Origin of the sequence: Enterobacter cloacae complex sp. IR5418, assembly GCF_049238105.1 — a bacterium.
In the GTDB taxonomy this organism is placed as follows: Bacteria; Pseudomonadota; Gammaproteobacteria; order Enterobacterales; family Enterobacteriaceae; genus Enterobacter; species Enterobacter hormaechei.
On sequence record NZ_JBMKHS010000001.1, the window covers coordinates 286,267 to 343,937 of the forward strand.

General features: G+C 56.4%; 47 protein-coding genes (2 of these 47 only partly in view). 9 read left to right on the plus strand and 38 right to left on the minus strand.

Annotated features, from left to right (window positions below):
• From ACOTX7_RS01320 to ACOTX7_RS01390, 15 genes are all read right to left on the minus strand, one after another.
• Positions 1 to 640, minus strand: partial view of a YadA-like family protein gene (locus tag ACOTX7_RS01320; RefSeq protein ID WP_221813357.1) — the 5' end (the start) only. 2,000 nt of this gene lie to the left of the window's left edge; only the first 640 of its 2,640 coding nucleotides appear in the window; the start codon lies at positions 638 to 640; the stop codon falls past the left edge of the window.
• Positions 641 to 1,671: 1,031 nt separating this feature from the next.
• Entirely contained in the window at positions 1,672 to 3,144 is a 1,473-nt protein-coding gene (gene der / locus ACOTX7_RS01325) for a ribosome biogenesis GTPase Der (protein ID WP_006811525.1), read from the minus strand.
• A gap of 112 nt (positions 3,145 to 3,256) precedes the next feature.
• Positions 3,257 to 4,435: an outer membrane protein assembly factor BamB gene (gene bamB / locus ACOTX7_RS01330; protein ID WP_221256326.1), complete on the minus strand. Its 1,179-nt coding sequence runs from the start codon at positions 4,433 to 4,435 to the stop codon at positions 3,257 to 3,259.
• Positions 4,436 to 4,445: 10 nt separating this feature from the next.
• Positions 4,446 to 5,066, minus strand: a complete 621-nt coding sequence (locus ACOTX7_RS01335; RefSeq protein ID WP_047353682.1) for a YfgM family protein — start codon at positions 5,064 to 5,066, stop codon at positions 4,446 to 4,448.
• A 13-nt stretch (positions 5,067 to 5,079) separates the two neighbouring features.
• A complete protein-coding gene (gene hisS, locus ACOTX7_RS01340) occupies positions 5,080 to 6,354 on the minus strand; it encodes a histidine--tRNA ligase (RefSeq protein ID WP_221256327.1) in 1,275 nt (424 codons plus the stop codon).
• Between the two features lie 81 nt (positions 6,355 to 6,435).
• Positions 6,436 to 7,554 carry a flavodoxin-dependent (E)-4-hydroxy-3-methylbut-2-enyl-diphosphate synthase gene (ispG, locus tag ACOTX7_RS01345; RefSeq protein WP_032673999.1) on the minus strand — a complete coding sequence of 373 codons (1,119 nt, stop codon included), beginning with the start codon at positions 7,552 to 7,554 and terminating at the stop codon, positions 6,436 to 6,438.
• A gap of 26 nt (positions 7,555 to 7,580) precedes the next feature.
• Positions 7,581 to 8,582, minus strand: a complete 1,002-nt coding sequence (gene rodZ / locus ACOTX7_RS01350; RefSeq protein ID WP_214592495.1) for a cytoskeleton protein RodZ — start codon at positions 8,580 to 8,582, stop codon at positions 7,581 to 7,583.
• 291 nt (positions 8,583 to 8,873) lie between these two features.
• The gene (locus ACOTX7_RS01355; protein WP_003860623.1) at positions 8,874 to 10,040 is read right to left on the minus strand and encodes a bifunctional tRNA (adenosine(37)-C2)-methyltransferase TrmG/ribosomal RNA large subunit methyltransferase RlmN; all 1,167 of its coding nucleotides are present in this window, start codon (positions 10,038 to 10,040) and stop codon (positions 8,874 to 8,876) included.
• A gap of 147 nt (positions 10,041 to 10,187) precedes the next feature.
• Entirely contained in the window at positions 10,188 to 10,619 is a 432-nt protein-coding gene (gene ndk / locus ACOTX7_RS01360; RefSeq protein WP_003860625.1) for a nucleoside-diphosphate kinase, read from the minus strand.
• Positions 10,620 to 10,743: 124 nt separating this feature from the next.
• Complete coding sequence (locus tag ACOTX7_RS01365; RefSeq protein WP_221256329.1) at positions 10,744 to 11,619, minus strand: 4Fe-4S binding protein; 876 nt, start codon at positions 11,617 to 11,619, stop codon at positions 10,744 to 10,746.
• The gene (locus ACOTX7_RS01370) at positions 11,619 to 12,398 is read right to left on the minus strand and encodes a dimethyl sulfoxide reductase anchor subunit family protein (RefSeq protein WP_221256330.1); all 780 of its coding nucleotides are present in this window, start codon (positions 12,396 to 12,398) and stop codon (positions 11,619 to 11,621) included. Before ACOTX7_RS01370 ends, ACOTX7_RS01365 begins: the two co-directional genes overlap by 1 nt.
• Positions 12,391 to 13,020 (minus strand): DMSO/selenate family reductase complex B subunit, encoded by a 630-nt coding sequence (locus ACOTX7_RS01375; RefSeq protein WP_003860631.1) that lies wholly within the window; start codon positions 13,018 to 13,020, stop codon positions 12,391 to 12,393. The genes ACOTX7_RS01370 and ACOTX7_RS01375 overlap by 8 nt, the downstream gene beginning before the upstream one ends.
• A complete protein-coding gene (locus ACOTX7_RS01380; RefSeq protein ID WP_313771846.1) occupies positions 13,017 to 15,395 on the minus strand; it encodes a DMSO/selenate family reductase complex A subunit in 2,379 nt (792 codons plus the stop codon). Before ACOTX7_RS01380 ends, ACOTX7_RS01375 begins: the two co-directional genes overlap by 4 nt.
• A gap of 88 nt (positions 15,396 to 15,483) precedes the next feature.
• Positions 15,484 to 17,811: a peptidoglycan glycosyltransferase PbpC gene (gene pbpC, locus ACOTX7_RS01385; protein WP_221256332.1), complete on the minus strand. Its 2,328-nt coding sequence runs from the start codon at positions 17,809 to 17,811 to the stop codon at positions 15,484 to 15,486.
• Position 17,812: 1 nt separating this feature from the next.
• Positions 17,813 to 22,765 carry an alpha-2-macroglobulin family protein gene (locus tag ACOTX7_RS01390; RefSeq protein ID WP_221256333.1) on the minus strand — a complete coding sequence of 1,651 codons (4,953 nt, stop codon included), beginning with the start codon at positions 22,763 to 22,765 and terminating at the stop codon, positions 17,813 to 17,815.
• A 288-nt stretch (positions 22,766 to 23,053) separates the two neighbouring features.
• Here ACOTX7_RS01390 and ACOTX7_RS01395 point away from each other — a divergent pair, with 288 nt between their 5' ends.
• The 4 genes from ACOTX7_RS01395 to ACOTX7_RS01410 all read left to right on the plus strand — a co-directional run bounded on the left by ACOTX7_RS01395 (position 23,054) and on the right by ACOTX7_RS01410 (position 27,684).
• Entirely contained in the window at positions 23,054 to 24,598 is a 1,545-nt protein-coding gene (locus ACOTX7_RS01395) for a PTS transporter subunit EIIC (RefSeq protein ID WP_221256334.1), read from the plus strand.
• A gap of 12 nt (positions 24,599 to 24,610) precedes the next feature.
• On the plus strand, positions 24,611 to 25,978 hold the full coding sequence (locus ACOTX7_RS01400) for a 6-phospho-alpha-glucosidase (RefSeq protein WP_205922486.1): 1,368 nt from the start codon (positions 24,611 to 24,613) through the stop codon (positions 25,976 to 25,978).
• A gap of 90 nt (positions 25,979 to 26,068) precedes the next feature.
• Positions 26,069 to 26,914 (plus strand): 3-mercaptopyruvate sulfurtransferase, encoded by an 846-nt coding sequence (gene sseA / locus ACOTX7_RS01405; RefSeq protein WP_205922485.1) that lies wholly within the window; start codon positions 26,069 to 26,071, stop codon positions 26,912 to 26,914.
• Complete coding sequence (locus ACOTX7_RS01410) at positions 26,914 to 27,684, plus strand: MurR/RpiR family transcriptional regulator (protein WP_006811538.1); 771 nt, start codon at positions 26,914 to 26,916, stop codon at positions 27,682 to 27,684. Before sseA ends, ACOTX7_RS01410 begins: the two co-directional genes overlap by 1 nt.
• A gap of 17 nt (positions 27,685 to 27,701) precedes the next feature.
• Here ACOTX7_RS01410 and sseB read toward each other — a convergent pair whose 3' ends face one another.
• From sseB to trmJ, 11 genes are all read right to left on the minus strand, one after another.
• Positions 27,702 to 28,478, minus strand: coding sequence for an enhanced serine sensitivity protein SseB (gene sseB, locus ACOTX7_RS01415; RefSeq protein ID WP_221256335.1), 777 nt, complete (start codon positions 28,476 to 28,478; stop codon positions 27,702 to 27,704).
• 111 nt (positions 28,479 to 28,589) lie between these two features.
• Complete coding sequence (gene pepB / locus ACOTX7_RS01420) at positions 28,590 to 29,876, minus strand: aminopeptidase PepB (RefSeq protein WP_047353693.1); 1,287 nt, start codon at positions 29,874 to 29,876, stop codon at positions 28,590 to 28,592.
• A 53-nt stretch (positions 29,877 to 29,929) separates the two neighbouring features.
• Entirely contained in the window at positions 29,930 to 30,130 is a 201-nt protein-coding gene (gene iscX / locus ACOTX7_RS01425) for a Fe-S cluster assembly protein IscX (protein WP_003860650.1), read from the minus strand.
• Between the two features lies 1 nt (position 30,131).
• The gene (gene fdx, locus ACOTX7_RS01430) at positions 30,132 to 30,467 is read right to left on the minus strand and encodes an ISC system 2Fe-2S type ferredoxin (RefSeq protein ID WP_003860652.1); all 336 of its coding nucleotides are present in this window, start codon (positions 30,465 to 30,467) and stop codon (positions 30,132 to 30,134) included.
• A gap of 1 nt (position 30,468) precedes the next feature.
• Positions 30,469 to 32,319 carry a Fe-S protein assembly chaperone HscA gene (gene hscA / locus ACOTX7_RS01435; protein ID WP_221256336.1) on the minus strand — a complete coding sequence of 617 codons (1,851 nt, stop codon included), beginning with the start codon at positions 32,317 to 32,319 and terminating at the stop codon, positions 30,469 to 30,471.
• A 14-nt stretch (positions 32,320 to 32,333) separates the two neighbouring features.
• Complete coding sequence (gene hscB, locus ACOTX7_RS01440) at positions 32,334 to 32,849, minus strand: co-chaperone HscB (protein WP_006811542.1); 516 nt, start codon at positions 32,847 to 32,849, stop codon at positions 32,334 to 32,336.
• Positions 32,850 to 32,928: 79 nt separating this feature from the next.
• Entirely contained in the window at positions 32,929 to 33,252 is a 324-nt protein-coding gene (gene iscA / locus ACOTX7_RS01445; RefSeq protein ID WP_003860659.1) for an iron-sulfur cluster assembly protein IscA, read from the minus strand.
• Positions 33,253 to 33,265: 13 nt separating this feature from the next.
• Positions 33,266 to 33,652: a Fe-S cluster assembly scaffold IscU gene (gene iscU, locus ACOTX7_RS01450; protein ID WP_003860661.1), complete on the minus strand. Its 387-nt coding sequence runs from the start codon at positions 33,650 to 33,652 to the stop codon at positions 33,266 to 33,268.
• 24 nt (positions 33,653 to 33,676) lie between these two features.
• On the minus strand, positions 33,677 to 34,891 hold the full coding sequence (gene iscS / locus ACOTX7_RS01455; RefSeq protein ID WP_003860663.1) for a cysteine desulfurase: 1,215 nt from the start codon (positions 34,889 to 34,891) through the stop codon (positions 33,677 to 33,679).
• 117 nt (positions 34,892 to 35,008) lie between these two features.
• Positions 35,009 to 35,500, minus strand: a complete 492-nt coding sequence (gene iscR / locus ACOTX7_RS01460) for a Fe-S cluster assembly transcriptional regulator IscR (protein ID WP_003860665.1) — start codon at positions 35,498 to 35,500, stop codon at positions 35,009 to 35,011.
• 216 nt (positions 35,501 to 35,716) lie between these two features.
• Positions 35,717 to 36,442 carry a tRNA (cytosine(32)/uridine(32)-2'-O)-methyltransferase TrmJ gene (gene trmJ, locus ACOTX7_RS01465; RefSeq protein WP_221257275.1) on the minus strand — a complete coding sequence of 242 codons (726 nt, stop codon included), beginning with the start codon at positions 36,440 to 36,442 and terminating at the stop codon, positions 35,717 to 35,719.
• A 132-nt stretch (positions 36,443 to 36,574) separates the two neighbouring features.
• Between trmJ and suhB the strand changes: the two genes are divergently transcribed.
• Positions 36,575 to 37,378, plus strand: coding sequence for an inositol-1-monophosphatase (gene suhB, locus ACOTX7_RS01470; protein WP_003860668.1), 804 nt, complete (start codon positions 36,575 to 36,577; stop codon positions 37,376 to 37,378).
• A gap of 59 nt (positions 37,379 to 37,437) precedes the next feature.
• On the opposite strand, the gene ACOTX7_RS01475 is transcribed toward suhB, so the two are convergent.
• Positions 37,438 to 38,418, minus strand: coding sequence for a nickel/cobalt transporter (locus ACOTX7_RS01475; protein ID WP_221813355.1), 981 nt, complete (start codon positions 38,416 to 38,418; stop codon positions 37,438 to 37,440).
• Positions 38,409 to 39,047, minus strand: coding sequence for a DUF1007 family protein (locus ACOTX7_RS01480; protein WP_006811546.1), 639 nt, complete (start codon positions 39,045 to 39,047; stop codon positions 38,409 to 38,411). Before ACOTX7_RS01480 ends, ACOTX7_RS01475 begins: the two co-directional genes overlap by 10 nt.
• Before the next feature lie 125 nt (positions 39,048 to 39,172).
• On the opposite strand from ACOTX7_RS01480, the gene csiE reads away from it, so the two are divergent.
• Complete coding sequence (gene csiE, locus ACOTX7_RS01485; RefSeq protein WP_006811547.1) at positions 39,173 to 40,450, plus strand: stationary phase inducible protein CsiE; 1,278 nt, start codon at positions 39,173 to 39,175, stop codon at positions 40,448 to 40,450.
• Here the strand turns inward: csiE and ACOTX7_RS01490 are convergent, their stop codons facing one another.
• Positions 40,451 to 41,590: a 3-phenylpropionate MFS transporter gene (locus tag ACOTX7_RS01490; protein ID WP_221256338.1), complete on the minus strand. Its 1,140-nt coding sequence runs from the start codon at positions 41,588 to 41,590 to the stop codon at positions 40,451 to 40,453.
• Positions 41,591 to 41,762: 172 nt separating this feature from the next.
• Here ACOTX7_RS01490 and ACOTX7_RS01495 point away from each other — a divergent pair, with 172 nt between their 5' ends.
• Positions 41,763 to 42,185, plus strand: a complete 423-nt coding sequence (locus ACOTX7_RS01495) for a DoxX family protein (protein ID WP_221256339.1) — start codon at positions 41,763 to 41,765, stop codon at positions 42,183 to 42,185.
• 54 nt (positions 42,186 to 42,239) lie between these two features.
• Here the strand turns inward: ACOTX7_RS01495 and glyA are convergent, their stop codons facing one another.
• Positions 42,240 to 43,493 carry a serine hydroxymethyltransferase gene (glyA, locus tag ACOTX7_RS01500; RefSeq protein ID WP_006811549.1) on the minus strand — a complete coding sequence of 418 codons (1,254 nt, stop codon included), beginning with the start codon at positions 43,491 to 43,493 and terminating at the stop codon, positions 42,240 to 42,242.
• A 304-nt stretch (positions 43,494 to 43,797) separates the two neighbouring features.
• Here glyA and hmpA point away from each other — a divergent pair, with 304 nt between their 5' ends.
• The gene (gene hmpA, locus ACOTX7_RS01505; protein ID WP_221256340.1) at positions 43,798 to 44,988 is read left to right on the plus strand and encodes an NO-inducible flavohemoprotein; all 1,191 of its coding nucleotides are present in this window, start codon (positions 43,798 to 43,800) and stop codon (positions 44,986 to 44,988) included.
• An 80-nt stretch (positions 44,989 to 45,068) separates the two neighbouring features.
• Here hmpA and glnB read toward each other — a convergent pair whose 3' ends face one another.
• From glnB to purL, 5 genes are all read right to left on the minus strand, one after another.
• The gene (gene glnB, locus ACOTX7_RS01510) at positions 45,069 to 45,407 is read right to left on the minus strand and encodes a nitrogen regulatory protein P-II (RefSeq protein ID WP_003860685.1); all 339 of its coding nucleotides are present in this window, start codon (positions 45,405 to 45,407) and stop codon (positions 45,069 to 45,071) included.
• An 80-nt stretch (positions 45,408 to 45,487) separates the two neighbouring features.
• On the minus strand, positions 45,488 to 46,825 hold the full coding sequence (glrR, locus tag ACOTX7_RS01515; RefSeq protein WP_015572150.1) for a two-component system response regulator GlrR: 1,338 nt from the start codon (positions 46,823 to 46,825) through the stop codon (positions 45,488 to 45,490).
• Positions 46,822 to 47,574: a two-component system QseEF-associated lipoprotein QseG gene (qseG, locus tag ACOTX7_RS01520; RefSeq protein ID WP_205923439.1), complete on the minus strand. Its 753-nt coding sequence runs from the start codon at positions 47,572 to 47,574 to the stop codon at positions 46,822 to 46,824. The genes glrR and qseG overlap by 4 nt, the downstream gene beginning before the upstream one ends.
• Entirely contained in the window at positions 47,571 to 49,004 is a 1,434-nt protein-coding gene (qseE, locus tag ACOTX7_RS01525) for a two component system sensor histidine kinase QseE/GlrK (protein ID WP_185749882.1), read from the minus strand. The genes qseG and qseE overlap by 4 nt, the downstream gene beginning before the upstream one ends.
• 532 nt (positions 49,005 to 49,536) lie before the next feature.
• Positions 49,537 to 53,424 carry a phosphoribosylformylglycinamidine synthase gene (gene purL, locus ACOTX7_RS01530; RefSeq protein WP_221256341.1) on the minus strand — a complete coding sequence of 1,296 codons (3,888 nt, stop codon included), beginning with the start codon at positions 53,422 to 53,424 and terminating at the stop codon, positions 49,537 to 49,539.
• A 267-nt stretch (positions 53,425 to 53,691) separates the two neighbouring features.
• On the opposite strand from purL, the gene mltF reads away from it, so the two are divergent.
• Positions 53,692 to 55,242 carry a membrane-bound lytic murein transglycosylase MltF gene (mltF, locus tag ACOTX7_RS01535; RefSeq protein ID WP_006811555.1) on the plus strand — a complete coding sequence of 517 codons (1,551 nt, stop codon included), beginning with the start codon at positions 53,692 to 53,694 and terminating at the stop codon, positions 55,240 to 55,242.
• Here mltF and tadA read toward each other — a convergent pair.
• The 3 genes in view from tadA to ACOTX7_RS01550 are tightly spaced (at most 24 nt apart) and all read right to left on the minus strand, a layout consistent with a single transcriptional unit that may run on beyond the window.
• On the minus strand, positions 55,130 to 55,669 hold the full coding sequence (gene tadA, locus ACOTX7_RS01540) for a tRNA adenosine(34) deaminase TadA (RefSeq protein WP_032674002.1): 540 nt from the start codon (positions 55,667 to 55,669) through the stop codon (positions 55,130 to 55,132). The genes mltF and tadA overlap by 113 nt on opposite strands.
• Before the next feature lie 24 nt (positions 55,670 to 55,693).
• Positions 55,694 to 56,329: a phosphatidylglycerophosphatase C gene (yfhb, locus tag ACOTX7_RS01545; RefSeq protein WP_205922476.1), complete on the minus strand. Its 636-nt coding sequence runs from the start codon at positions 56,327 to 56,329 to the stop codon at positions 55,694 to 55,696.
• A gap of 3 nt (positions 56,330 to 56,332) precedes the next feature.
• Positions 56,333 to 57,671, minus strand: partial view of a PTS transporter subunit EIIC gene (locus tag ACOTX7_RS01550; RefSeq protein WP_221256342.1) — the 3' portion only. It continues 26 nt past the right edge of the window; only the last 1,339 of its 1,365 coding nucleotides appear in the window; its start codon lies beyond the right edge, outside the window — the gene reads right to left on this strand; the stop codon is at positions 56,333 to 56,335.

Sequence of the window (57,671 nt, forward strand, 5' to 3'; positions counted from 1 at the left end):
GTGTCGGAGTAGCCTGCGGGCGCAGAGTAGGTGCTTTCTGCACTGCTGGGGTCAACTCCAGTTTTGGCGTTGCCTGAGGTTTCAGAGTCGGTGCCTTCTGGAAAGCCGGAGTCAGTTGCAGCTCAGGGGTTGCCTGTGCCTGTTTGGTCGGCGCAGTCAGGATTGAAGGCTCAGCCTGTGGCAGTGCCGGAGTCGCCTGTGGACGTTTAACTGGTACTTTCTGAATAGCAGGCTCGGCAACTGGCAGCGCCGGGGTTGCCTGTGGATGCAGAGTGGGTGCTTTCACCAGTGCTGGTGGAACAGCTACCGGAACAGCAGTAGGCGCTGCGTGAGGGACAGCAACAGGCGCAACGTATGTCGGCGCAGGTGGAACGGCTGGCTCACCGAAATGGCTAACATCTTTACCACTACGTACAGCAGAAACGAAAACCTCAGCGTCGTTAAAGTTCAAACCGAGGCGGCGCATAGCTACATCCTGAGCGCGAGCAAATTGAGCGCCATTCGGATCGTTCAGTGCCGTTTTAATTTCTTCCAATGCTGCCGGGAAACCGTTCTGAGAAGCCAGGCCACCTTCGATAGCGAACGCTGAGCTGGCAGTAAGTGCAGAAACGACTACACCGGCGATAATTGTCTTTTTCATCATTAACCCTGTCTGGTATTTTCTGTCACTGACCGACTTCGGTTAGCTCGCTGCCGGGGGTTGCGCCCCACCCGGTAGTAATCACTAACGAAACCGATCAGCCATTCATCTGAGTAATTTTCTTGTTGCCAACGGTAAGGTGTATTTCGTTCCGAATAGCTCGAGAGCCTCACTCAGAATGTCCTGTATGCTGTGTTGCGTCTGATGCACAACTTTCTGACGTATTCGTAAAGCGCTTATACAATCCTCGCGCTGAACTTCACCCGCTTTGCCGATGAGTCGTTCCTGTTCGTAGATGGAGAGCTTTTTCATTGCTATCTCCATGACGTCTCGCATTTCTGTACACACCTGAACACGTTTCGTGAGGGAATATGCAGACTTTAAAGAGTCATGTCCATCCGCAAAAAAGTGTTACAAAACAGTTTAAATAGTCACAAAGCTTCATTTTACGAAGAAAGGCATTTTTCAAGTGAAAGTGATACGTAAGTCACCAAGTGAAGAGAAAGTTTGAATGGTTAATAATATTAATTTACAGCAATACAATCATATACAAGTCTTATATATGTCTTTAAATACCCATAAGTCATTAACCTGTAGCAGGTTTCAGATGGTTTTATTCACGCCACAACCTCAGAGCTGCACCTTGTTTTTGCATTTTTTTATGTGGATATAGGATTTTGATATGAACGCGAAAATGTTTTAATTTGGTTGCTTTTTTGATTGAAATGTAAACATTTCATGCAGTAACATTCTTTGAGTGATGAATAAAACGAAAGATAGTTTGATATAAGTCAACTTTTCAAGGCGTGGGAATTATCAAGAATCACTCCTGAAAGAGTGATGAAGGGCAAGGTTAGAAAGTAAAAAAGGAGTAATGCTGGCGACAGAAAAAGACATTATCAGACCTTGTTATTTAATAGTCATGAGATAGTCTTAAAAAAGCTCGTCTGCCTTTGCGATGTTTTGACAATAAAAAAGCCCGACGAATGCGGGCTTTGAAGATTTCGGGCGTTCTGTTAACGCCTGATGAATTATTTGCTTTTCTTAATGTGCTTAATCAAACGCTTACGCTTACGCATCTGGTTCGGCGTCAGAGTGTTGCGTTTATTCGCAAACGGGTTTTCCCCTTCCTTGAACTGAATACGGATAGGCGTACCCATCACGTCCAGCGACTTACGGAAGTAGTTCATCAGATAGCGCTTGTAGGAGTCCGGCAGATCCTTAACCTGATTACCGTGGATCACCACGATAGGCGGGTTATACCCCCCGGCGTGGGCATACTTCAGCTTCACGCGACGGCCACGCACCAGCGGCGGCTGGTGGTCTTCAGCAGCCATGTTCATGATGCGGGTCAGCATGGCGGTGCTCTGACGGCGGGTAGAGCTGTCATAGGCTTCACGAACGGATTCGAACAGGTTACCTACGCCGCTACCGTGCAAGGCAGAGATGAAATGCACACGGGCAAAGTCGATAAAGCCCAGACGGAAGTCCAGCGTCTCTTTCACCTGCTCGCGCACGTCGTTGCTCAGGCCGTCCCACTTGTTGACGACAATAACCAGTGAGCGCCCACTATTGAGGATAAAGCCAAGCAGAGAGAGATCCTGATCGGAGATACCTTCACGTGCGTCAATGACCAGCAGCACCACGTTGGCGTCTTCAATCGCCTGAAGGGTTTTGATTACCGAGAATTTTTCCACCACATCGGTGATTTTCCCGCGCTTACGTACGCCTGCGGTGTCGATAAGTACGTACTCACGCTCATCGCGCTGCATTGGAATGTAGATACTGTCACGCGTTGTGCCTGGCATGTCGTAAACCACCACGCGCTCTTCACCCAGAATACGGTTAGTAAGCGTAGACTTACCTACGTTTGGGCGACCAACGATAGCCAGCTTAATAGGCAGATCCTGCGGGTTGAAGTCGTCTTCCGGCTCTTCCTCGCCCTCTTCTCCGGCTTCAAACTGCGCCCAGTATTCGGCGTCTTCATCCACCTCTTCCGGCGGGTTCACTTCATCCACCCACGGCAGCAGAACGGTTTCCAGCAGGCTGGTTACGCCACGGCCATGTGAGGCTGCGATAGGATAAATATCACCCAGACCTAAAGACCAGAAATCCGCAACCGCCTGATCGGCATCGATGCCGTCAGTTTTGTTCGCCACCAGGAAGGTTGGCTTTTCGCGTGAACGCAGATGTTTTGCGATAGCGGAATCCGCGGGCATCAGGCCAGCGCGAGCATCCACCATAAACAGAACCACATCCGCCTCTTCGATAGCCAGCAGAGACTGCTCTGCCATGCGGGTTTCTACGCCGTCTTCCGTACCGTCAATACCTCCGGTATCGATACAGATGAACTCGCGTCCTTCCACCTCTGCACGACCGTACTTACGGTCACGCGTCAGCCCCGGGAAATCCGCAACCAGCGCATCACGGGTGCGTGTTAAACGGTTAAAAAGAGTGGATTTTCCAACGTTAGGGCGCCCGACAAGCGCGACCACAGGTACCATGTTTGAAGCCTCATAAAATTCAAAATAACGTCGCTTTCGCGGCGTTTTTAAAAATGTCAAAACGGCTCCTGAGTGAACAGGAGCCGTTTAGTATACTACAACCGCCGTGTAATTAACGCGTGATCGCGTACAGCGTGCCGTCTTTTGCCTGAATCAGCAGTTTGCCGTCAGCCACAACGGGCTCCGTCAGGAAGCCTGAGCTATCCACTTTCTGCTGTGCAACGAAGCGGCCATTCTCTGGATCGATCCAGTGCATATAGCCTTCGCTGTCGCCCACGACCAGGCTGCCGTTATACAGCGCAGGTGCGGTCAGCAAACGGTGCAGCAGATCGCTCTGCGTCCACAGCGTCACGCCACCTTCGGTGCTCAGCGCCAGCAGACGGTCGTTCTGATCCACCATATAAATACGGTTGCCGTCGACGATGAAATCGTTCACGGAACCCAGCTCACGTTTCCACATGATCTGGCCGCTACGCAGGTCCAGCGCCGTCAGGTTGCCGTTATACGCCAGCGCGTAAACTACACCGTCAACGATGACTGGCGTAGTGTCCACGTCACTCAGACGGTCGATTTCGGTTGAGCCGGTCGCCTGGGAAATACGCTGCTGCCAGATCATCTGACCCTGCTGCATCAGTACCGCGCTGACACGGCCGTTGTCACCGCCCACAATGGCGGCGCCAAAAGCGGTCGCTGGCGCAGATTCACCACGCAGAGACAGCGCTGGCATATCCAGGTTAACCGTCCATTTTACCAGACCATCGGCTTCGTTCAGCGCCTGCAACTGGCCGTTGCTGGTATGGATCAGCACCAGACCGTCGCTGACAACCGGACGCGATAAGGATTCACCGGCAACGGTGGTCTGCCATGCAACCGAACCGTCGCTGGCATTCAGCGCGTAAACCTGTGCTTTTTCACTGCCTACATACACGTGACCACCAGCAACGGTCAGGCCGCCAGAAAGCAGTGCAGGTTTACGGGAGAACCAGCCGTCTTTTTCCGCCAGATTAATAGACCACACTTCTTTTCCGTCATCAGCGTTCAGCGCTTTGACGGTGCCTTTGCGATCGGCTGCATAGACAACGCCGTCAGCAAATGCAGGGTGCAGGTTGGAATAAAAATCGCCAATTCCATCACCCACGGAGGTGTCCCAGGCGGTGGATGGGGTGAACTGGTTTTCAACCGTCGGCAGCGGGGACATTTTGACAACGTCTTCTTCGCCACTGAACAGTGAACAACCACTCAATAACGTAACAGAAAGCAGTCCTGACAGAAGTAATTTACGCAATTGCATTGGGTCCCTCTCAGACGGACAAATTATTTATTTTCATCTGCATCATTTCGCTCAGCGCAGGTGAAGCTTTACTATCCACGCCAGCTTGCCACGCCTTACGCGCACCCGCTTTATCACCCTTACTCAGCAGTGCTTCACCGCGAAGATCGGCGACAATAGCAGCAAAGCCTTCGCCTTTGATGGTATCAAGCGTTTTCAGCGCGTCGTCGGCTTTTTTCTGCTGAACCTGAATACGCGCCAGACGCAGATTGATTACCGCTTTCAGATTTTCGTCACTGGCAGCAGCAAGCCCCTGAGTCAGTTGCGCAGCGGCTTTGTCCAGTTCGTTTTTATCAACATACTGCTGAGCCACTTCCAGTGCAGCCAGCGCACCGTAGGTGTTCTTGTTGTCAGCGGCAAATTTTTCCGCAGCCGTCAGCGTTTGCGGCTGATCGGCACGGATTGCGCTAACGGTATTTTCGTAGTTCAGGGACGAACCGCGAGCAGAGTCAGCCTGATGATTGTTCCAGTAACGCCAGCCTACCAGCGCACCAACACCTAAAATAACCCCTACAACCAGTGCCTTGCCGTTTTCAGCAAAGAAGCGTTTAACCGCATCAACCTGGTCGTGTTCGTTCTCGTAAATTTCCACGCAGTCCTTCTCCTTAGCCCAATAGAGTGCGCAAGTGCGCCGCAACGCCATCCTGCGTTACCGTAGTTTGCTCACCAGAGCGCAGATCTTTAACCACCACTTCACCGTTGGCCACTTCGGACTCACCCAGCACCAGTGCGATACTTGCGCCCCACTTATCGGCACGAGCAAACTGTTTTTTAAAGTTGCCGCCGCCGTGGTTGGTCATCAGCTTAACGTCCGGCAGCGCATCGCGCACGCGTTCGGCAAGCTGCATCGCCGCAGACTGCGTTTCCGCACCTGAGGCCACCAGGTATATATCGACAACAGGATCGGCTTTAAATTCCGGATTAACTGCCTGAACCAGCAAAACAAGTCGCTCAAGACCCATTGCAAAGCCAACAGCCGGTGCTGCACGACCACCCAGTTGCTCGACCAGACCGTCATAACGACCGCCAGCACAGACGGTGCCCTGCGAACCGAGGCTGGTGGTGACCCACTCAAATACGGTGCGGTTGTAGTAGTCCAGACCGCGCACCAGACGCTGATTAACGGTATAAGCAATGCCCGCTGCTTCAAGCAGCTTGCACAGGCCGGTAAAGTGTTCGCGAGAATCCTCGTCCAGGTAGTCACCCAGCGCTGGCGCATCGTTCAGCAGCGCCTGAACGTCAGTATTTTTGGAATCAAGTACGCGCAGCGGGTTGCTGTACATACGACGCTTACAGTCTTCGTCGAGTTTCTCTTTGTGCTGTTCCAGGAACGCCACCAGCGCATCACGATAGTTCGCACGCGCTTCCAGAGAACCGATAGAGTTCAGCTCCAGGGAAACGTGCTCAGAAATTCCGAGCGCGCGCCACCAGCGAGCGGTCAGCATAATCAGTTCAGCATCGATATCTGGCCCTTGCAGACCAAACACTTCAACACCCAACTGGTTGAACTGGCGATAACGACCTTTCTGCGGACGTTCGTGGCGGAACATCGGGCCGATATACCACAGGCGCTGCTCCTGATTGTACAGGAGACCATGTTCGATGCCGGCGCGTACGCAACCCGCCGTCCCCTCTGGACGCAGGGTCAGGCTGTCGCCGTTGCGATCCTCAAAGGTATACATCTCTTTTTCAACCACGTCGGTCACTTCGCCGATCGCGCGTTTGAATAACGGGGTCTGCTCTACAATCGGCAAACGGATTTCGCTGTAACCGTAGCTGCCGAGCACCTGCTTCAGTGTGCCTTCAATGCGCTGCCAGATGGCGGTTTCGCCAGGCAGATAATCGTTCATGCCGCGGATGGCTTGAATGTTTTTTGCCACGTTTATTCTCTTTCTATATACAAAAAAGAACCCAAAGAATGGGTTCAATCATACATGGGAAGCAGCCTGCTTCCCATCACGTTATTTTTCAACCTGCTGAACGCTGATGCGCTGCGCTTCGTCCATCATCGTCGCTTTTGCGCGAATGCGGGCTTCGAGCTGGTCGATCATGTCACTATTATCCAGACGATCTTTACGAACGCCATCTTCATAGAGACCACTTTTCTTGTTACCGCCGGTAACGCCCAGCGTTGACACCAGCGCTTCACCCGGACCGTTCACCACGCAACCGATGATGGAGACGTCCATTGGGGTGATGATGTCTTCCAGACGCTGCTCAAGGGCATTGACGGTGCCGATCACGTCAAACTCCTGACGTGAACAGGTTGGGCAGGCGATAAAGTTGATCCCACGTGCGCGGATGCGCAGCGATTTCAGGATATCAAAACCGACTTTGATCTCTTCCACCGGATCGGCGGCCAGGGAGACGCGTAACGTGTCACCGATCCCTTCAGAAAGCAGCAGACCGAGACCGATCGCTGATTTTACCGAACCGCTGCGCAGACCGCCCGCCTCGGTGATCCCGAGGTGCAGCGGCTGCTCGATCTGTTTTGCCAGCAGACGATACGATTCAACGGCCAGGAAGACGTCAGACGCTTTCACGCTCACTTTAAACTGGTCGAAGTTAAGGCGATCCAGATGATCGACGTGACGCATGGCGGATTCGAGCAGCGCCTGCGGCGTCGGCTCACCGTACTTTTCCTGGAGATCTTTTTCCAGAGAGCCAGCGTTCACACCGATACGGATTGGAATGTTTTTGTCGCGGGCGCAGTCCACCACCATGCGGATACGTTCTTCGTTGCCGATGTTGCCTGGGTTAATACGCAGGCAATCGACACCGTATTCAGCAACTTTCAGCGCGATACGGTAATCGAAGTGGATATCGGCAACCAGCGGAACGCTCACCTGCTGCTTGATCAGCCTGAACGCCTCGGCGGCGTCCATGGTCGGCACAGAGACGCGAACAATGTCCGCGCCTACGCGTTCTAATGCTTTGATTTGATTGACCGTCGCTTCTACATCCGTAGTACGCGTATTGGTCATCGACTGGACGGCGATAGGTGCCCCATCGCCGATTGGCACGTTCCCAACGTAAATCCGTTTCGATTTTCTACGTTGAATAGGAGCCTGGTTATGCATGTAAAATCTCCCGCATTGCCCGTCTGTTACTGTGCTGCTGATTGTTCGGCATTAACGGTAAGACGCGCAACCTGGTTAGTTCTGATAAAGCGGCTCAGATCGACAGGTTTTCCTTGATACTGGATCTGTACCGCTGCCGGTGCGCCGATTTTAAGCTTGTAAGGTGCCTGGCCCGTTAGATTTAACGTGCCATCTTTACGTTGCAGGCCGCTGAACAGCTTTTTACCTGTCGCATCAGTCACTTCCAGCCAGCAATCGGCGGTGAAATTCATCACCAGCGCATTCGGGTCAACGGCAGGTGCCGCCGTACCCGCCGGGTCAGTTGGCAGTGACGCCGCGGTGTTATCTGCCGGTGCCGTTGCCGCAGGAGCGGCATCAACATTGGCCTGTGAAGGTGATACGACTGCGTTCTGATCCTGGGCCTGAGTGGCTGGCGTGGTATTCGCCGTGGACTCTGGCGCCGTGGATGGCTCGGTTGCAGGTGCTGCCGCCTGAGGTTCGCTGGAAGTCGCTGCCCCTTCGGTGCTCAGCGGCACGCTTTGCGCGCCGTTATTGCCGGACTGATTAAGCTCAGCGGAGGACTGATCGGCCATCGTGGTGATCTCTTCCTGCTGCGCTTTGTGGTTTTGCCACCACCATGCGCCCGTCAGGCCGACGACCACGAACAGAACCAGCCAGGTAAAGCTCATCAGCCAGCCATCGCGTTTTTTACGACGTTTACCCAGGGAGAAGCTCTGCATCGGCGCAACTTTTGCCGCACGTACAGGCGCCTGCTTCTCCATCATCGGCAGTAATTCTTCTTCAGGGATATGAACCAGTTTGGCGTAAGAACGGATATAACCGCGCAAAAACGTTGAAGCCAGATCGGCGGGTGCCTTATCTTCTTCAATATCGCGAACGGTGGAAACCTTCAGGCACAGGCGTTCTGCAACGGCTTGCTGGCTGAGTCCGAGTTGTTCACGGGCGTTGCGAAGACGAACGCCAGTGGAGAGTGCTGCATTTTGATCGTGAGTGGCTTCAGTATTCATTCGCTACAACTACTGGTACGTGAAAATAAGGGTTCAGGTGCCGGTGAGTCACAATGCCACCCGCACCGCGAAACTTTAGGTCAGTTAACCTGGAACAAACAGTATAAGACTGTCGGGCCGCAGATGACAGCGCTGGCAGGCCTTCACGCTAAACTGTTGTTACGTCGTTACATACTGCCCGAAAGTTGTATGAAACGCACCGTAATTATTAATCAGTCATAATGATTGTGACTGGTTATTCAGTAAATTAATGCTTCACGGCGCAAAAAATGCGCCGTGTGTGCATAATAATCAAACGGTTTTAACCGCGATTGACTCACCCTGCATACGCTTACGCAGCGTACGTTTGGTACGGTCAATAACGTCACCCGCCAGCTGACCGCAGGCTGCGTCGATATCATCGCCACGCGTTTTACGCACGATGGTGGTAAAACCATACTCCATCAACACCTTGGAGAAGCGATCGATACGGCTGTTCGAGCTACGGCCATACGGCGCGCCCGGGAACGGGTTCCATGGGATCAGGTTGATCTTACATGGCGTATCTTTCAGCAGTTCAGCCAGTTCATGCGCATGTTCAGTACCGTCGTTAACATGATCCAGCATCACGTATTCGATGGTCACGCGGCCCTGGTTCGCGTTGGATTTCTCCAGGTAACGACGCACGCCAGCCAGGAAGGTTTCGATATTGTACTTTTTGTTGATCGGCACAATTTCGTCACGGATGGCGTCGTTTGGCGCGTGCAGGGAGATGGCCAGCGCGACGTCAATCATGTCGCCCAGTTTGTCCAGTGCAGGCACAACGCCGGAAGTAGAGAGCGTAACGCGGCGTTTGGACAGACCAAACCCGAAGTCATCGAGCATAATTTCCATCGCCGGAACGACGTTGGTCAGGTTAAGCAGCGGTTCACCCATCCCCATCATCACCACGTTGGTGATTGGACGTGTACCGGTGACTTTCGCCGCACCCACGATTTTCGCGGCACGCCAGACCTGGCCGATGATTTCCGACACGCGCAGGTTACGGTTAAAGCCCTGCTGTGCCGTAGAGCAGAATTTGCACTCCAGCGCACAGCCTACCTGAGAAGAGACGCACAGCGTGGCGCGATCGTCTTCCGGGATATACACGGTTTCAACGCGCTGATCGCCCACGGCAATGGCCCACTTGATAGTGCCATCTGAAGAGCGCTGCTCTTCCACCACTTCCGGTGCGCGGATTTCCGCCACTTCTTTAAGCTTATTGCGCAGCACTTTGTTGATGTCCGTCATGTCATCAAAGTTGTCGCTGCAATAGTGGTACATCCATTTCATGACCTGATCGGCACGAAACGGCTTCTCGCCCATCTCTTTAAAGAACTCGCGCATCTGCTGACGGTTCAGATCCAGCAGGTTAATTTTTCCATTTTTATTGGGAACCGCAGGAATGGCGACTTCGGAGGTATTCACTAATTCAGACATAATTTTTTCCGGCCTCGTTGTTACACGTTGTGGCCCTTGGTGGGTTGAAAAGAAACGCCCCGGTAAGCAGTCTGCTCGTCCGGGGCGTTGCATTGTACAAAGTCTGGCGCAGGGATGCCACGTTTGCACGCGGCATTTACGAAATTATTAGCGAGTGCGCGGGCACACTTCGCCTTCAGCGAAGAAGAACGCGATTTCACGCGCAGCAGATTCAACAGAGTCGGAACCGTGGGTGCCGTTCTCGGTGAAGCTGTCTGCGTAGTCGGCGCGCAGAGTACCTGCCAGCGCGTTGTCCGGGTTGGTTGCACCCAGCAGATCGCGGTGACGCTGTACCGCGTTTTCACCTTCCAGTACGGAAACCACGATTGGGCCAGAAGTCATGAACTCGACCAGACCGTCAAAGAATGGGCGACCTTCGTGCTCAGCGTAGAAACCGCGAGCCTGTTCAACGGTCAGGTGCAGCATTTTGGTGCCAACGATCTTAAACCCTGCTGATTCAAAGCGAGCGAAGATGCTGCCAATAACGTTTTTTGCCACCGCGTTTGGTTTGATGATGGAAAAAGTACGTTCAATAGCCATTGATAACCTCTGTCAAATGTTCTGTTGTTTTTGCATACCTGAGTATGGTGTGGCGCGGATTATAAAGAGCAATAGCGCCATTGCCTATGGTTATGCATAACATTTTTTTAAAATGAGACGAAGATTAGCAACAGGCCGGATTTCGCATACCGTATTGATGGTGAAAACAGAGCGGACACTGCTTTTCATCAGACGAAAATGACCAGAAATGACGGTGGCACGTCAGACAAACGGCTTCATATGCCGGTATGACCACGCGTTTCGCTGTCCCTTCCGTTTGCGTCACTTTTATCGCCGCATGCTGGCATACCGCTTCGCAGCCACCGCAACCGGTACAACGTCCGGTTTCCAGGACCAGTTCAGCGTTTTCAAACCGAATCGCGTTTTCCGTACAACTCCGCCAGCATGCGCCGCACAGTACGCAGGAATCGGCGTTCAGGGTTATCTCTGCCTCGCTAAACGCAGAAAACGCCCCGCGCAATTCACGCTGACCGGGCACGACGCTACAGGCCCGGACATCCTCACGGGGAACGTGCATCAGCGCACGGCGGGCGATATTAACCTCGTTGACCGGTATATGCTTAAACGCCCACGCCGCTTCACCGCGTCGACGAAGCGCAAGATTAAGCCGGGCAATCGCCAGCAACCAGTCGGGATACTGTTCCGCGTCGATACTGATAAAACGAACGTGATACTGCGCGTGCCAGAGTAGCAGTTCATTCACCCCAGGCGCACGCTCAGTAAACGGCCCAACAAGCGTATCGCCACACAGAAAGCGTTTTCGCGGCGTGATGCCGGTGATGGCCTCAGTGGGGCAGACAAACAGGCAGTCACCGCATTCAATACAGCGGCTCTCATCAACCGAGACACCGGCGTGCGTAAAAGAAAAAGCCTGCACAGGACAGGCGTCCGCACAGGCGCAGCAGGAAATGTGGCGAAAACGGCGACGGACGCACGCATGCGTCACGTCCGTCGCCGGGGCAAAGGTCAATCCGCCCATCAGCCAATACTGAAGAAAACGAAGCGCAGCATCAGCTCACCCACAATCAGCAACGCGCTCCCCAGCAGCATGGTGGCTCGCGCCGCTTTCAGACCGCCCGCAGCAAAGCACAGCATACCCGCAACGGATACGCACCAGCTCAGCAGATGCACGGTTCGCAGTTGCTCCAGCATCTGTAACGGTGCGTGAGGGAACGTCACCACGGTATTGTCCATGGCCGTAATATCGGCCAGCCAGACGGGCTGCATCACCAGCCGCACAAGCACCAGCAGCGTGATAATGACCACCGCCGCACGCACGGTGGTCTGGGAACGCGTGCCAACGGCCATGCAGGCTGAACCGATGATCCCTACCGAGCCGATAAACAGCACCAGGGTGTTAACGTGCTGCCATGCCACCACGGATGCATGCAAGTAGATCTGCGCCATGCAGAACACATCGACCAAACCGACCAGAGCAGCCACAACCAACAGCGGCTTCCAGCCTGGTTTTTTGACAAACATCAGCAGCGTGGCAAGGCCAAGTGCCGCAAGATAAAGACTGGCAAAGATAATCTCACGGCTCAGCCAGGAGCTGGAAACGTGGCGCAGCGCGTTAAGAGCATTAAGCGGATAGCCCATATGCAGCGCGGAGGCGAGCAGCCCCAGGCTCGCCAGTACAAACGCCCCGGCAGCAGGCAGCAGTGCGCTGCGTTGCGTGCTTCCGAACGCCAGCCACAGCGTAACGCCAACCGACCCTTGCAGGAACAGCGTAAAAATCAGCAGCGGTAACTCATGCATGACGTTTCCCCTCTTTCTCTGCGCCCTGGTGCGCTTTGATCACCAGGTTCGGTTTGGTGATGGAGGAATCAGGCAAGCCCTTCACATCACAGACCGCACCATACTTCGCCCGCAGTTCATCAATCGGCCCGAATTTAATCGCTTCGAGTGGACAGGTTGCCACGCAGACGGGCTGCTCCCCCTTCGCCTGTAGATCGACGCAGAAATCGCATTTCGACATCTGCCCGGTCTGCTCGTTGAGCTGTGGCGCGCCGTAAGGACATGACCATGCGCAGTAGCCGCAGCCCACGCACTTATCTGTATCAACGCGCACAATGCCATCCCCCGGACGCTTATGCATCGCGGTGGTCGGACAGTTTTTGGTGCAGATCGGGTCTGCACAGTGGTTACACGAAATAGAGAGCGTGTAGGCAAAAACGTTATTGCTGACGCCGCCCTGACCGGTTGGGATGAAGTTTCCACCGTTGACTTCGTACACGCGACGGAAACGACGTCCGACCTCAAGGTTGTTTTTGTCTTTGCACGCCACCTGGCATGCCTTGCAGCCCGAGCAGCGAGAAGAGTCGATATAAAAACCCAGCTGTTTGTCGCTCACTGGCGCGTAATGTTTAAACTGACTCATGCTTTAGCTACCTCCACCAGCATGGTTTGATGGGAATTCCCTTTCGCAAGCGCGGTAATACGGGCAGAACTGAGCACGTTCGCGCAGCCGCCTTTATCGATACCCTGCTCGTCCGGCTGCCACCAGGCGCCTGCCTGCATGGCCACAACGCCAGGAATAATGCGCGGCGTGACCTCCGCCGGGATCTCGCAAATGCCGCGCGCGTTATGGATACGCACGGTATCCCCCTGCGCAATGCCGCGCTTTTGCGCATCCTGTGGGTTGATCCACAGCTTTTGCTGCTGCGCCTCAATTAACCACGGGTTGGCGTACTGGGTGGAGTTAGCGCGGTTTTTCCCTTTCCAGGTGATCAGCTGGAGCGGGAAGGTTTTCGCCAGCTCGTCTTCCGGCCCTTCATGGGCAGGCACGTAGTGCGACAGCGCCGGAATTTCCGGATGATGCATGTCGTACAGACGCTTCGAGAAGATCTCAATTTTCCCGGACGGCGTCGGGAACGGATGATTCTGCGGATCGCGAATGTTGTCTTCAAAGGCAACGTACGGCGCGCTTTTGAAAAGATGCTGACGCGTCTTCTGTAGCGTCGCGAAGTCCGGCAGGTTTTCATCCGGCATGGACAGCCGCGTCTGCTCCCAGATGTGCTCAATCCACGCTTTTTCGTCACGGCCCTCGCTGAACGCTGGCTCGACGCCAAGCTTCGCGGCAACCTCCCGCAGCCAGTCGTAATCGGAACGGCGTTCAAATTCAGGTTCAACCAGCTTTTCGGACAAGATCAGATAGCTTGCCGTACCCCAGGTTTCGCCGATATTCCAGCGTTCCATAAAGCTGGTTTCCGGCAGGAGAAGGTCGGCGTATCTGGCACTCGGCGTCATAAACAGATCGCTTGCGACGATAAACTCAATTTTTGACTCGTCTTCCAGCACGCGCGTCGCCTGGTGAAGATCCGGGTTCTGGTTAGCCAGATAATTGCCCGCCAGCGAGAACAGGATGCGGATATTGCTGTCGAGCTTCTCAGCATCTTTCAGGCCATCCTCCGCGGTTACCTTTGAAGCATCATCGGCGGCCTGCACCCAGTTCATCACCGATATTTTGGCTTTTACCGGGTTGTCCGGCATCTCTGGTCCGGCTGCAAATTTGCGGTTTGCGCAGCCGCCATAGCCTGCCGCCCAGCCGCCTTTCACCCCAACGTTACCCGTTAGCGTGGCCAGCAAAGTCGAGCCGCGCGCGGTGCGCTCGCCGCAGTTATGACGCTGCGGTCCCCAGCCCTGGATCAGCGCGGCGGGTTTGGTGGTTGCATAGTCGCGCGCCAGCTGACGAATAGTTTGTGCGGGCACATGGGTGATTTTCTCTGCCCACTCCGGCGTTTTCGCCACGCCATCTTTTGCACCGGTCAGGTAAGCCATCAGGGACTCATTGGCCGGAACGCCTTCTGGCATGGCATCTTCGTCAAAGCCCAGGGTGTAGCGCTGAATAAAGTCGCGATCGTGCAGATTCTCCGTGACGATCACATACATCATCGCGTCCATCAGGGCGTTGTCCGTTGTAGGAAGTAACGGGATCCACTGGTCGGCCAGGGAGGAAACCGTATCGGAATAGCGCGGATCGACAACGATAAAGCGAGTGCCGTTTTGCTTCATCTTCTGGTAGAAGTGGTTGCTGTGCCCGAAAATCTTTTCCGTCGGGTTATGTCCCCAGAGGATGACCAGTTTAGTGTCCAGCAGCGTGTCCATAGAGCTGCCGCTGGCGGCGGTGCCATAGGTATACGGCGTTGCAGCCGCCGTGTTGCCCATACTGACCGAGTGATAGCTTTCGAGATAGCCGCCGGTTAAGTTGAGCAGACGACGAACCATTTTATCACCGGAAAAGGTGCCGCCGGACACAGCAGTGCCCACATGAACATAACGTGAAGCCGCACCGTATTTCTGAGTAATAGTTTTTAATTGATTCGCAATAAGGGTGGTGGCTTCATCCCAGGTAATACGCTCGAATTTTCCTTCGCCACGTTTACCAACTCGTTTCATGGGATATTTCAGTCGATCGGGATGATAAACAAATTTCCGATAAGCCCGACCACGAACGCAGGCGCGCATCACTGGCATCTGCGGATCCAGTGCATTATCCGGACGCGTTGAAATTCGGGTCACGTCGCCCTCGCTGACGTGAGCACGAATATCACACTTGCCGCCGCAGTCAAACGTACTACAGGTTTGCACCACTTTTTCTTCCGGCGTCGCGTCTGTTACCGCCGTGCCCTGTGCCCGTACTTTGCCGGTTTTGACGACAAACGGAAGGGCAGCCAGCGCCGATCCTGCCTGAATAAACTGACGCCGGGATATAGCGGGAATAATCCCCTCTCCCTGATGTTTATTTTTTTTCATTGCTCGTTCCTTCAAATAAAAACGCATTCTCGTTTTTTTTCAGGAACGAATATTGATAATTATCAAGCTAACTCTTGAGGAGTAACACTTAGCGATCGAATTCAAAATTCACGGTCGCCGTTTGTCCGGTTTCATCTAATACAATTAATTGATATTTACCCGGCAAATATAATTGCAGTGAATAATTCCTTTGATGCCCGTCCAGCGGTTCGCCATTTAAAAACCACCAACGTTGCCCCTCCCCGCCGCTGGTTGAAACGTAGAGGGTAATATTTTTCTCACCGGGAAGACGTTTAATTACTGCCCCTTCTCTGACGCCTGACAACATCAGCGGCGCTGCATTATGGTTATCCCGCGGAGGGCAAACCTCAGAACGGGCGGGGAGACGAGCAGCCCGTTTTTCGGCAACAGGCAGCCACGGCTCCAGCGGCAGCGGCCAGACATCCAGCACTTTCTCCGTCGCATCAGGACAATCCGCCGCGACGCGTTTGCCTTCTTTATCCAGCCAGACCGGGAAGCGGATCCCGCGAATCCCCTCCTGTTCCGGCAGCAGCAGCGTAGGCGGTTCACTGCCTTCCAGCAGCCAGGTTGACAGCCGACGCCGACAGTTTTCGCTTCCTTCTGGCAGGGACTGGCCGCCCGGCCAGCAAATCACGCCCCGTCCGACGCTTGAAGGACGCGGATCGCGCGGCAGACGCGCTTCATCCACCATTGAGCGGGACTGAAGCATATTATTCACCTGATTAAGGAGCGGTATCGCGCTGGCGAACCCAAACTGCCCCGCGACGGGCGTGCCGTCCGGGCGTCCGGTCCAGATTCCAATGACATACCGGGCATTCAGGCCGATGGCCCATGCATCCCGGTAGCCGTAACTGGTGCCCGTTTTCCACGCCAGCGGGGCAACCTGGGGCAGCGCGCTGTCCGGCAGAGGCTGGGCTTCATTGGCGAGAATGCGACGAATGATCCACGCCGCCCCCTGCGACAACAGCGGACGTTCGATCAGCGGATCGCCCGGCTGTAAACGCAGTCGTCCCGCCTTACCCTGACGCGCGAAGGCGCTGTAGGCAGCAGCGATATCAGCCAGGCGTGCGCCTGCGCCACCCAGGATCAGGGAGAGGTTGGGCTGAGCCCCCGCGGGGAGAATAAGCGGTAATCCCGCGTTGCTCAGCATTCCCGCAAAACGTTTTGGGCCGTACGCTTCCAGAACCTGCACCGCAGGCAGGTTGAGGGAACGCACCAGGGCTTCGCTCATACTGACCGGCCCATGGAAGCCGCTGTCAAAGTTGCCGGGACGATAATCCCCCGTTTTTCTTGGAACATCCTGAAGCAACGAGGCGGGATGGATCAGGCCATCGTCCAGCGCCATGCCATAGATGAATGGCTTAAGGACCGATCCCGGGGATCGGATCGCATTGACCATGTCCACGTGGCTAAAACGGCTGTCATCGTTGATATCTACCGAACCCACCCAGCCACGCACCTTCATGGACGTATGATCCACGACGATCATCGCCAGCGAACTGCGGGCAGGCAGACGTGATTTCCAGTTAAGTGCCAGCTCTTCAAGCTGTCGTTGCAAGGCTGCATCCAGCGTGGTGACGATTTTTGTGTCGCGGCTTTTACTCAGCATCATGCGGGAAAAGAGCGGCGCCAGCTGCGGCATCTGCCGGGGAGCCAGCCACACCGGTTCTTCACGGGATTCTTTCACCTGCTTCTCTGACCAGACACCCTGAGTCAGCATGCGGTCGAGCACTTTGTTCCGCGCCGCTTCGGCACGTTCCGGCCAGCGATCCGGGCGCAGACGGCTGGGTGCCTGCGGCAGCACCGCCAGCAGCGCCGCGTCGGAATAGCTCAGCTGTGACGGCGGCTTTCCCAGGTAAGTCCAGCTTGCCGCACCCACGCCCTGCAACGTGCCGCCAAACGGGGCACGGTTGAGATACAGCGTAAGGATTTCACGCTTAGAGAGATGCCACTCCAGCTGCATCGCCCGCCACAGCTGACGAATTTTGCCGCCAAAAGTACGTGGATGCGGATCCAGCAGGCGCGCCACCTGCATGGTAAGCGTGCTCCCGCCTGAAACCACTCTCCCGGCGGTAAGATCCTGCCAGGCGGCACGCAGAACAGAAAGCGGATTGACGCCAGGATGATCCCAGAACCAGCGATCTTCATACTGGATCAGCGCTTCCAGATAGCGTGGGGATACGTCCTCAATGCTAACCGGATAACGCCAGATACCTTCGCTGTCGGCAAAACGCCACAGCGGAACGCCCTGCTCGTCCACCACCACTCGCGCAGGGTTGACCTCTTTCAGAGGCAACGGCCACACGCGGTCAGCAACGACAATCAGCCCCCCTAAAACGAGAAGCGCTCCCGCCAGCCACAGCCAGCGGGAGCGAATCAGGCGTGCTATCTGCATCTTACGGAACAACGATCAGCGGGCCACTGGCCGCCCCCGTTGCCCGCCACTGCGGAACGTACATGGACTCGACCATCGGAACAGGCACCTGGTAGGTGCCCGGCGTAACGGCACGGGCCAGGTAAACCAGCGTGACCGGCTGACCTTCATTGACCGGCACCGCGGCCACAAAACGATCGTCGCGGAATTCCATGTGCTGGATATCGGACTGCTGCATCTGATTCAGCAGGTTTTGCACTTCACTGCCGCTGTCCTGCAAGCTGGCACTGCTGCTCGCCAGATTCTGGTTTTCCAGTTCCAGACCTGCCGGAAGCAGATCCACCACCAGCGCATCCGGAACGTTCTGGCTGGCTTTCACTTCCAGCCACACCAGTACCAGTTCACCGCTCTTCAGTGAAGAGAGCGACTTGCTGCTACCGTCTGTCGCCAGAATATGTCGTTCAATCTGCAAGACATGAGAGGATGGCTGAGGCGCATACTCCGGATAACCCGTACTGTCCAGACGTACCCACAGCGGCGAAGTCCCGGTATTCGTCACCTGCAATGCGCCAAGCTGGTCGCCGTTCAGGTTTTCAACCTGCGCTTTATCACTGCTCTGGGCCTGTTCAGAGAGGCTGGTCGTTGCCTGCCACGCGCCCGACAAGGTTTGCAGTGAACGTCCGGCCAGGAACAGCGCATTGCTCTCCTGGGTTGACAGCCAGCGCTGACTGAACGCGTCTTCAGATAAGGCGTTCAGCAGCCTGTTTTGCGCATCCGGCAACAGCTTGTACTCTTCCAGAAGGGAGAGCATCAGGGCATTATCACGCAGCTGGCTGCCGTAGTCCGCCATCCAGTTTCGGCTGTCGTTACGGGGGGTTTTGAGAGCCAGATCCAACGCCTGCTGACTGCGCGGTGCATCCCCCATCAGTTTGAGTGCCATGCCCAGCTGCATCAACGGAAGCCCGGAAGCGGCCTGAGCGTGGCGATCCCAGATTTCACGCAGCGCACCGAGCGGTGCTTTTTGCTGACGAGCCAGCACCAGCGAAGCGTACGCCTGAACAGCAAATTTGCTGGCCTGAGTGTTGTCGCTGTAGCGGATGGACATCATGCCCGGATCCTGCAAATAGCGCAGCAGTCGGCTGTTGGCGCTGTTCACTGCATCGGCAGGCACGCTGTAGCCCTGCTCCCCTGCCCGCACCAGGAAGTCCGTGACATAGGCGGTCAGCCAGTACTCTTCCGGGCCGTTTTTATCCCACAAGGCAAAACCGCCATCGTCACGCTGCATTTGCAGCAGACGGGAGATCCCGATATCAATGGCTGCACGGCGTTTATCGTCGGTATCGCCTTTAATACCCAGTGCCTTCAGCTGTGCCGCGTTGGTGTAAAGGGACGGGAACAGGCCGCTGGTGGTCTGCTCAAGACATCCGTATGGATAGGCCTGAAGTTCACGAATGTAGCGCGCCAGGTTCAAAGGTGGTTTACCGCTGAGCAACAGCTGCCCCTGTAGCGTGGCTGGGGAGAAACCGTCGATATGCTGTGCAGGCGCACTCCATGATTCGCCAGGGTTCAGCATCGTACCGGTGTTGACCGTTTGCGCCGGGAATGCGGGACGTACGCCAATTTTCCAGCTTTTCTGCTGCGGTGTAAACGTCTCGCCAGGAAGCTGAAGGCCCGTCACCTGCGCGGTGACTTCACCGTCACCATAGCCCTCCAGAGCACGCACCGGAATAAACAGAGTGGTACGTGCTCCCGGCGGTAACTCAACCGGTTGCGGCTGAGCGCCTTCCAGCGACAGTTTACCGGTTGCGGTCAAGGCCACATTCAGCGTTTGCGGCTGGTCCGTCAGGTTAGTCAGGTCCAGCGTCAGGCGAGAGGTATCGCCACTTGCGAGGAATCGCGGCGTGTTAAGCTCGGTGATAATCGGAGCCGCCACAATGATTTTGCTTTCGCTGCTGCCGAAATCATCTTCCGTCCAGGCCTGCGCCATCAGACGCAGCTCGCCGTTGAAATCACCAATCGGCAGTGTGATTGTGCCTTCGCCGTTGGCATCAAGCGTAACCGGCTGCGCCTGCTGAGCAATAATGGTGACATGGTTTACCGGTGGCTTACCGCCGCGTTTCAGTTCATCGCCGTCGCCACCAAACCGCAATGCGGCCAGACGTCCCTGACCTTCTATCACCTGGCCGTAAACATCATAGATGTCCGCGCCATAGCGCTTTTGACCGAAGAAAGCTTCCCACGGATCCGGCGTAACATAGTCGGTAATGTTCAGCACGCCGCTATCAACAGCCGAGACCAGCACATTCACCTTCTGTGGCACAGCCCCCTCTTTTACGCTGGCTTTCACTTTCACAGAAAGCGTCTGGTTCGGACGCATTTTTTGCGGGGTATCAAGTGCGATGTTCAGGCGACGATTTTCGTCCCCCATTGGCAGATGCAGCAGGCCAACCGCGCGTTTTGGCGTGGCGGATTTGGATTTATCGCCAGGACGAACCACCAGCGTGCTGAGGTAGAGATCGTGACGTTTCCAGGCCTTATCCACCGGAATGGAGAGATCAAGACCGTTAGCCGGCACATCGATCTCTTTCCACCAAAGCGGCCCTTCGCTGGATTCGATCATTGCATAGCCCTTGCCTGCGGCTGGCGCTGCAATATGCAGATTGATGGTATCGCCTGGCTGATAGGCTGGCTTATCTAATTTCAGCGTCACACGATCCGGGCGAGCAGCACCCGTGCCATCGCTGTTATCCTGCCAGCTGTAGCCCGCCCAGAAGCGCACGCTGCTGACCATGTCATCAGGGGCTTTTACTTCCAGACGGTAAGAGCCCCACTCCACCGGGAAGGTGACTTTACCGGTTTCATCGGCTTTGAGATTAATCTCCTGCTCGCCTTCAATCAGATCTTTTTGATCGAACTGCGACTGCCAGCCCTCACTCTCAGACCAGTTCCAGAAGTAGTCGCGACGCTCACGGACCAGACGCACCTGCAAACCGGATACCGCTTTTTTCGCCCCGCTGGCATCGGCATAGACAATGTCAAAGCTGGCGTTGCCGTTCTCATCGACAATCGGCTGATTGACCGTGGTATCGGTACGGTAGTCGTAAACGGCCTTGCTGGCGAACTGTGGGCGGATCCCAGGAAGTTCAGTCGCAGGCCAGATAGCCTGTTCAGCGCGTCGCGTTACCGGACGCCCCCCCGATTCCAGCAGGCTGGCCTGCAAAATCAGTTGCAGCGGCGAGTGCGCCTCTTTCCACTGGCTTTCGGTGGTAACCTGCCCGCGACCCTGTTCGTCCAGCGTAAGCTGCACTTCATCCAGGCTGCGGCTCAGGTTCTCTTCTGCAATATCACCGAACTGGAAGCCAGGCAGTGCAGGCACCGCGTCGCGTAACGGACGCAGGAAAAGCTGGCCTTGCAGAGAATTGCCGTTAGCTGGCGCGCCATACAGGTAATAGCCCACCACGTTAAAGTCCACATCCTCCTGCGGGGAAACCGGCGTTTTTTGCCCGGTCAGATTCAGCGCCATACGCTCAGGCATAAAATCTTCGACGTGGAAATCCCACATGCGCTGTTGGTTATCGCCCGTATTCGCGCGAATATGCCACATGCCGGTTTGAGCACCGCTATCAAGCGGATAGTTAAAGCGATAAAGACCGTTCTCAGGTTGCACAACGATCGTCCGTGCCACCTGTCCGTCCGGACGCAGCACGTCAAGTTTTACCGGCTGATCGGGAAGCGGTTTTCCGTCGCTGTCGCGCAGCAGGCCGTTAAGGATCACCGTTTCACCCGGACGATAGAGATCGCGTGGGCCAAACATAAAGAACTGCTTGCTGTAACCGGGGTTACCGGCGATATCAAACTCCGCCAGATCCAGCGCCGGAAGTTTGAGATCAAGCAGCGTGGTCTGGCCATCTTTACTGGCCAGGATCAGCGCGGCTTCTTTATCGGTTTCCAGTTTTGCATGACCATCGGCGTCGCTGTTCGCCTCGGCCAGAGTCTGCCCTTTATTGTTCAGAAGGGTAATGGTCACGCCTGACTGCGCCGCACCGTTTTCAAGACTCTGGGTGAAGATGTCCAGTCGGTTATGATAACGGTGAGCGGACAGCCCAATATCACTTAAGGTAAAGAGCGTCGCGGCGTTACTGTAGTTATAGTGGCCAGCCTGATTCATCACGGCGATATAGACGCCAGACTGCTGGAGCGGCTTAATATCTTTGAGCGGCAGGAGCAGTTTTTCGCGCGTGTTGCGCGCCGGGTTGAGGTCGAAACGGCCGGTGTAGACCAGTTCCGCCATCTTCAGCAGGTTGTCGGATTCCCAGTTGGTCAGCGAGTTACGGTACTCCCACTGGCTGACAAACGAGGCCAGCGACTCCGGCTTCACGCGGTAGAAGTTCACGTCCACATTGTTGACGTTGAGCGCCATCACCGGCAGCCCTTCCACTACTTTACCCGGCAGCAGCGATCCGCGGCTGGCGAATCCGACCGTCGGTTCAACATCCCGGGTAGTGATCGCTTTTTCATAGTCAATGCCGAACGTCGCTTTGTTCAGCGCCAGTAAATTACGTTCAACGGTGACGACCAGATTACGATTCGGCTCCAGATGGCGCAGGCGCAGCTCTTTCAGATTGGGGGCCAGTTCCCAGGCGCCGTCCACTTTGCCACTTTTTTTATCCACCACATGCACTGTTTTCGCAAAATCCTGGCTGGGATCCAGCGGTACAGAGAAGGTCAGAACCAGCGTCGCGGCGCCGTCGAGTTGCACTTCAGAGGCATCCAGCAGCGTCAATGCCTTACCCTGACTCTGGGCGGCCAGCTTCGCCAGCTTTTCAGGATCCGGTGTTGCCGGGGTTTTCTGTTCTGATGCAGTAGACGCTGCGGGCGCAGCGGCCTGAGGTTTGTCGTCGCTGTTATCACAGCCGACAAGCGTAAACGTAGTGAGCAGCGCGAGAGAGATCGCGGCTAAGCGAAACGGTTTCATCCTTTGTCCCTGGCCTGAGGGGGGCCTGTTGGTCGTCGTCCGGATAAGTATTATCCGCAAGTTTCGTTAATACAAAAAGTCCATTTTTAGGATCTGGAAAGCGCCTCGCAGAATAGCATCTCGCCGCTATAACGAGATGGAACCGCGATCACACAGCGTAACGTAACATGTTACCTTTCGCGTCATTTGTTTTTAAAACAAGAAGATAGCTGGAAAGGCAAGCAGTGAGCCTGCTAGTTTTATGACCATGACGCACCCCGAGTGCGCGGTTCAATAAGAGAGAAAGCCATGAAACGAGCCGTGAACGCCCTACAAAATTTCGGAAAATCACTTTACGGACCTGTACTTATTTTACCCATCGTCGGTCTGTTTATCGCCTTCGGGAATGTGCTGGGTAACGGCAATCTGGCCGAATACCTGCCGTTTCTCGGCCATCCGCTGATCCAGAGTGTCGGCCAGCTGATCGCCAAATCTGCCGTGTCGGTGCTGGTAAACCTGGCGCTGGTGTTTGCCGTCGGGATCCCGATTGGCCTGGCAACGCGAGACAAAGGCTACGCGGCGCTGATTGGGCTGGTGACTTTTATTGTGTTTATCAATGCCATGAACGTGACGTTACAGCTTCAGGGGGAACTGGCGCCTGCTGAGCAGATGAAAGCAGCCGGACAAAGCATGGTCCTGGGCGTCCAGGTGCTGGAGATGGGCGTTTTCGCCGGGATCCTGACCGGGGCGCTCTCCGGTTATGTGTACAACAAATATTCCAGCGTCCAGTTTAACGGCGCGATGGCGATTTACTCCGGCCACTGCTTCGTCGCGATTGTGATGCTGCCCGTCTCTATGCTGCTCGGCGTGGTCATGAGCGAACTGTGGCCGTACGCACAGCACGGTATTAGCGCGCTGGCGCTGGCCATTAAAGGCTCCGGCCCGTTCGGCGTAGCCATTTACGGTTTCCTTGAACGCATTCTGGTGCCGACGGGCCTGCATCATCTGGTCTATACGCCATTCCTTTACACCGAACTGGGCGGTACGCAGGAGGTCTGCGGTACGGCTTACCAGGGCGCGCGCAATATCTACTTCGCCGAGATGGCCTGCCCGGACGTGAAGCAGCTCAGCAGCACCGTGGTGTGGGATGCGCGCGGCATCAGCAAGATGTTCGGCCTGCCCGCCGCCGCGCTGGCGATGTACATGACCGCGAAGCCAGAGCGTAAAGCGATTGCGAAAGCCATTCTGATCCCGGCGGCGCTGACCTCGCTGCTGGTCGGCGTAACCGAGCCGATTGAGTTCTCCTTCCTGTTTGTCGCCCCGCTGCTGTTCGTGGTGCATGCGGTGCTGACCGGCATCGGCATGATGCTGTTCTCGCTGTTTGGCGTTCACGCTATCGGCGCTAACGGGATTATCGATTTCATTCTCTACAACCTGCCGCTCGGCACGGAGAAGTCCAACTGGCCAATGTACATCGTGGTCGGGCTGATCATGTTCGCGCTCTACTTCCTGGTGTTCCGCTTCCTGATCCTGCGCTTCAACATGAAAACGCCGGGGCGTGAGGATGAGGACCAGGAGACGCGCCTCTACAGCAAGCAGGAGTACCAGGCCAAAGGCAATAACGACGGGCTGGGCGAATCCATCGTGACGGGTCTGGGCGGCCGGGAAAACATTGAGGTTGTGGATAACTGCTACACCCGCTTACGCGTCACGGTGAAGGACGTCGCCATCATCGACGAACCGCGCCTGAAAGCAACCGGCGCGAAAGGGATTATCAAACAAGGTAACAACGTTCAGGTGGTCTACGGGCTGCATGTCAAAAAAATGCGAGAAGCCGTTGAGACGTTTCTCTGAAAGGAGCTAAAGATGTTTACACCCCCATTTATTCTGTCGATTGCCGGTGGCGGTAGCACCTACACGCCAGGTATTGTGAAAAGCCTGATGGTACGCCTGCACGATTTCCCCCTGGCAGAGATTCGCCTGTATGACATCGACGAGGCGCGTCAGAACACCATTGCGCCCGTGGTAGAGAAGGTCATTCGCGACCACAGCCAGAGCATCAAATTTACCGTCACCAGCGACCCGGAAGTGGCCTTCAGCGGCGCACATTTTGTTTTTGCTCAGATGCGCGTCGGACAGTACAAAATGCGCGAGCAGGATGAAAAAATTCCGCTGCGTCATGGCGTGGTCGGCCAGGAAACCTGCGGACCGGGTGGACTGGCGTATGGCCTGCGCACCATCCTGCCGATGGTGGAGCTGATCGATCGGGTGGAACGCTACGCGCATGAGAAAGCCTGGATCGTGAACTACTCCAACCCGGCGGCGATCGTCGCTGAAGGCGTGCGCCGCCTGCGCCCCAACGCGCGCGTGCTGAACATCTGCGATATGCCGGTTGCCGCCATGCGCAATATGGGCGCCATTCTGGGCGTGGATCGTCATAAACTGGAGGTGGACTATTTTGGCCTCAACCACTTCGGCTGGTTTACCCACGTGCGGGTGGACGGTGAGGACAAATTACCGGAGCTGCGTAAACATATCGCGAAGTTTGGCCTGCTCACGGAAGATGCCGCGAAAACCGACCCGCAGCACTCGGATCCGTCGTGGGTGAAAACCTGGCGCAACATCAAGCCGATCATGGATAACTTCCCGGAGTACCTGCCGAACCCTTATTTACAGTACTACCTGATGCCAAACCAGATTGTGGAGCATCAGAACCCGGACTATACCCGCGCCAACGAAGTGATGAACGGGCGTGAGAAAAAACTGTTTGCCGCAGCCGAAGAATATAAGCGCACAGGGATCTTACCGGATGCCTTCCACGTTGGCGTTCACGGCGAGTTTATCGTGGACGTCGCCTGCTCGCTGGCGTTCAACCTGCGCCAGCGTCATCTGGTAATGGTGGAGAACCGCGGGGCGATTACCAATCTGCCGTACGATGCGGTGGTCGAGGTGCCTGCCTATATTACTTCCGAAGGGCCGGAGCCTGTGCGCATGGGGCAAGTGCCGCTGTTCCATCAGACTCTGCTGCAACAGCAGCTGGCGTCTGAACAGCTGCTGGTAGAGGCGACCATCGAAGGCAGCTACGAGAAAGCGCTTCAGGCGTTCACCCTCAACCGCACCGTGCCGACCATGGAGCACGCGAAGGCGATTCTGGATGAGATGATTGAAGCCAACCGCGACTACTGGCCTGCGCTGCAAAAAGCCTGGCAGGACGGCGAAGCGGTGAAAAAATAGGGGCTTGCTCGCGAGTTGAACGTGGTTAGCTTGTCGGTGTCAGAAAAAACACCGACAATCCTTTTTTACGGAAAAGAATGGAGGCAACCCATGTCCACCTCATATTTTGTCGCCGCCGACTGGCTGATTGAGCACGGCGATGACCCGGAAGTCCAGATTATTGACGCGCGTATGGCCCCGCCGGGCCAGGAGCATCGTGACGTTCCCGATGAATATCGCGCAGGGCATCTGCCCGGCGCGGTATTTTTTGATATTGAAGCCCTCTCCGATCACACCTCTCCCCTGCCGCACATGCTGCCGCGCCCGGAAGCGTTTTCCGTGGCGATGCGCGAGCTGGGCATCAGCAAAGATAAACATCTTGTTGTTTACGATGAAGGTAATCTCTTCTCTGCGCCGCGGGCGTGGTGGATGCTGAAAAACTTCGGAGTGGAAAAAGTGTCGATTCTGGCGGGCGGGCTTGCAGGCTGGAAGCGTGATGAGCTGCCGCTTCAGCAGGGCGACGTGACGCTGCCGGAAGGGGATTTCGACGCGACGTTCGACGCGCACGTGGTGAAGCGCCTGACCGATGTGCTGGTCGTGAGCCATGAAAAGACGGCACAAATCGTCGATGCCCGTCCCGCGCCACGCTTTAACGCTGAAGCGGATGAACCGCGTCCGGGGCTGAGGCGCGGACATATTCCGGGGGCGCTGAACGTGCCGTGGGGCGATCTGGTGTTTGAAGGTGAGCTGAAAACCACCGATGAATTGCGCGCCATTTTTGAACGTGCGGGCGTTGATTTACATCGTCCGGTTATTGCCAGCTGCGGCTCCGGCGTGACGGCCTGCGTGGTAATTCTGGCGCTGGCAACCCTTGGCGCGAATGACGTGACTCTCTACGACGGCGCCTGGAGTGAATGGGGTGCACGGGACGATCTGCCGGTTGAACCGGCAAAATAATGGATAACCGCCTGGCTACGCTGTTAACGCGCGGGTCGTCACTGACCCGTGCAGAGTATCGCGTCCTCGCCCATCTCACGGAGCATCCGTTGCTGGTGGGCAACATCACGGTGCGCGAGCTGGCGCAGGCGACATTTGTCTCCACCGCGACGATTATGCGGCTGTGCCAGAAGTTAGGCTTCAGTGGCTTTAGCGAGTTTATCTGGCACTGCAAGCAACTGCTTTCTGATACGCCGCATATCACCGTGCAGCCTGAGCAACAGACAGAATTGCCCGCGCTTTTTGCTCAGTTCATTGCCAACTATCAGCACACCTTCCAGTGGGTCACCCAGGACAAACGCCAGCAGTTTGCCAGCCTGTTGCGCCAGAAAGAGAGCTTCTTTCTCTACGGCGCCGGGTTTTCCTATCTTTTTGCCGAGTACCTGACCAAAAAGTTGCAGGTGCTGGGAAAAACGGCGTTTATCTCCGGGCCGGGGGACAGCCGGAATATTTTCCTCAGCAACGCCGCGCGTTATCAGGTGTTTATTGCCGTTTCGCGCAGCGGCGAAACGGAGCAGGTGCTGGATAAAGCGCGGATTGCCAAAAACGTCGGCATGACGATTGTCGCCTTTACCCGCGCGTCGGCCAATACGCTGGCGGGAATGGCGGACGTGCACTTTGCCCTCTATGACGAGGCGGTACACTTCGCCGCCGAAGCCGCAGGGGTGACGTCGTTTGAGTCGAATCTGGTGCTGCTGATGGATTTACTGCTGCTGGAAGCAACGGGGTGAAGCTCACCCCGCCGTAATCAGATAATGCGGTTGGTCTTGAGATCGCGCAGGAAGCCGCCCCAGCGACGCTCGTAGAACGGGGTGATGTGCTCGGTAATAAAGTGGCTGATGCCCTTCTCACCTTTCTTCACCTGACAGATATCAATCGGCTCATCGCCCGGCAGCGTGTCGGTTGCTACGCTGCCCGCTGCCTGGATGATCTCCTCGATATCGCCGTCGGCCTCAATACCAATCAGCAGCACGGGTTGTTCGTCAGCGCTCTCTTTGATGGAGCAGAGGAACGCGCGTTTTACCGGCTTTATGGTTTTAAACAGCGTGGTCAGGGAGTCAATCATCTGCGCGGGCGGCTCGGCCACTTCAGACAGCAGCAGCGTTTCGCCCCCTTCCAGCACCTCCTGGGTGCTGAGCGGGTTGCCCTCTTCACCCATCAGGTGGCTGATTTCACGCGGAGTGAACTCTTTCCCGGTCGGCAGTTTGGCGTTAAGAAACAATGTCTGCCCCAGCGTCATCTCGAACAGCGTGCGCACCGGCATCACCACGAATGCCTGTTCGTCTTCTACCGCCTCCTGCAACGCTTCCAGTGAGGTGAAGAACGGGATCACCGACGTGCCGTCGTCTTTCTCCCAGTGCAGCAGATCCAGCGCGCTGTCTTCGACAACCTGCTCACCTTCCGCCGCGGTGCCCGGCACCCAGACGGTGGATTCCAGCAGCGTGCGGAAAAAGGCCGGACGGTGGGCGGGCTCGGTCGCCGCCTGCTCCAGCAGGGTTTCTAATTCGTTTTTGGTTTCTGACATAACAATTCCAGATGTCGAATTTCCCCCTCACCCTAACCCTCTCCCCAAAGGGGAGAGGGAATTTGAACACCCTCTCCCCTTTGGGGAGAGGGCTGGGGTGAGGGGCAACGATTACTCAGCCGTCAGCAGGTTCGCCACGGTACGCACGCCCAGGCCGGTCGCACCCGCGGACCACTGCTCAACCGCCGCTTTACGGTAGGTTGCGGAGCAGTCGATGTGCAGCCAGCCTTCATGGTAGTTCTCAACGAAGTGAGACAGGAAACCTGCTGCGGTGCTTGCCCCCGCCGGGTACGCCGCGCTCGCGGTGTTGTTCAGCTCGGCAAAGTTAGACGGCAGCTGGCTGCGGTGGAACTCGGCCAGCGGCAGACGCCAGAACGGTTCGTTTTCCGCAGCCGCGCTTGCCAGCAGACGAGCGGCCAGCTTGTCGTCGAAGCTGAACAGCGCGTGGTAGTCGTTACCCAGGGCGGTTTTCGCCGCGCCGGTCAGGGTCGCCATGTCGATAATCAGCTCCGGCTTCTGCGCACAGGCGTCGATCAGGCCATCGGCCAGCACCAGACGGCCTTCGGCGTCGGTGTTCATCACTTCGACGTTTTTGCCGTTGCGGTAGCGAATGATGTCGCCCAGCTTGAAGGCGTTGCCGCTCACCATGTTGTCCGCACAGCACAGGTACAGCTTCACGCGCTTGTTCAGACCGCGGGTAATGGCAAACGCCAGCGCGCCGGTGATGGTTGCCGCGCCGCCCATGTCAGACTTCATGGAGTCCATAAACGCGCTTTGCTTCAGGCTGTAGCCGCCGGTGTCGAAGGTGATACCTTTCCCGACCAGACAGGCAAAGACCGGCGCTTCTTTATCGCCGGTTGGGTTGTAATCCAGCGCCAGCAGGACCGGAGGACGCTCGGAGCCACGGCCCACGGTGTGGATGCCCATGTAGTTCTGCTCGCGCAGATCTTCACCTTTGGTGATGCGGTAGGACATTTTTTCACCCGCCACGCCGCACAGCAGGTCAACCGCGCGCTGCGCCAGTTGCTCAGGACCTAACTCTTCCGCCGGGGCGTTGATGGTGTCGCGTACCCAGTCGATAATTTGCAGGCGGCTTTCCAGCTCTTTCTGACCAGCTTCGTCGAGGTTCGCCCACTCAATTTTGCGGGTGCCTTTCGGCCCTTTGTAGCCCGCCCAGAACGCCCAGCTGCGGTCGGTGTCCCAGCCTTCGCCTTCCAGCGAGACATGCTTAATGCCCAGGCCGTCAATTTTACGCGCGGCGCGCTGGATCAGACCCAAATCATCTTTGCCCGTCAGGTGCAGGGTAATACCGTCGTTGTTGATGCTGTACGTGGCTTTCTCGCCCCAGCGTGCGTCCGCAGGCTGCGTGGAGAGCGTAATCTTCATCGCTTCGGTCATTTTATTTATCCTTATTAGCAAACGGGCCGCCTGAAGGCAGCCCGTTAAGTGATTTACTCTGCTTCATCTAACCAGACTAACAGAATCGCCTCCAGAATTTTTTCATTGGATGCGTTTGGATCATCGTCGAAATCCTCCAGATCGCAAATCCACTGATGCATGTCGGTGAATCGTACGGTCTTCGGATCGAGATCCGGGTTCGCGTCGTAGAGCGCTTCGCCGATTTCACGGCTGTCTGTCCACTTCAGTCCCATATCAATGCTCGCGTGCGTGGTTGATGGTGTAGCGTGGGAATTCCACGACCAGATCTTCATCGGTCACCGCGGCCTGACAGCTCAGGCGGCTGTCTGGCTCCAGACCCCATGCTTTATCCAGCATATCGTCTTCATCTTCGGTGCTCTCAGCAAGAGAGTCGAAACCTTCACGCACGATGCAGTGGCAGGTGGTGCAGGCACAGGATTTTTCACAGGCGTGTTCCACTTCGATACCTGCACGCAGGGCAACATCGAGAATGGTTTCACCGGTCTTCGCTTCCAGAACAGCGCCATCCGGACAGAGGTCCGCATGAGGCAAAATTACAATCTTTGGCATATTAAACCTCGTCCACGGACTGGCCTTTCAGCGCGACGCGGACAGATTTGTCCATGCGGCGAGCAGCGAAGTCCTGGGTTTGTTTATCAACGTTTTTAATGGCTTCTTCTATGGCGTCAGCGTCATGGCCCATAGCAACCAGGCTTAAGTGCGCGGCAGCCTGGTCAATTACCTGACGCTCTGCGGCGCTTAACAGCGCGGCATCGGCAGCGAGCGCTCCGGTCAGGCTTTCCAGTACGCGTGCGGCTTCAACTTTTTGTTCAGCCAGCATACGTGCCTTCACATCCTGCTCGGCGTAGCTCATTGAGTCCTGAATCATGGAGGCGATTTCGCCATCGGTCAGGCCGTAAGACGGCTTCACCTGGATGGACGATTCCACGCCGGTCGATTTTTCCATCGCCGTCACGCTCAGCAGACCGTCCGCATCCACCTGGAAGGTGACGCGAATGTGCGCCCCGCCCGCTGGCAGCGCCGGGATGCCGCGCAGCGCAAAGCGCGCCAGAGAGCGGCAGTCCTGCACCAGCTCGCGTTCACCCTGCATCACGTGGATGGACATCGCGGTCTGGCCGTCTTTGAAGGTCGTGAACTCCTGCGCGCGCGCCACCGGAATAGTGGTGTTGCGCGGAATGACTTTCTCCACCAGGCCGCCCATGGTTTCTAAACCCAGCGACAGCGGGATGACGTCCAGCAGCAGCATTTCGCTGTCCGGCTTGTTGCCCACCAGAATATCGGCCTGGATAGCGGCGCCCACGGCAACCACTTTGTCCGGGTCGATGGAGGTCAGCGGCGTGCGGCCAAAGAATTCGCCCACGCGCTCGCGCACCAGCGGCACGCGGGTTGAGCCGCCAACCATGACCACTTCGAGCACCTCGCTGGCGTCGACGCCCGCATCTTTCAATGCGCGACGGCAGGCCAGCAGCGTGCGTTTAACCAGAGGCGCAATCAGTTCGCTGAACTGGTCGCGGGTGATCTCACCCTGCCAGCCCGCAACGTTTACGGTAACCGTCTGTGCATCGCTCAGGGCGATTTTGGCGTCGATGGCCGCATCCAGCAGTTCACGCTGGACGCGCACATCGCTGCGATCGCTGATGCCCGCCTGTTCGCGGATGTAGTCCGCCAGCAGATGGTCAAAGTCGTCGCCGCCCAGCGCGGAATCCCCGCCTGTCGCCAGCACTTCAAACACCCCGCGGCTTAAGCGCAGGATAGAGATATCAAAGGTGCCGCCGCCGAGATCGTAGACCGCAATCACCCCTTCCTGACCGGAGTCGAGGCCGTAGGCAATCGCCGCTGCCGTCGGTTCGTTCAGCAGGCGCAGCACGTGCAGGCCCGCCAGACGCGCGGCGTCTTTGGTGCCCTGACGCTGTGCGTCGTCGAAGTAGGCCGGAACGGTGATCACCACGCCGTCCAGATCGCCGCCGAGCGTCGCCGTGGCGCGCTCCGCCAGCGCTTTGAGAATGTCAGCGGAAACGCGAATCGGGTTCAACAGACCGGCAGCGGTCGCAATCATCGGCAGGCCGTTTTCGCTGGCCTGAAGCTGATACGGCAGATGCGGGTAGCGGGCCTGGATATCCGCCAGCGAGCGGCCCATCATGCGCTTAACCGAGCTGATAGTATTGGCCGGATCGCGCGAGGCGTTAGCGCGGGCATCAAACCCGACCGCGTGACCCTGCTGCTGGTAGTGGACCACGGAAGGCAGCAGATGGCGGCCCTGCTCGTCAGCCAGCGTTTCCGCCTGGCCGCTGCGCACGGTCGCCACGAGGGAATTGGTGGTGCCAAGATCAATACCCACCGCCAGACGACGCTGGTGCGGTGCGGCACTTAAACCAGGCTCACTAATTTGTAATAAGGCCATAATTGCTTCCGAAATTAAAAATCGAGCAGCTTTTCTTCGAGTTGTTCAGCACTGCTTCGCAGTTTATCGAGAAAACGGAGTTTACGCACAGTGTCTGCCGCCACGTCCCAGGTCTCGTTGTTCAGTTGCTCCACCATCTGCTGATGGCGGGTATCGAACATGCCCTTCACGCGTTGAATAAAACGTTCCAGACGCGCTTCGTCTTTCGCCTGTTCAATCTCATCCAGCTCTTCGCGAAGCTCCAGCTGTTCCATCAGAAAGGCGGTGTCACGCACGGTATGCTGTTCGCTCGCCAGATCGAAACCGTGGAGCGAGAGCAGATATTCTGCGCGCGCCAGGGGATGACGCAGCGTTTGCCAGGCCTGGTTGATGGTTGCGGAGTGTGATACCGCAGCCAGCTGCTCTGCCTGCGTCCCGCTGGCGAATTTATCCGGATGGTACTGACGCTGGAGATCCTGAAAACGGATCGTCAGCGCCTGGAGATCGATCGGGTATTGAGCGGGTAGTCCGAAGAGAGTGAAGTAATCCATAACAATCTCAGGGGTAGCCTGTTAGAACAAACCCCACGCGTAGCGGGTAAGCCACGGTGGGGTTTCGGATGACGCGCGGTTAAACGTGGAAGCTTTCGCCGCAACCACACTCGTCTTTGACGTTCGGGTTCGTGAATTTGAACCCTTCGTTCAGGCCTTCTTTTACGAAGTCCAGCTGAGTGCCGTTGAGAAATTGCAGGCTTTTGCCATCGACCACCACCTTCACGCCCTTGTCTTCAAACACGGTGTCATCAGACGCCGGTTCGTCAACAAACTCCAGTACGTAAGCCATACCAGAACAGCCGGAGGTACGTACGCCCAGTCGCAGGCCAAAGCCTTTACCACGGTTCGCCAGAAAAGAGCTTACTCGCGCGGCAGCGCTGTCGCTAAGGGTAATCGACATACTCAAACCTCAATTATTTTGCTTCACGTTTGCTTTTGTAATCCGCAATGGCGGCTTTGATCGCGTCTTCTGCCAGAATTGAACAGTGAATTTTCACCGGTGGCAGTTCGAGTTCTTCAGCAATATCCGTGTTTTTGATTGCCTGTGCTTCGTCCAGAGACTTCCCTTTCACCCATTCGGTGACCAGGGAGCTGGAGGCGATAGCAGAACCGCAGCCGTAGGTCTTGAAGCGCGCGTCTTCAATGATACCTTCATTGTTGACTTTAATCTGCAACTTCATCACGTCGCCACACGCTGGCGCGCCAACCATACCGCTACCTACGCTCTCGTCGCTGTTGTCAAAAGAGCCAACGTTGCGCGGGTTCTCGTAATGATCAATAACTTTTTCGCTGTATGCCATGATTGAATTCTCCTTATGTACCGATTAGTGATGTGACCATTCAATGCTGTTCAGATCCACGCCCTGCTTGAACATTTCCCACAGTGGAGAAAGGTCGCGCAGACGGCCAATGGAGTTACGAACCAGCTTGATGGTGTAGTCAATCTCTTCTTCGGTAGTGAAACGACCTAAAGAGAAACGGATAGAGCTGTGTGCCAGCTCGTCAGTCATGCCCAGCGCGCGGAGCACGTAGGATGGCTCCAGGCTTGCAGACGTACAGGCAGAGCCGGACGAAACGGCCAGGTCTTTCAGCGCCATGATCAGCGACTCGCCTTCAACATAGTTGAAGCTGACGTTGAGGATGTTCGGTGCGCCCTGCTCGAGATCGCCGTTCAGATACACTTCCTCCATATCTTTCACGCCGTCCCACAGACGGTTACGCAGCGTACGCAGGCGCGCCATCTCGGTTTCCATCTCTTCTTTCGCGATGCGATACGCTTCGCCCATGCCCACGATCTGGTGAACAGGCAGCGTACCGGAACGCATGCCACGCTCGTGACCGCCGCCGTGCATCTGTGCTTCGATGCGGATACGTGGCTTACGACGCACATACAGCGCGCCGATCCCTTTCGGGCCATAGATTTTGTGACCGGAGAAGGACATCAGGTCCACTTTCAGCTGGCTCAGGTCGATAGGCAGTTTGCCCACGCTCTGGGTCGCATCCACGTGGTAAATGATGCCGCGCGCACGGCACATTTCGCCGATGGTCGCGATGTCCTGAACGACGCCGATTTCGTTGTTAACGTGCATGATGGAGACCAGAATGGTGTCATCACGCATCGCCGCTTCGAGCTCTTTCAGGTCGATGATCCCGTTGCTCTGCGGCGCCAGGTAAGTCACTTCGAACCCTTCACGCTCCAGCTGACGGCAGGTATCCAGCACGGCTTTGTGTTCGGTTTTGCTGGTGATGATGTGCTTGCCTTTTTTCTGATAAAAGTTGGCTGCACCTTTGATCGCCAGGTTGTCGGATTCGGTCGCACCGGAGGTGAAAACAATTTCACGCGGGTCGGCACCAACCAGGTCAGCAATCTGATTACGGGCGATATCAACCGCCTCTTCAGCATGCCAGCCAAAACGGTGTGAACGGGAAGCTGGGTTACCAAAGTTTCCGTCCAGGGTCAGACACTGCATCATTTTCTCGGCAACACGCGGGTCCACCGGCGTGGTTGCGGAGTAGTCGAGATAAATCGGTAATTTCATTGCTCTATAAACTCCGTACATCGCTTCAATGCAAGGAATCAGGCAACCGGCTGGATGTACGACCGAGTACGCGGGGTGTGACCACCCCGGCCTGATTCTGAATACTTATCTTTTTAATTACGCGCGCAGTTTAACGTCGATGGCGTCCTGCGTACGGGTGCTGCGCTGTGAATCCTGACTATGCTGACGACCAGAGACATCCAGAACTTCCTGGTTATTAACCAGTTCACCCAGGGTGATGTTATTCAGGAAGCCGGTCAGACGGTCGCTCAGATCGCGCCACAGCGCGTGGGTCAGGCATTTATCGCCGCCCTGACAGCCGCCTTTACCCTGGCAACGGGTCGCGTCAACGGATTCGTCAACCGCGCTAATCACTTCGCCAACCGCAATACTGCCCGCGTCTTTACCCAGCAGATAACCGCCGCCCGGGCCACGAACGCTGGACACCAGTCCATTTTTACGCAGTCTGGAGAACAGCTGTTCCAGGTAAGAGAGGGAGATCCCTTGTCGTTCAGAAATATCAGCCAACGGAACCGGGCCCGCTTCGGAGTTGAGCGCAACGTCCAGCATCGCGGTCACGGCATAACGCCCTTTAGATGTCAGTCTCATGTCTTACTTAACCTCAAACTCGCCCCTGCCCGGGGTTTTTTATTGTAAAATGGGGGTATTGCATAGCAGGGCCAAGTCTGACATTCCTGACTAAATTGGTCAACTATTTACTTGACTGTTTTAGTCAGGTATTTAACCTTCTGTGCCTTCATAATATAGGTGCGGCCTGATGCCCTCACCCCAGCCCTCTCCCACGGGGAGAGGGGGAAATCGACACTACTCTTTACTCTTCTGCTCAATCGACGCCAGAATTCCGCGCAGGATGTTCAACTCCTGGCTTTCCGGGCGCGCGCGGGTGAACATACGGCGCAGCTTGTTCATCACCTGGCCGGGGTGGCCTTCACGGATGAAGCCGGTAGAGAGCAGCGTCTGCTCCAGGTGACCGTAGAAACGCTCCAGATCGTCCACCAGCGGGTAGGCCGCCTCTTCTTTAGGTTCGACCGGTTTCTCCTGCGTCGCCAGCCATGCCATGCGCACTTCGTAGGCGATCACCTGTACCGCCATCGCCAGGTTCAGCGAACTGTATTCCGGGTTGGCGGCAATCGCCACGTGGTAGTGGCACTTCTGTAGTTCCTCGTTGGTCAGGCCAACGCGTTCACGGCCAAACACCAGCGCAACCGGCGCCTGTTCCGCTTCTGCGACGCTTTTCAGGCCGCATTCGCGCGGGTCCAGCATCGGCCAGGGCAGCGTACGGGAGCGCGCGCTGGTCCCCACCACCAGGCTGCAACCGGCCAGGGCTTCATCCAGGGTGTCCACGATCTGCGCATTACCGATCACGTCGCTGGCGCCTGCCGCCAGAGCAATAGCCTGAGAGTCTGGTTTCACCAGCGGGTTAACCAGCCACAGGTTCGTTAAGCCCATGGTTTTCATAGCGCGGGCCACAGAGCCCATGTTGCCGGTGTGCGATGTTTCGACCAGCACGATTCGAATGTTTTGCAGCATAATTTTTAGATGTCTGGATTCAGTGTCTGAAGAATATTCGGGCATATTATCATAAACGAGAGACATAATCCGATCCCGCTGCTATACTCTGCGCCGATTTTCCTGTTCTTTAACATCCAGTGAGAGAGACCGATGCATCCGATGCTGACCATCGCCGTGCGCGCAGCGCGCAAGGCGGGTAATGTAATTGCCAAACACTACGAAACCCCAGACTCCGTAGAAACCAGCCAGAAAGGCAGCAATGATTTCGTGACTAACGTCGATAAAGCCGCAGAAGCGATTATTATCGAAACGATCCGCAAATCTTACCCGCAGCACACCATCATCACCGAAGAAAGCGGTGAACATGAAGGTACCGATCAGGATGTTCAATGGGTTATCGATCCACTGGATGGCACCACCAACTTCGTCAAACGCCTGCCACACTTCTCTGTCTCTATCGCAGTACGCATTAAAGGCCGTACTGAAGTCGCCGTTGTTTACGATCCAATGCGTAACGAACTGTTCACCGCTACCCGCGGTCAGGGCGCACAGCTGAACGGCTACCGTCTGCGTTGTAGCAATGCACGCGATCTGGACGGCACGATCCTGGCGACCGGCTTCCCGTTCAAGGCGAAGCAGCACGCAACCACTTATATGAATATCCTGGGCAAACTGTTCACCGAATGCGCGGACTTCCGTCGCACCGGCTCTGCGGCGCTGGATCTGGCCTACGTGGCGACCGGTCGCGTTGACGGTTACTTCGAACTGTCCCTGAAGCCATGGGACTTTGCGGCGGGCGAGCTGATCGCACGTGAAGCTGGCGCCATTGTTTGCGACTTCACCGGCGGTCATAACTATATGTCTACCGGCAACATCGTTGCAGGTAACCCACGCGTTGTTAAAGCCATGCTGGCTAACATGCGTGACGAACTGAGCGATGCGCTGAAGCGTTAATCCCGTTTGTTAAGCCCGGTGGCGCTTCGCGTACCGGGCCTACACAATCCCTCAGTACGCTAGAAAGGCCGTAATCCCCTCCCCACCGGCACCGCGCTCATCCACATCGTCACCGCAGCCACCAGCAGGATCACCCCACCCGCCAGCGCAAGCGTCGTCCAGCCAACCTGTCGCCACAATACCGGCGTTTTATTGCCGCTGAGTTTTATCGCCAGCTGACGGAAGCTGTGAACCAGCAGCGCTAAAGACGAAATGGTGAGAGACGTGCCCGCCGCCATCGCCAGCGCCGAGAGCATGCCCCAGACAAATACACCAATCACTTTACTGAACAGCAGCACCATAATTGCGCCCGAGCACGGACGCATTCCCATAGACAGAATAATCATCAGGCGCGCGCGCCAGTCGTCACCGCGCTGTAACTGCTCCTGCGTCGGCAGATGCTGATGCCCGCATCCGCAGTTTTCATGGTGAACGTGATGCGGCGTAAAGGCTTTGAATTTGGGCTTTTGCAGTAACGCGCGTAGTTTTTTCAGCGCTCGCCAGCAGAGGAGCAGCCCCAGCAAGCCCACCAGCGCGTAGCTCCCCTTCTCCAGCCAGAAGCTGCTCATATGCAGCTGACGGGCAGGCAGTTGTAGCAACGAAAGGACGACCACGACCAGCGCAATCGCCACACCGCCCTGAAGCAGAGAGGAAGCCAGCGTCAGGCCGATACTTGATTTCAGCTTTGAAGGATGCGTGGCAAGCCAGGTGGTGATCACGATTTTGCCGTGTCCCGGCCCCAGCGCATGCAGCACGCCATAGATGAAGCTGAACGCCAGAAGCGATCCGCCCGCTTTCGTCGGATTTTCTGCCACGGCTTTCAGCAGACCGCTCATCTGCTGATTGACTTCCCGCTGCCAGAGGATGCTTTTCATCATCACCTGCGGCCATGCCTGCCACAGCCAGAGCGCCCCGCCAACCGCTAACAACACAAAGAGCGCCAGCGGCCACAGAGGGAGCCAGCGGCGCGGTTTTCGAGCCGGGGAAGAGATCACTGACATTGCAACGTCACCTCCTGCGCAAACTGTTTACCTAATTCCATGTCTTCTGGAGGCGCATCTTCTTTATCAAGGGAAACGGCAAAGTTCAGCGTCTCTTCGCTGGGTGTTGGGGTGTGCACGGCAATTTTACAGCTTTTTTGCAATATTTCTGGCAACTGCACGTCACTGTCCTCCGCGTAATGCATGTCGACATAGTAACTCGGATCAAACGTGGAAAACGTGTATTTCTGCCCGGCCAGCGGCTGCGGATGCGCCAGCGGAAGGATAAACGTCAGCACCGCCTGATGACCGTCGCGGGTCATGCCGTACTCGGTGGGACGGTTAAGAAACTTCACCTTTTGTCCGTTGTGCCAGAATTCGGTGAAGTAGTGCTGACCCAGCACATTGGCCATGACTTCCGCCGCCAGCTTTTTCCAGATCTCATCGCCAGGCCTGGCGTTACCGGCATCATACAGCAGATCGGCGGAGGTGATTTCATCCATCGTCCAGCGCATTTTCAGACCGCTAAGCTGCGTGCCGTCCGTCACCAGCTCGGTTTTCAGGCTGATAAAACTGTGAGGGTGTGCGCAGGCAGTGAAAGTGAAAACCGCCAAAAATAACGCTACCGCGCTTTGTTTAACTATTTGCATCTGTTCCTCACGTCAAAAATTCTGTGATGTTCGCCAGCAATCCTGAATGAAAGGCCTGCCGGTGCGCTTTTCAGCGCCCATCCTTTAGCTATTCTTATCAAACATTCACACTGGATACCCGACAGATGATGACGACGCTTGAAATTCCATCTGTGCTTTCCAGTTCGCAGCGCCGCTGCCAGGTGCTTTTGATGCTTTACCTGCCCGATGCTGCCATCACCGCACAGAGCATAATCGCTGCCAACGGCGTGGACGACGTCATGGCACGGCAAGATATAGCCGAGACGCGCGATGAAATCCAGCGCTATCATCGGCTTGATATCGTCACGCACCACGATGGCTGCTACCGAATTGAGGGTTCCGCCCTGAACCAGCGTTTGTGCCTGCTGCACTGGCTGCGCAGGGCGCTCCGGCTGTGTCCGCATTTTGTCGCGCAACAGTTCACCCCGGCCTTAAAAACCGCGCTCAAACAGCACGGCATTGCCCGCCCGCTTTATGACGATGCGAATCTTCGGGCGCTTATCAACTTTTGCGCGCGCAAGCTTCAGCGTCAGTTTGAGACCCGCGACGTGCAATTTTTACAGCTTTATCTGCAATACTGTCTGATTCAGCATCATCTGGGCAATACGCCGCAGTTTTCCCCCGTTCAGCGCAGCTGGACGCAGTCCCGAGGGGAGTACTTTACGGCGCAGGAAATTGTCCGCCACTGGAAACGGCGCGTTCCGCAGGGAACGCACAGCGATGAACAACTGTTCCTGGCGCTGCTGTTTATGATGCTCCGCACGCCCGACCCGGTGCTGGATAAACACCAGCAGGATCAGCGCCTGCGTCGCGCCATCGTGCGTATGATTGCCCGTTTCCGGGCGCAAACCGGGATGAACTTCAGCGATGAGCAAGGGCTGACCGATCAGCTTTACATTCATCTCGCTCAGGCGCTGGACCGCTCCTTATTTGATATTGGTATCGACAACAGTCTGCCGGAAGAGATCCACCGTCTGTACCCCCGGCTGCTCCGCACCACCAAAGAGGCGCTGTTTGAACTGGAAGCCGAATTTGGTCTGCGATTCTCCGGTGAAGAGATGGCTCTGGTGGCGGTGATTTTTGGTGCCTGGCTGATGCAGGAAACCGATCTGCATGAAAAACAGGTGGTCCTGTTAACGGGGGAAGATAAAGCCTGTGAGGAGCTGATTGAGCAGCAGCTTCGCGAGCTGACGCTACTGCCGCTCAATATTCGTTATCTTAGCCTGGAAGCGTTTAAAAAAGAGGGCGCCCCCCGCGAAGCAGCGCTGGTCATTACGCCCTATCCGACCGCCCTGCCGCTGTTCTCGCCGCCGCTCATTCATGCCGTTGAGACCCTGAACACGCAGCAGCAGGAACATATTCGCGTTATGCTCGAATCGTAGTTACGTGCGAGCAGCCACCTTTGGGCGGATGACGATGGCCGGTAAAGCGACCAGTGCCATGACCCAGAACACACCGTGCCCCAGGTGCTGATAGAGGAAACCGGCAAATACGGTCATCACCGCAATGCTGCCGCCCATCGCCACCGCTGAATAAACAGCCTGAAGACGAATAACGTCCCCACCCTCTCGCGCCGCGATGTAGCGCATCGCCGCAAGATGGCAGACGGTGAAGGTTCCGCAGTGCAGGATTTGCGCCACAATCAGCCACGGCAGCTCCGTCGTCCAGCCCATGATGCCCCAGCGCGCCACGCCGCACACGGCGGAAAGCAGGAGCAGGTCACGCGCCCCGAAACGACGGAACAGTTTTTGGCTCAGCGCGAAGATAATGACCTCCGCAACCACGCCGAGCGACCACAGGTAGCCTACCGCAGAAGCCGAGTAACCCGCCCCCTGCCAGTAGATGGCGCTGAAACCGTAATAGGCCGCATGTGCCCCCTGGAGCAGACAGACACAGGCCAGGAAACGCCAGCTTTGCATCACCAGCGAGCGCCAGGCGGGCCAGCCGGCACTCTCCTGATGACGGCTTTCGCCCTGCGGCATCACCGATGGACGCAGCAACATACCGAGCAGCATCGAGGCGATGCCGAGCGTTAACAGTGCCAGAATGGCACGGTAGTCATAGAGGCTGACCAGTTTTCCCACCAGCGCTGAGCCGATCACGAAGGCAATCGATCCCCACAGGCGTACGCGGCCATAGTCCATGGTGATCTGCTTTTGCCAGGTGTTCGCCAGCGCATCCGTCAGCGGTACCAGCGGGGAGAAGAAGAGGTTAAAGCCAACCATCACCACCATCAGCCAGGCAAACTGGTGACTGACCCAGAAACAGGCCGCAAAGACCAGCGTCAGCAGGGCCAGAATTCGCACCGCTTTAATCAGTAAGGAGGGATCGCTGACCCGGGGCGCAATCAGCAGGCTACCCAGGAAACGTGCCACCAGCCCTGCGCCCAGCAGGATGCCGATGGTTTCAGGCGTCAGACCAATTCCCTTGAGCCAGACGCTCCAGAAAGGCAGAAAAATACCGTAACTAAAGAAATAGGTGAAATAGCTGAGCGCCAGCCAGCGCGTGGAATGCAAGACCATGAATCCCTCCCGAAATGGAGGCGATAGTCTGGCGTTAATCCCTGACTTTAGCAAGTCGTTAGCGCGCTATAAATTAACTAAAAATTAACATCATCATCAGCCGGACAGCGTATGGCGAGAGCGGTAAAACTGTATTACGTTTATAAGACATCGCCTGAAGAGGTCGTTTGCCATGAACAGCTTACGTTATTTCGATTTCGGCTCCTCTCGTTCTCTCCTGCTATTAATTGCCCGTATCGCCATTGTGGTCCTGTTTATTATTTTCGGTTATCCCAAGCTGACGGGGTTTAGCGGCACCGTTCAGTATATGACCTCGCTCGGCGCCCCCATGCCCATGCTGGCCGCGATTATTGCGGTGGTGATGGAAGTCCCCGCCGCGATCCTTATCGTGCTGGGCTTTTTCACCCGCCCCCTCGCGGTGATCTTTGTCTTCTATACGCTGGGTACAGCGGTGATTGGTCACCATTACTGGGAAATGACGGGTGATGCTGTCGTCCCTAACATGATTAACTTCTACAAAAATGTGAGTATCGCTGGCGCCTTTATTTTGCTGGCGATCACCGGGCCGGGAGCCATCTCCCTCGACCGGCGTTAGCCCATAAAAAAAGGCCGCAAGCGCGGCCTTTTTCAGTTCTGCAAAGCAGAGGAATTATGCGTACACCGGGAAGCGGGCGCAGATGTCCAGTACTTTACCTTTGACGCGCTCGATAACCGCTTCGTCATTGATGTTGTCCAGAACGTCACACATCCAGCCCGCCAGCTCTTTCACTTCCGCTTCTTTAAAGCCGCGACGAGTCACAGCCGGAGAACCGATACGGATACCGGAGGTCACGAACGGGCTCTTCGGATCGTTTGGCACGCTGTTTTTGTTCACGGTGATGTTGGCGCGGCCCAGGGCAGCGTCAGCTTCTTTACCGGTCAGGTTCTTATCAACCAGATCCAGCAGGAACAGGTGGTTTTCAGTCCCGCCAGAGACCACTTTGTAGCCACGGTTCAGGAACACTTCCACCATCGCTTTGGCGTTCTTAGCAACCTGCTGCTGGTAAACCTTGAACTCTGGCTCCATCGCTTCTTTCAGCGCCACCGCTTTTGCCGCGATCACGTGCATCAGCGGGCCACCCTGGGCGCTTGGGAACACGGCGGAGTTCAGCTTTTTGTACAGCTCTTCGTCACCGCCTTTCGCCAGGATCAGGCCACCGCGTGGACCCGCCAGGGTTTTGTGGGTGGTGGTGGTCACAACGTGAGCGTGTGGAACCGGGTTAGGATAAACGCCTGCGGCGATCAGACCCGCCACGTGCGCCATATCAACGAACAGGTACGCGCCGATGCTGTCAGCGATTTCGCGCATTTTTGCCCAGTCAACGATGCCGGAGTAAGCCGAGAAGCCACCGATGATCATCTTCGGCTTGTGTTCTTTGGCCTGCTTAGCCATGTCGTCGTAGTCAATTTTACCGGACTCATCAATACCGTAAGGGATGATGTTGTACAGTTTGCCGGAGAAGTTTACCGGGGAGCCGTGAGTCAGGTGGCCGCCCTGCGCCAGGTTCATACCCAGAACGGTATCGCCCGGCTGCAACAGCGCGGTGTAAACAGCGAAGTTAGCCTGAGAGCCAGAGTGCGGCTGCACGTTCGCGTAGTCAGCGCCAAAGAGTTCTTTCGCACGGTCAATCGCCAGCTGCTCAACGATATCAACGTACTCGCAACCGCCGTAGTAGCGCTTGCCCGGATAACCTTCAGCATATTTGTTGGTCAGCTGAGAACCCTGCGCCTGCATTACGCGCGGGCTGGTGTAGTTTTCGGAGGCGATCAGTTCGATGTGCTCTTCCTGACGTACTTTTTCCTGCTCCATAGCCTGCCACAGTTCGGCATCATAATCGGCAATGTTCATTTCACGCTTTAACATCCGCATCTCCTGACTCAGCTAACAAGTAAATTTTTGGCCTGAAAAGGCAGTCCTGTTGGACGACGGGCAACAGTATAACTGAATAGTTCTGCGATAACAGGTCTTGACAAACGATTTTACGCAAACGTTTACCTCCACGCCACGCAAGGGTTTGAGCAATAAAGCTCTCGCCATTTTCTACGGATTTCTTTTCAGCTTTGTGATGCAAATTTTTCACGTTGCAAAGAACCATTTACATTGCAGGGGTATTTTTATAAGATGCATCTAAAATACATCATTAAAGTAACATCAGAAGGAAGCTGCTATGCTCGACGCTCAAACCATCGCTACCGTGAAGGCCACGATCCCCTTGCTGGTAGAAACGGGACCTAAACTGACCGCCCATTTCTACGATCGCATGTTTGCGCATAATCCGGAGCTCAAAGAGATTTTCAACATGAGCAACCAGCGTAACGGCGATCAGCGCGAAGCGCTGTTCAACGCTATTGCCGCCTATGCCAGCAACATTGAAAACCTGCCGGCCCTGCTGCCTGCGGTAGAAAAAATCGCGCAGAAGCATACCAGCTTCCAGATCAAACCCGAGCAGTACAACATCGTGGGCAGCCACCTGCTGGCAACCCTGGACGAAATGTTCAGCCCGGGCCAGGAAGTTCTGGACGCCTGGGGTAAAGCATATGGCGTGCTGGCCAATGTGTTCATCAACCGCGAAGCGCAGATCTACAGCGAAAACGCCAGCAAGAACGGCGGCTGGGAAGGCACGCGCGCCTTCCGTATCGTTGAGAAAACCCCGCGCAGCGCGCTTATCACCAGCTTTGAATTTGAGCCGGTTGACGGCCAGCCGGTTGCTGATTACCAGCCGGGCCAGTATCTGGGCGTCTGGCTGAAACCGGAAGGTTTCCCGCACCAGGAGATCCGCCAGTACTCCCTGACCCGCAAGCCAAACGGCAAAGGCTATCGCATTGCGGTTAAACGTGAGGAAGGTGGTCAGGTTTCGACCTGGCTGCATAACGTCGCCAGCGTGGGTGATATCGTTCATCTGGCGGCGCCAGCGGGTGATTTCTTTATGGCCGTTGAAACGAATACCCCAGTGACGCTGATCTCCGCAGGTGTTGGTCAAACGCCAATGCTGGCGATGCTGGATACGCTGGCGAAAGCAAACCACAGCGCGCAGGTTAACTGGTTCCACGCGGCCGAAAACGGGGATGTCCACGCCTTCTCGGATGAAGTGAAAACGCTGGCGGCGGGTCTGCCACACTTTACCGCTCATACCTGGTATCGTTTACCCACGGAAGACGACCGCGCAGCGGCACGTTTTGACAGCGAAGGACTGATGGATTTAGGGCAGCATGAAGGGGCGTTCAGCGCACCGGGGATGCAGTTCTACGTTTGTGGGCCGGTGGCGTTTATGCAGTATGCCGCGAAGCAGCTGATAGACCTGGGTGTTAACAAAGACAACATTCATTACGAATGTTTCGGCCCGCATAAAGTGCTGTAATCGCACGACGGTGCTTCGCTTGCACGGGCCTACGAAGGGTTTTGTAGGCCGGGTAAGCGCAGCGCCACCCGGCAAGAATGTTAGATCGCCGCGTCGTCTTCTTCGCCGGTACGGATACGGATCACACGCGCCACATCAAAGACGAAGATTTTCCCATCGCCAATTTTTCCAGTCTGTGCCGTGCGGATAATGGTATCCACACAGGTATCGACGATGTCATCGCTCACCACGATCTCGATTTTTACTTTCGGCAGAAAGTCCACCATGTACTCTGCGCCACGGTACAGCTCGGTGTGGCCCTTCTGACGACCAAAACCTTTCACTTCAGTGACGGTCATCCCGGTGATGCCCACTTCTGCCAGCGCCTCACGTACATCATCCAGTTTGAAAGGTTTAATAATCGCATCAATCTTTTTCATGGTGGGTCCTTAAACTCTTGCCAGTAAGTAGCCTCGTAATCGGTTGCTCACAGTATCATATTCAGGCGAATTTTGCGGTATTACTCTTTAAAATCGTTCGCTTCCAGCTCATGGCGTGAGAGCAATTTATAAAACTCGGTACGGTTACGCCCGGCCATGCGCGCCGCGTGGGTCACGTTGCCTTTGGTGATTTGCAGCAGCTTGCGCAGATAGTTCAGCTCGAACTGGTTTCGCGCTTCCGCAAACGTCGGTAAGGCCGTGTTTTCCCCCTCCAGCGCCTGCTCCACCAGCGCATCGCTGATCACCGGTGATGAGGTCAGCGCCACGCACTGCTCAATCACGTTCACCAGCTGGCGCACGTTACCCGGCCAGCTTGCCGTCATCAGGCGTTTCATCGCATCGGTGGAGAACGCACGCACAAACGGTTTGTGCCGGTCGGCGGCCTGACGCAAAAGGTGATTTGCCAGCAGCGGGATATCTTCCGCTCGCTCGGCCAGCGCCGGGATTTTCAGGTTGACGACATTCAGTCGATAGTAGAGATCTTCACGGAACTCGTTGCGCGCCATCACCTTGGGTAAATCACGGTGGGTGGCGGAAATAATCCGCACGTTGATATCGATATCGCGGTTGCTGCCGAGCGGACGCACTTTCCGCTCCTGCAATACGCGCAATAATTTGACCTGCAACGGCGCGGGCATATCGCCAATTTCATCGAGAAACAGCGTTCCCCCCTCAGCCGCCTGGAACAGCCCTTCACGGCTGCTCACCGCACCGGTAAAGGCGCCGCGGGCATGGCCGAAGAGTTCAGATTCAAGCAGCTGTTCCGGCAGCGCACCACAGTTAATGGCGATAAAAGCATTTTTACTGCGCGGGCTGGCGTTGTGGATCGCCTGGGCCAGGATCTCTTTCCCGGTCCCGCTCTGGCCGTTGATCAGCACGCTAACGTCTGATTGCGCCACCATCCGCGCCTGTTCGAGCAGGCGCAGCATGACAGGGCTACGCGTCACGATGGACTCACGCCAGGCGTCGTCACCGGATGGCGCCGCGTGCTCAAGGGCACTGTCGATCGCTTTATAAAGGGCGTCTTTATCCACCGGTTTGGTGAGGAAGCTGAATACCCCCTGCTGCGTCGCGGCCACCGCATCCGGAATGGAACCGTGAGCGGTGAGGATAATCACCGGCATCCCGGGCTGCTGCTTCTGGATCTCCGTGAACAGTTGCAGACCATCCATTTCATCCATGCGCAAATCGCTGATCACCAGATCGATTTTCTCACGGCTGAGCACTTTCAGCCCCTCCTGCCCGCTTTCAGCGGTGACCACGCTGTAGCCTTCGCTCACCAGACGCATCCCCAGCAGCTTTAACAGCCCGGGATCGTCATCCACCAGTAACAGATGGGCAGGTTTACGGCTTGTCATGGCTTCACATCCTCTTGTTTCGGCGTATCACTGTCTGGCGTCGTGGCAGCGTTGCCTTTCGACCCATCGGGCAGATAACTGCCTGCTGGCTTACGCGTCGAGAGCTGTCTTTCGATATCGGTCAGGTTTTCAAGCTTGCGGGTGGTGGTTTCCAGCTGCTCGCGCAGCGACTCCTGCTGCTGGCGAAGCGCATCAAGCTCGCTGTCGCTCGACTGCTGCAATTTGCTGTAGCGGAAACGCTCTTCAGACAGCTGTAGTTGCATGGTTTGTCCGTCCCGCCAGAGCTGATAGACGGGTCGCACCTGCGGGGGGATATTGATCACGTAAGTATCGAGCCGCGTCACGTTAGCGCGGCGTTCGACTGGCGTGATTCTGGCATCAGCCATCACGATCCCGCGTTTAAACGCGTCCTGCCAGGTATCGTCCACCAGCATCGCCGCCTGGGCACGGGCCTCGGCGGGTGCCAGCCGCTGGGCGCAGTCTATTCCGCGCAGCCAGAAGAGCGGATTGGATTCCACATCACGCCCCGACAGGCTCCAGATATCATCGCAAGGTGTTGAAAGGAAATCGGCCAGCTGTTTTTGCGGCCATTTATCTTCCTGTTTTTGGCTAATTGCGCTTTTCGGCGCATGGGTGACACAGCCAGCCAGCAGTATGCAGGGCAGGCTCAGGCGCACATTTTTGCTGGAAAACACCGCGCGCAGTGCGCGGAAAAAGACGTGTGACATACTCACCAGGTTGTTATTCATTTCATTGATTTTTCCGGCTCAAGAGGCAGTTCGATACGAAAACAGACATCGGCGCGTTCATCACTCACGATGTTAAGCTCACCCTGCATGCGTCGTATGCAGTCGCGGGCAATACTCAGCCCCAGACCACTTCCTTTTACCGCACCTTTTCGCTGATGACTCCCCTGGAAGAAGGGTTCAAATATCATCGTTTTTTCATCATCCGGAATCGGGCTTCCCGTATTCGCTACGTCAATAAATACCCGCGAACCGTTGTTATGGCTTCTGATATAAATGGTACCGGATTCAGTACCATAGTGCACCGCATTGGAATAAAGATTATCCAGCACGCTCATTAACAGCATCGGTTCTGCAAGACAGGCTGGCGCATTGAGATCCACCTGGGTATGCATCATTTTAGCTCTTGCTGGCAGGCTATGGGCGGAGATCACCATGTCTACCAGCGGTTCAATCTCTACGCTCTCAAGCACCACTGCACCATCCGCCAGCTTGCGGTTATAGTCCAGCAGTTGTTCAATAAGTTTTTGTAAATTGCGGCTACTGGCATCCAGAATCGCCACGATCTCTTTTTGCTCAGGGGTCAACGGCCCCGCCACTTCATCGGCCAGCAGCTCCGTGCCTTCACGCATACTGGCCAGCGGTGTTTTGAGTTCGTGTGAGATATGGCGCAGGAACTGGTGTCGCTGCGATTCCAGCCACGCCAGGCGTTCAGAAAGCCAGATGATGCGCTGACCGACCGAGCGCAGCTCGCGCGGGCCTTTAAAAACAACCGTATCCCCGAGAGATTTACCCTCCCCCAGGCGATTAATCATCCGCTGGATCCCCTTTACGGGGCCGATGATCATGCGGGTAAAGAGCAGTACCAGCCCGAGACTGACGAGGAACAGCACCAGTGCCTGCCAGCCAAAGAACTGGCCGCGCTCGGCAATCTCCTGCTGAAGTTGCTGCCCACGGGAAAAGATAACCGTCCGGGTGGACTGAACCATCTCCGTATTGGCGTTGGCAAAGGCTTCAAGTCGGGCGGCGGCGGCGGCATCAGGACCGCTGTTTTTACACTGGAGCTGCGCCAGATCGTTCAGATCCTGACGCAGCGCCTGATAGAGTTTGTCATCCGGCAGGACACCGGCATGGGCGTCCAGCATTTCGCTGTAGCGTTTACGCTGGTTCTGATAGACCCTCGCCAGCGTGCGATCGTCCAGCACGCAGTACTGACGATAGCTACGCTCCATCTCCAGCGCGGCGTTGGTCATTGCCTCGCTACGGCGGGCATCAATAAGCGTGGTGCGGTTAGTCAGGGCCGCCTGGGCACTTAACGCATTCAGGCTTTGCCATGCCTGCCACGCCAGAACCAGCAACGGTAGCAGGATCAGCAGGAAGGCCATCATAACGAGCTGTCGCAGGGAGCGAGGGAAAGCGGGCCAGCGTTTCAACACATTACTCTCTTCATCCGGGTTTGAGGAGAGCGTAACTGAGTCGGCCCTTAAGATACAACAAAGCCGGGTAAAAACCCGGCTTTGTCATGGAATAAGGCGGTGCCTAACTCGACGTTTCGCCCTGGCCTGATAAAGCATTGCAATAATCAGTAGTTGGACGGCAGGCACCTTTTTGTGCGTCATTCGAAGTTTATGTAGCACGTCCCGAAGGGGCTGACATAAGAAGGTGAATGAGCCACTGGTTACTATTATGCAACCAGCGTGCCAGATTGCAAAAAAATAAATTATCTTTATGATTAATAACAATTTTATTCTTTTAAGGTGTTCGTTGTGCGGTGAATGATTTCCAGGCTAAGTGTCGCTATTAAGCAACACCTTAACGTGAACCCGCCATGACTTTTATAAATCAATAACTTAAATGTCTCTTTTTGGCGACACTCAAACCCGAGAATTGTCGCGATTTTGCGACAGAGACAAAAAAGCCCGGTAGCGCTCACGCTTACCGGGCCTTGAGATCGTGCGCTGAAACTTAACCCAGCTGTTTACGCGCGTTGCGGAAAATGCGCATCCATGGGCTGTCCTCGCCCCAGTTTTCCGGGTGCCAGGAGTTGCTCACGGTACGGAAGACACGCTCCGGGTGCGGCATCATAATAGTAACACGGCCGCTTTCGCTGGTGACCGCAGTGATACCATTTGCCGAACCATTCGGGTTAGCCGGATAGGTTTCGGTGACCTTGCCGAAGTTATCAACAAAGCGCAGCGCCACCAGTCCTTTACTTTCAAGCTGAGCCAGGTGCGCCGCATCGCGCACTTCAACCTGACCTTCACCGTGCGAAACCGCGATTGGCATCTGCGAACCCACCATTCCCTGCAACAGCAGAGACGGGCTTTGGGTCACTTCCACCAGGCTGAAGCGCGCTTCGAAACGATCAGACTGGTTGCGCACAAAGCGCGGCCAGGCTTCGCTTCCCGGGATCAGCTCGCGCAGGTTAGACATCATCTGGCAGCCGTTACACACGCCCAGCGCCAGCGTCTGCGGACGGTGGAAGAAGGTCTCGAACTCGTCACGCACGCGGCTGTTGAACAGAATAGACTTCGCCCAGCCTTCGCCCGCGCCCAGCACGTCACCGTAGGAGAAACCACCGCACGCCACCAGCGCCTGGAAATCTTCCAGACCGATACGCCCGGCCAGCAGGTCGCTCATGTGGACGTCGATGGCGTCAAAGCCCGCACGGTGGAAGGCCGCCGCCATTTCCACGTGGGAGTTAACGCCCTGCTCACGCAGTACGGCCACTTTCGGACGCACGCCGGTCGCGATGTACGGCGCGGCAATGTCTTCGTTGATGTCGAAGCTGAGCTTCACGTTCAGGCCAGGATCCTGGTCATTCGCTTTCGCGTTGTGTTCCTGATCGGCACATTCCGGGTTGTCACGCAGGCGCTGCATCTGCCAGGTGGTTTCTGCCCACCACATACGCAGCGTGGTGCGGCTTTCGCTGAACACGGCGTGACCGTCGGCTTCAATGACGAAGCGGTCGCCCTGAACGGCTTTACCCAGATAGTGCACGCAGTCTGCCAGACCGTGCTGCGCCAGAATGGCTTCCACCGCGTCGCGATCTGCGGCGCGTACCTGAATGACCGCGCCCAGCTCTTCGTTAAACAGCGCCGCCAGACGGTCTTCGCCAAGCGTTGCAATGTTCGCTTCAACGCCGCAGTGACCGGTGAAGGCCATCTCTGCCAGGGTCACCAGCAGGCCGCCGTCGGAACGGTCGTGGTAGGCCAGCAGCTTGCGCTGCGCCACCAGCGCCTGAATCGCGTCGTAGAAGCCTTTCAGCTGGGCAACGTCGCGCACGTCGGCGGGCTTGTCGCCGAGCTGACGGTAAACCTGCGCCAGCGCGGTGGCACCCAGCGCGTTATGACCTTTACCCAGGTCAATCAGCAGCAGGGCGTTGTCTTCGGTCACAAGCTGTGGCGTAACGGTATGACGCACGTCTTCCACGCGGGCAAACGCGGTGATCACCAGCGACAGCGGAGAGGTCATCTCGCGCTGCTCGCTGCCTTCCTGCCAGCGGGTTTTCATCGACATGGAGTCTTTACCCACCGGAATGGTCAGGCCGAGGGCTGGACACAGCTCCTCACCCACCGCTTTCACGGCTTCATACAGGCCAGCATCTTCGCCAGGGTGACCGGCTGCGGCCATCCAGTTCGCGGAAAGTTTGATACGTTTGATATCGCCAATCTGCGTCGCGGCGATGTTGGTCAGCGCTTCACCGACCGCCAGACGGGCAGACGCGGCGAAGTCCAGCAGGGCCACCGGCGTACGTTCGCCCAGGGCCATCGCTTCGCCGTAGTAGCTGTCGAGGCTCGCGGTAGTCACCGCGCAGTTCGCCACCGGGATCTGCCACGGGCCAACCATCTGGTCGCGTGACACCATACCGGTTACGGTACGGTCGCCGATGGTCACCAGGAACGTTTTCTCCGCCACGGCAGGCAGGTGCAGGACGCGGTTTACCGCTTCAGACACGGTGATGCCCTGGCGATCCAGCGCTTTGCCCGCCGCTTTACGGGTTGTCACGTCGCGGGTCATCTTCGGTGTTTTGCCGAGCAGCACGTCCAGCGGCAGATCGATCGGCTGGTTGTCAAAATGGGTGTCGCTTAAGGTGAGGTGCTGCTCTTGGGTCGCTTCACCGATGACGGCATACGGCGCGCGCTCGCGGCGGCACAGCTCGTCAAACAGCGGCAGCTGATCGGCGGCAACCGCCAGCACGTAGCGCTCCTGGGATTCGTTACACCAGATTTCCAGCGGGCTCATGCCCGGCTCATCGCTCAGGATATCGCGCAGGTTGAAGCGCCCGCCGCGACCGCCGTCGCTCACCAGTTCTGGCATCGCGTTGGAGAGACCACCCGCGCCCACGTCGTGGATGAACAGAATTGGGTTGGCATCGCCGAGCTGCCAGCAGCGGTCGATCACTTCCTGACAGCGGCGCTCCATTTCCGGGTTGTCGCGCTGCACGGAGGCGAAGTCGAGATCCGCATCAGACTGGCCGGAGGCCATAGAGGAGGCAGCCCCGCCGCCCAGACCAATGTTCATTGCCGGACCGCCCAGCACGATCAGCTTCGCGCCGACGACGATCTCGCCTTTCTGCACGTGATCGGCGCGAATGTTGCCGATCCCGCCTGCCAGCATGATCGGTTTGTGGTAGCCGCGCAGCTCTTCGCCGTTGTGGCTGTCCACTTTCTCTTCGTAAGTACGGAAGTAACCGTTCAGCGCCGGACGACCAAATTCGTTGTTGAACGCCGCGCCGCCCAGGGGACCTTCGGTCATGATATCCAGCGCGGTCACAATGCGCTCTGGCTTGCCAAAATCTTCTTCCCACGGCTGTTCAAAGCCCGGAATTCGCAGGTTAGAAACGGAAAAACCGACCAGACCCGCTTTTGGTTTCGCGCCGCGACCGGTCGCACCTTCGTCACGGATTTCACCGCCGGAACCGGTCGCCGCACCCGGCCACGGAGAAATCGCCGTCGGGTGGTTGTGGGTTTCCACTTTCATCAGGATATGCGCAGGCTCCTGGTGGAAGTCATAGCGCCCTGCTTCGCGATCGGCGAAGAAGCGGCCCACCTCGGAACCCTCCATTACCGCGGCGTTGTCTTTATAGGCAGACAGCACGTGGTCAGGGGTTTGCTCCATGGTGTTTTTGATCATTTTGAACAGCGACTTCGGCTGCTGTTCGCCGTCGATAATCCAGTCGGCGTTGAAAATTTTATGGCGGCAGTGCTCGGAGTTGGCCTGCGCGAACATATACAGTTCGATGTCGTTCGGGTTGCGATTCAGCTTAACGAATGCATCCTGAAGGTAGTCGATTTCATCTTCTGCGAGTGCCAGACCAAGACGCAGGTTAGCGTCGATCAGTGCCTGACGCCCCTGCCCCAGCAGATCCACGCTCTGTACCGGCGCAGGCTGATGGTGAGAGAACAGTTTCTGCGCATCTTCCAGAGAGTCGAACACGCTCTCCATCATGCGGTCGTGCAGCTCCGCCGCGACGGCCTGCCACTGCGCGTCGCTCAGGGTTGACGCTTCCACATAGTACGCCACGCCGCGCTCCAGACGGTTTATCTGGCTCAGGCCGCAGTTGTGAGCGATATCAGTTGCTTTGGAAGACCAGGGGGAGATGGTGCCAGGACGTGGCGTGGCGAGGATCAGTTTGCCGGTCGGCGTATGGCTGCTCAGGCTTGGACCATATTTAAGCAGGCGTTCCAGCTGTACGCGCTCCTCTGCATTCAGGGGGGCATTCAGGTCAGCAAAATGGACATACTCAGCGTAAATATTGCTTACCGGAAGGTCGGCCGCCTGAAAACGTGCCAGCAGTTTGTTAATACGGAAGGCAGACAGTGCAGGCGAACCACGCAGAATTTCCATCATAAGTCTCTCGTCTTCGAAGCGCCGGGGCGCTTACAGTGTGCGCAAGGGGGGAAAACGGGCGTCATTATAGAGAATCCTGAGCGCCGACGAAACCGTTTGCGTCGAAATAAAATCAACCTTTCGATTTAACAATAGATGTGACCTGTCTCTCTAATTGGTTGCCAACTGGCGCTACTTTGCGCAAAATGCCGCTCAATCAATGGCAAATTCTACTCTTAACATGACTACAGCACACTGAGGCAACCGGCGTCGCAGAGAATTAACTAATTGAAAAAATTAAAGATTAATTATCTGCTCATCGGCATTGTTACGTTGCTGCTGGCAGTGGCCCTCTGGCCGTCTATCCCCTGGTTCGGCAAGGCCGAAAACCGTATCGCCGCCATTCAGGAGCGGGGGGAGTTGCGCGTCAGTACCCTCTCCTCCCCGCTTATTTACGACGATATCAACGGCAAAACCATTGGTCTCGATTACGAACTGGCACAGCTGTTTGCGGACTATCTGGGCGTGAAGCTGAACGTTACCGTGCGGCAGAACATCAACCAGCTGTTTGATGATTTGGACCATAACCGTGCCGATATTCTCGCCGCGGGTCTGGTGTACAACAGCGAACGCAGTAAAAACTATCAGCCAGGCCCGACCTATTACTCCGTGTCGCAGCAGGTGGTTTATCGTGTGGGTAGCCTGCGCCCGCGCTCACTGGCCGACATCACCGACCAGCAGTTGACCATTGCACCAGGCCATGTGGTGATTGACGATCTGCGGGCGTTGAAAGAGAAAAAATACCCGAACCTCAGCTGGACAGTTGATCCTAAACTCGGTACGACCGAATTGCTGGAGCAGGTAAAAGATAAAAAGCTGGCTTATACCATTGCTGATTCGGTGGCGATCAGCCTTTTCCAGCGCGTTCATCCTGAAATCGCCGTGGCTCTGGATGTGACCGACGAACAACCGGTGACCTGGTTTACCCAGTTAGACGACGATCAAACCGTCTCTGCGGCGATGCTCGATTTCTTTAATGCCATCAATGAAGACGGCACCCTGGCGCGTCTGGAAGAGAAATATCTCGGTCACGGTGACGATTTTGATTACGTTGACACCCGCACCTTCCTGCGCGCGGTGGACAGCGTGCTGCCAGATCTGCAACCGCTGTTTGAGAAGTACGCCCAGGAGATTGACTGGAAGCTGCTGGCGGCGATCTCCTACCAGGAATCGCACTGGGATGCTCAGGCTACCTCCCCCACAGGCGTACGCGGATTGATGATGCTGACCAAAAATACCGCCCAGAGCCTCGGCATCAGCGACCGGACCGATGCGGAACAGAGCATCAGCGGCGGTGCGCAGTATTTACAGGATATGATGGCGAAAGTGCCGGAGACGGTCCCGGAAGGGGAGCGGATCTGGTTTGCGCTGGCCGCCTATAACATGGGCTATGCGCATATGCTCGACGCGCGGGCGCTGACGGCGAAAACCAAAGGTAACCCGGACAGCTGGTCTGATGTAAAACAGCGTCTGCCGCTGCTTAGCCAGAAACAGTGGTACCAGAAGCTGACGTACGGCTATGCGCGCGGGCATGAAGCGTATGCCTACGTGGAAAATATTCGTAAGTACCAGATAAGCCTGGTGGGATATCTGCTGGAGAAAGAAAAAGAGGCGACCGAGGCGCAACAGCTGGCTGAAAGCTATCCGGTGGTCGCACCGGACGAGCTTAATCACCCTGCGGTTTCAATTCTGCCTTTTGTTGCTTTTTCTGCTGCCGACGCATTCGAAAAAAGTCACTTAACAGACCCGAACATTCTGGTGCAAGTACCCCGCCGATAGTTTTCACCTGGTGGTTCATCCCCGGATGTCCAAGCACGTCCATCAGTGAACCAGCAGCGCCCGTCTTTTCATCCCGCGCGCCAAACACCAGCGTTCCGATTCGGCTGTGCACCATCGCCCCGGAGCACATCACGCACGGTTCAAGGGTGACATACAGGGTGGTATCAAGCAGACGATAGTTTTGCAGCACCAGCCCGCCCTGGCGAAGCGCCATGATTTCCGCGTGCGCGGTAGGATCGTGACGGCCAATCGGACGGTTCCACCCTTCCCCAATCACCTGATTGTTATGGACCAGCACTGCCCCCACGGGCACTTCGCCCTCTTCCCAGGCGCGCTGAGCCAGCGCCAGCGCATGGCGCATCCAGTATTCATGAGTGTGTTCAGGGTTGGACAAGGGCTGATACTCCAGTCGAAAAGCGGGCGGCATTATACACAGCCGGTACAGATAAGACTATTCGAGTTGCTGAAGTTCACCCAGAGGCGTGACGCGCCAGCGGTGTTGGCAAAAATAGAGCAGCGGGTTGTCCTGCTTGCTGTCGCTGTAGCCGCTGTACAGACGCAGCGGTGTACCGATGCGTTTCTCCAGTTGCACCACTTTTTCATGTCCGAGGCAGCGCAGAGTGAGCACCCAGCCTCCGTAGCCGCGCGCGATTTGCGTGGCGATAAGATTTACGCGCGGCAGCCAGGGGGTATCAAAATAGACCTGCTCCACCAGCGTCTGTGGGGAGCCGGTAATCAGCCAGATATCGGCATCGTTGGCGTCGAGATAGCTGGTCAGGCGCGCCTGGACCACGGGAAACGCGGCGACATGCCCGCGAAACCAGTGCGCAAAATCCTGTTCAAGCTGCTTAAGACGCGCTTCGCTATGACCAAACGTACATCCCCAGAGCAGCAGGCTCATCGGCCAGCGCGCTGCCCGGCCTTTCACCAGCAGCGCGATGCCAATAATGGGTAACAAGGGCAATACCAGCAACGCGTTAAGGGGCTGGCGCCGTAGCAGGTAGCGCATAAATGTGCCGAACATATCCTGCTGATGCAGCGTTCCATCCAGATCAAAAAAGACAACGCGACGCTCGTTACTGGCCAAACCTTACTCCTCTGGGTCGTTGAATCCTAACAGCCAGGTAAACAGGAACCCGGCGATCACCGCTACCAGATAGCCTAACAGATAGAGCATCACTTTTCCGGTCACGATGGTTAATGCCAGCGGTAAACCAGAGATCCCAAAGGTGATGACGGTCGCCACTTTCCAGTAGCTGATTAACGCCCCGCCCACCGCGCCACCGAGACAGGCGGCCAGGAACGGTTTACCCAGCGGCAACGTCACGCCGAAAATCAGCGGTTCGCCGATACCAAGTAACCCGACCGGCAGCGCCCCTTTAATGACCTTTTTCAGACGCGCGTTGCGGGTTTTCATCAGTACCGCGATGGCCGCGCCAACCTGCCCAACGCCGGCCATCGACAGGATCGGCAGCAGAGCGTTATACCCGTGCGCCTGCACCAGTTCGACGTGGATTGGCACCAGCCCCTGATGCAGACCGGTCAGCACTAACGGCAGGAAGGTCCCGGACAGCACAGCACCCACCAGCAGCCCGCCGCGATCGATCGCCAGCGACGCGCCGTGCGCGATGGCTTCAGAGATCGCCCCGCCTAACGGTTGCAGCGCCACAATCGCCACGCTCCCGGTAATCAATGTGGTCAGCAGTGGGTTAAGGATCAGCTCAATCGAGCCTGGCAGCAACGCGCGTAGCTTTTTCTCGATCCAGCACATCAGAATGACCACCAGCAGCACGGCAATCACCCCGCCGCGGCCGGGCTGAAGCACCTCGCCAAACAGCGTGATTTGCGCCAGCTGCGGGCTGGACAAGATCCCTGCCATTACGCCGCCCATCGCCAGCGAGCCGCCGAACACTTTGGCTGTATTCACCCCCACCAGGATGTTCATGATGGCAAACACCGCGCTGCCAAAGATTGCGAGAATACCCAGCAGGTTCGGATACTGGGTGGCAAAGTCCCCGACGATATCCGGCCGCTTGAGGATATTGATAATACCGGTGATCAACCCCGACGCGATAAACGCCGGGATAAGCGGAATAAAGACGTTGGCAAGCTGTCGCAGCGCATCGCTCATGGGGGCTTTGTATTTTGCTTTCGCCTGCGCTTTGGTGCGTTCGGCGTCGTCAAAGGCGGGAGCCGTTTCAGCGCCCGTCATCAGGGCGCGCATGGCATCAACCACTTGCGCCGCTTTGCCCGGGCCGACAATCAGCTGGTGCTGCTGCCCCTGTTTAACGTACCCGCTCACGCCGGGAAGCTGCTTCAGGCGCGTTAAATCAAGCTTTTCGTCGTTGTGCACCTCGACGCGTACACGCGTCATGCAGTTTTCCAGACGCTGAATATTTTTTTCCCCACCGATCCCGAGCAGGATGTCG

Excerpts from the sequence above, each read along its gene's own strand:
- der (WP_006811525.1), bottom strand. The coding sequence starts at position 3,144 with ATGGTACCTGTGGTCGCGCTTGTCGGGCGCCCTAACGTTGGAAAATCC.
- bamB (WP_221256326.1), bottom strand. The coding sequence starts at position 4,435 with ATGCAATTGCGTAAATTACTTCTGTCAGGACTGCTTTCTGTTACGTTA.
- ispG (WP_032673999.1), bottom strand. The coding sequence starts at position 7,554 with ATGCATAACCAGGCTCCTATTCAACGTAGAAAATCGAAACGGATTTAC.
- rodZ (WP_214592495.1), bottom strand. The coding sequence starts at position 8,582 with ATGAATACTGAAGCCACTCACGATCAAAATGCAGCACTCTCCACTGGC.
- ACOTX7_RS01355 (WP_003860623.1), bottom strand. The coding sequence starts at position 10,040 with ATGTCTGAATTAGTGAATACCTCCGAAGTCGCCATTCCTGCGGTTCCC.
- ndk (WP_003860625.1), bottom strand. The coding sequence starts at position 10,619 with ATGGCTATTGAACGTACTTTTTCCATCATCAAACCAAACGCGGTGGCA.
- ACOTX7_RS01365 (WP_221256329.1), bottom strand. The coding sequence starts at position 11,619 with ATGGGCGGATTGACCTTTGCCCCGGCGACGGACGTGACGCATGCGTGC.
- ACOTX7_RS01370 (WP_221256330.1), bottom strand. The coding sequence starts at position 12,398 with ATGCATGAGTTACCGCTGCTGATTTTTACGCTGTTCCTGCAAGGGTCG.
- ACOTX7_RS01375 (WP_003860631.1), bottom strand. The coding sequence starts at position 13,020 with ATGAGTCAGTTTAAACATTACGCGCCAGTGAGCGACAAACAGCTGGGT.
- ACOTX7_RS01380 (WP_313771846.1), bottom strand. The coding sequence starts at position 15,395 with ATGAAAAAAAATAAACATCAGGGAGAGGGGATTATTCCCGCTATATCC.
- pbpC (WP_221256332.1), bottom strand. The coding sequence starts at position 17,811 with ATGCAGATAGCACGCCTGATTCGCTCCCGCTGGCTGTGGCTGGCGGGA.
- ACOTX7_RS01390 (WP_221256333.1), bottom strand. The coding sequence starts at position 22,765 with ATGAAACCGTTTCGCTTAGCCGCGATCTCTCTCGCGCTGCTCACTACG.
- ACOTX7_RS01395 (WP_221256334.1), top strand. The coding sequence starts at position 23,054 with ATGAAACGAGCCGTGAACGCCCTACAAAATTTCGGAAAATCACTTTAC.
- ACOTX7_RS01400 (WP_205922486.1), top strand. The coding sequence starts at position 24,611 with ATGTTTACACCCCCATTTATTCTGTCGATTGCCGGTGGCGGTAGCACC.
- sseA (WP_205922485.1), top strand. The coding sequence starts at position 26,069 with ATGTCCACCTCATATTTTGTCGCCGCCGACTGGCTGATTGAGCACGGC.
- ACOTX7_RS01410 (WP_006811538.1), top strand. The coding sequence starts at position 26,914 with ATGGATAACCGCCTGGCTACGCTGTTAACGCGCGGGTCGTCACTGACC.
- sseB (WP_221256335.1), bottom strand. The coding sequence starts at position 28,478 with ATGTCAGAAACCAAAAACGAATTAGAAACCCTGCTGGAGCAGGCGGCG.
- pepB (WP_047353693.1), bottom strand. The coding sequence starts at position 29,876 with ATGACCGAAGCGATGAAGATTACGCTCTCCACGCAGCCTGCGGACGCA.
- iscX (WP_003860650.1), bottom strand. The coding sequence starts at position 30,130 with ATGGGACTGAAGTGGACAGACAGCCGTGAAATCGGCGAAGCGCTCTAC.
- fdx (WP_003860652.1), bottom strand. The coding sequence starts at position 30,467 with ATGCCAAAGATTGTAATTTTGCCTCATGCGGACCTCTGTCCGGATGGC.
- hscA (WP_221256336.1), bottom strand. The coding sequence starts at position 32,319 with ATGGCCTTATTACAAATTAGTGAGCCTGGTTTAAGTGCCGCACCGCAC.
- hscB (WP_006811542.1), bottom strand. The coding sequence starts at position 32,849 with ATGGATTACTTCACTCTCTTCGGACTACCCGCTCAATACCCGATCGAT.
- iscA (WP_003860659.1), bottom strand. The coding sequence starts at position 33,252 with ATGTCGATTACCCTTAGCGACAGCGCTGCCGCGCGAGTAAGCTCTTTT.
- iscU (WP_003860661.1), bottom strand. The coding sequence starts at position 33,652 with ATGGCATACAGCGAAAAAGTTATTGATCATTACGAGAACCCGCGCAAC.
- iscS (WP_003860663.1), bottom strand. The coding sequence starts at position 34,891 with ATGAAATTACCGATTTATCTCGACTACTCCGCAACCACGCCGGTGGAC.
- iscR (WP_003860665.1), bottom strand. The coding sequence starts at position 35,500 with ATGAGACTGACATCTAAAGGGCGTTATGCCGTGACCGCGATGCTGGAC.
- trmJ (WP_221257275.1), bottom strand. The coding sequence starts at position 36,442 with ATGCTGCAAAACATTCGAATCGTGCTGGTCGAAACATCGCACACCGGC.
- suhB (WP_003860668.1), top strand. The coding sequence starts at position 36,575 with ATGCATCCGATGCTGACCATCGCCGTGCGCGCAGCGCGCAAGGCGGGT.
- ACOTX7_RS01475 (WP_221813355.1), bottom strand. The coding sequence starts at position 38,418 with ATGTCAGTGATCTCTTCCCCGGCTCGAAAACCGCGCCGCTGGCTCCCT.
- ACOTX7_RS01480 (WP_006811546.1), bottom strand. The coding sequence starts at position 39,047 with ATGCAAATAGTTAAACAAAGCGCGGTAGCGTTATTTTTGGCGGTTTTC.
- csiE (WP_006811547.1), top strand. The coding sequence starts at position 39,173 with ATGATGACGACGCTTGAAATTCCATCTGTGCTTTCCAGTTCGCAGCGC.
- ACOTX7_RS01490 (WP_221256338.1), bottom strand. The coding sequence starts at position 41,590 with ATGGTCTTGCATTCCACGCGCTGGCTGGCGCTCAGCTATTTCACCTAT.
- ACOTX7_RS01495 (WP_221256339.1), top strand. The coding sequence starts at position 41,763 with ATGAACAGCTTACGTTATTTCGATTTCGGCTCCTCTCGTTCTCTCCTG.
- glyA (WP_006811549.1), bottom strand. The coding sequence starts at position 43,493 with ATGTTAAAGCGTGAAATGAACATTGCCGATTATGATGCCGAACTGTGG.
- hmpA (WP_221256340.1), top strand. The coding sequence starts at position 43,798 with ATGCTCGACGCTCAAACCATCGCTACCGTGAAGGCCACGATCCCCTTG.
- glnB (WP_003860685.1), bottom strand. The coding sequence starts at position 45,407 with ATGAAAAAGATTGATGCGATTATTAAACCTTTCAAACTGGATGATGTA.
- glrR (WP_015572150.1), bottom strand. The coding sequence starts at position 46,825 with ATGACAAGCCGTAAACCTGCCCATCTGTTACTGGTGGATGACGATCCC.
- qseG (WP_205923439.1), bottom strand. The coding sequence starts at position 47,574 with ATGAATAACAACCTGGTGAGTATGTCACACGTCTTTTTCCGCGCACTG.
- purL (WP_221256341.1), bottom strand. The coding sequence starts at position 53,424 with ATGATGGAAATTCTGCGTGGTTCGCCTGCACTGTCTGCCTTCCGTATT.
- tadA (WP_032674002.1), bottom strand. The coding sequence starts at position 55,669 with ATGCCGCCCGCTTTTCGACTGGAGTATCAGCCCTTGTCCAACCCTGAA.